Here is a 55,623-nt window from a genome sequence, read left to right on the forward strand (position 1 = left end):
CCGAAGTGCTCGTCGCGATGCGATTGCGCGGCTGGCCAGCGCGGCTTGCCGGCCAGCACGCCGGCGCTGCCTTCCAGCTTCAGCGAGGTGCGGTCGCGATACAGGTAATAGCCGGGCGCTGGGCTGAAGCGCAGCAGCAGGGTGTTGCCGTCGCTGGCGATGGCATCGAAGCCGAACGCCTGTTCCGACGGCAGCGGCAGGGCCTGGCTGTTGTTGGCCGCGCCCGGCAGGCGCAGGCCACCGCTGTTGCCGGCACCGGCCAGCGGGTTATTGAACGGGCTGGCCGCACCGGCACGCGCGGCAGGCACCGCCGCCGCCGCACCGGCGCCCGGCAGGGTGACCTGCACCACGCGCTTCTGCGGCGGGTAGCAGACACCGGCATCGGCGCAGCCCTGATAACGCACTTCCAGGCTGATGGTGCCGGCAGCGTCGGTCGGCGTGCCGGGCAGGGTGGCCAGCAGGCGCTCGCGATAGGTCTCGACCTCGCCGAAGAAATCGTCGTGGTGCTTGTCGCCCTTGGGCATCTGCAGCGCGCCGGCATTGAAGGCCGGGTCGGCTTTGACGCTGGTACGGTGGCGATACAGGTAATAGCCTGGCGCGATCTTGAACTGCAGCTGCACCTGGCCACGTTCGGGGGCAGTGGCGGTCAATGCGAACGCCTGGTCCACCGGCAGCAGGTCTTTCTCATCCAGGGCGAAGGCGGGCAGCGAAAGGCACAACAGGGCGCACAAGGCAGCGCCACGCGCAAACAGAGTCTTCAATCAGTGTCCTCCCGGGTCTGTGCCCGGATCCAATCCAGATACGCCGGCAGGCCGGCCCGGGTTTCGACCGCGATGCACTCCGGGAGTTCATACGGATGCAGTTCGACGATCCGGGCGATTGCGTCATCGACGCGGCTCGAGGTGGTTTTCACCAGCAGCTGCAGCTCCGCGTCGGTGGTCACCTCGCCCTGCCAGCGGTAGGTCGACTGTGCGCCGTCGAGGCGGGTCACGCACGCCGCCAAGCGCTCGCCTACCAGCGCGTGCGCGATGCGCTCGGCACTGGCCCGGTCCGGGCAGGTGGTCAACAGCAGCAGGACGGGATCGACGGTCGACATGACCGTCGAGTATAGGGCCGCCGCCGGGTCAGGGCCCGGCGGCGGCAGTGGACCGCAGCGTTGCGCGGTCAGTTGGCCAGCTGGCAGGTGGCTGGCTTGGCCGAGGTGAACAGGGCCGGGGTGGCCCACTCGGGGTGGTCGATGAACGGGTTGCGATTGCCCTGGAAGCTGTAGACCACGTCATTGCGGGCACGCTCGGCATCATCCGGCGGATCGGACAGGTGCCAGTCGATCAGCGTCGACAGCAGGCCCATGTAGGCCGGCGAACTGCTGGTCTTGACGATCCTGCTGCGGTCGTCGGTCAGCTCCAGGTCCGGCTCGGACTGACCGGTGGCCGCATCCTTGCCACCCTCATAGCGGATCGCCATGTACATCACCGCGCGCGCCATGTCGCCCTTGCGCTTGCCCCACACCTCGAACGTGCCGGTGTTGCCGTCCGGCGTGCGCACCCAGTTGGAGTTGCCCGGATAGCCACCACTGCCGCCGCCCTGCCCATTGTTGGCTTCGGTGGCACGCTCACCGCAGCTGGCATCGCACTTGCCGAACGGCTTGTTGCCGCGGTCGGCGTTCCACTGCGCGTCGGTCAGGTACAGCATGTGGGTATCGGTGTACGGCGCGTAGGGCAGGCCCTTGTCGCCGGTGGTGCTGGCAAAGCCCAGCGAGTTCGGCCAGGTGTGCTCGCGGTTGTAGGTCAGGCCGCTGCCGGTGCCCGCACGATCACTGACCTTGGCGTAGCTGCGGTTGCGGTAGGCATCGAGGATGCGGTTCGGGTTGTTCGGATCCTCGTCGGCGATTTCCAGGATGGTCCAGGTATTGGTGCCCGAGCCGCTGTACGGGTAGGCGGTATGGCCCTTGATGGTGGCGTGCAGCGAGCAGCGCAGCTGGCTGGGGCTGCTGGTGTTGACCCTGGAGTAGTAGCCGGCCGGCACGCCCGGGTTGCCCGGGTCCGGATTGCCGCCGGTGCTGGCCACGGTGAAGGCGATGCGGCTGTCGGCGGCCGGGTGCGCGCCCAGCAGGTCGGTGATGCGCGCGGCGCGGATGTCGAAGCGGCAGGCTTCACCGGCCACCAGCGCGGTGTTGGTGGACAGCTTCACGCTGCGGCCGCTGGCCGGGAAGGTCAGCGGCACGCTGCCGGAGGTGCCGCAGCTCAGCGCGAACGCGCCGCTGGCCAGGTTCACGGTTTCGCTGAACACCACTTCCAGATCGGCCGCAGCCGGGAAGGTGCTGCTGCCCTGCGCCGGGGTGGTGGTGGACACCGACGGCGGCGTGTTCGGGCCTGGCGTGCCACCGCCGCTGAAAGTCTGGCCGTTGTTGCAGCTGCCGAAGGTCTGGCCGGCCGATTCGGCCCAGGTGAAGTGGGTGTACTGGCTGCCGCTGCCGGTCAGCTGCAACGAGGTGCCCGGCGCGGTGCTGTTGGTCTCGGCTACCGGGATGTTCTGGCTGGTCATGCCGGCGGCAGGGCCACCGGAGGCGGTGATGGCGCCCTCATAGCTGAGGAACTGGACCACTTTGCCACTGGCATCGACCAGGGCGATGCCGTCGGTCGGGCCGTTCTGGATCCCGTTGGTCGGGTAACTGACCACGGCGATGGTGGCGCTGCCGCAGCCGGCGGCGGTGCCGGCCGGGACCGGGTTGTTGGCATAGACGGTGGCGGCGGACGGATTGCTGCCGTTGTAGAGGTACAGGCGGTAGCCGGACAGGTCCTCACCGGCAGTGGCTACGACCTCGATCGCTTCGCCGACGTCACCGGCGGCGGTGCTGTCGTCGTAGTGCAGTTCGTTGATGAAGACCTCGGCCTGGGCCGGCGCAGCGGCCAGCGCCAGCAGGCAGGCAGCGGCAAGCGGGGACAGCAATCGCATCGACTCCTCCTTGTGATTGGGAATGCCGGACCGAGCCTAAGGCCGATCCAGTGACACTTTGTCGTAAATGAACGTCAGATGTCTGACAGTGCGACGCTTGTCACCGAAATTGATCTGGACCGAAGCCCTGGCCGAGGCGCGCGGGTGGAAAAATTTTTTTCATTCCGCCCTTGAAAGGGGGCGGCGGGGCTCCATCTCTGCCCTGCTCCCGACGTTGTCGGGTTTCTTCACGTGCGGTTCTGGCACTCGCCTGGGGCGAGTGCTAACATCGCCGGACTTTTTTAGACCAATCAATCACTTAAGAGGTCTCCTATGAGCATCAAGCCGCTGCACGACCGCGTTGTGGTCAAGCCGATCGAAGCCGACGAAATCTCCGCCGGTGGCATCGTCATCCCCGACTCGGCCAAGGAAAAGTCCACCAAGGGTGAGGTCGTGGCCGTCGGCCCGGGCAAGCCGCTGGACAACGGCAACGTGCGCGCGCCGTCGCTGAAGGTCGGCGACAAGGTCATCTACGGCCAGTACGCCGGCAGCTCGTACAAGAGCGAAGGCGTCGAGTACAAGGTCCTGCGCGAAGACGACGTGCTCGCCGTCATCGGCTGAGCCCCGGCGAGACCTGTTCCATCCCCTGATTCCAACACCCAGCCGCCGGGCATGGCCCGGCGCTACCAGATGAGGTAACTGCACATGGCTGCCAAGGATATCCGTTTCGGTGAAGATGCCCGTTCGCGCATGGTGCGCGGCGTGAACGTTCTCGCCAATGCCGTCAAGGCCACCCTGGGCCCGAAGGGCCGCAACGTCGTGCTGGAAAAGAGCTTCGGCGCCCCGACCATCACCAAGGACGGCGTCTCCGTCGCCAAGGAAATCGAACTGGCTGACAAGTTCGAGAACATGGGCGCGCAGATGGTGAAGGAAGTTGCTTCGCGCACCAACGACGATGCCGGCGACGGCACCACCACCGCCACCGTGCTGGCCCAGGCCCTGATCCGCGAAGGCGCCAAGGCCGTGGCCGCCGGCATGAACCCGATGGACCTCAAGCGCGGTATCGACAAGGCCGTGTCGGCCGCCGTCGCCGAGCTGAAGAACATCTCCAAGCCGACCGCCGACGACAAGGCGATTGCCCAGGTCGGTACCATCTCGGCCAACTCGGACGAGTCGATCGGCCAGATCATCGCTGACGCGATGAAGGAAGTCGGCAAGGAAGGCGTCATCACCGTTGAAGAAGGCTCGGGCCTGGACAACGAGCTGGACGTGGTCAAGGGCATGCAGTTCGACCGCGGCTACCTGTCGCCGTACTTCATCAACAACCAGCAGTCGCAGACCGCTGACCTGGATGACCCGTTCATCCTGCTGCACGACAAGAAGATCTCCAACGTCCGCGACCTGCTGCCGGTGCTGGAAGGCGTCGCCAAGGCCGGCAAGCCGCTGCTGATCGTGGCCGAGGAAGTCGAAGGCGAAGCGCTGGCGACCCTGGTGGTCAACACCATCCGTGGCATCGTCAAGGTCGTGGCCGTCAAGGCCCCGGGCTTCGGCGACCGTCGCAAGGCGATGCTGGAAGACATGGCCGTGCTGACCGGCGGCACCGTGATCTCCGAAGAAGTCGGCCTGTCGCTGGAAAAGGCCACCATCAAGGACCTGGGCCGCGCCAAGAAGGTGCAGGTCTCCAAGGAGAACACCACCATCATCGACGGCGTCGGCGACAAGGCCAACGTTGATGCACGCGTGGCGCAGATCAAGACCCAGATCCAGGACACCTCCTCCGATTACGACCGCGAGAAGCTGCAGGAACGCGTGGCCAAGCTGGCCGGCGGTGTTGCCGTGATCAAGGTCGGCGCCTCGACCGAAATCGAGATGAAGGAAAAGAAGGACCGCGTCGACGACGCCCTGCACGCCACCCGTGCAGCCGTTGAAGAAGGCGTGGTCCCGGGCGGCGGTGTTGCCCTGGTCCGCGCGATCACCGCGCTGGCCGGTCTGAAGGGCGCCAACGAAGACCAGAACCACGGCATCCAGATTGCCCTGCGTGCGATGGAAGCCCCGCTGCGCGAGATCGTTGCCAACGCCGGTGACGAGCCGTCGGTCATCATCAACAAGGTCAAGGAAGGCACCGGCAGCTTCGGCTACAACGCGGCCACCGGCGAGTTCGGCGACATGCTGCAGTTCGGCATCCTGGACCCGACCAAGGTGACCCGTTCGGCGCTGCAGAACGCGGCCTCGATCGCCGGCCTGATGATCACCACCGAAGCCATGGTGGCCGAAGCTCCGAAGAAGGACGAGCCGGCCATGGGCGGCGCCGGTGGCATGGGCGGCATGGGTGGCATGGGCGGCATGGACTTCTAAGTCCTCGCCCCTGGCATTGGGATGCCGGCCCTGGGTCGGCATACCTTCCCGTTGTAGAGAAGAACCCTGCCGCAAGGCGGGGTTTTTCTTTTTGGGCGATGCGCGGGCTTGGCCGGACCCGGCCCCGCATGCTCCGCACAGCGTGGTTCCATGGGCGAAAATCGATTATGATTAGGTGCCTAATCACATGGTGGCCGGCATGCTGGAAGCAAAACACACCGCTCTGCTCAAGGAAGCTGCGCGCCGCGGCGAGGTAAACCTGGCCCAGCTGCGCCTGTGCTTCCAACTGCTGTCACTGTCTGCCGCCATCGACCACGACTGCGCCGCACGGCTGGCACCGCATGGCCTCAGCGAAGGCCGCTTCATCGTGTTGTTCCTGCTGCACGGGGCCGGTGGCTCGCTGCCGCCGCATGAGCTGGCCGAGCGTGCCGGCGTGACCCGCGCCACCATCAGTGGCCTGCTCGACGGCCTGCAGCGCGAAGGCCTGCTGCAGCGCCACAGCGATGCCGAAGATGGCCGCCGCCTGCGGATCGTGTTGACCGCACAGGGGACACGCCTCGCCGAGGCGCTGTTCGAGCAGCACACGCAGTGGATCGGGGGCCTGTTCAACGGGCTGGAGGCCGACGAACAGCAGCAGCTTTCACGGTTGCTGCACAAGGTCTGGCAGCACACCGATGCCGGGCAGGAATCCGCTGCATGAGCGCGCCTATTGCGGCCGAACGCCTGCGTGCGCTCAGCACCGGCCGCGTCGCCGCCACCCACCTGGCCGAGTGTCTGGCGGTGGATTTCGCCGCGCTGCTGCAGGTGGTAGCGCCTGCGCTTGCACCGGAAGCGCTGCAACGCATGCAGGATGCTTCAGGCAAGGGCATCACACTGCGCATGGCCTTGGCTGCGCAACTGCTGCGTGAGGCGGGGCAGGGCGATCCCGTGCAATGGCAGGACCATGCGTCCGACACCGTGCGCGGCTGGGCCTGCTACCTGATCGGCAGTGACGCCGGCACGCCCCTGGCAGGGAAGCTGCAGGCGATACGAACGCTGGCCGATGACCCGCACTTCGGCGTGCGCGAATGGGCCTGGCTGGCACTGCGCGCGGACATCGTTGCTGCACCGCTGCAGGCGCTTGGGTACCTGCAACCGTGGACGCAGGAAGTATCGCCGTACCTGCGCCGTTTCGCCTGCGAGGCGCTGCGTCCCCGGGGCGTCTGGGCTACGCATATCGCGCTGTTCAAGCAGCACCCTGAACATGCATTGCCGATGCTGGAAGCACTGGCTGACGACCCGGAACGCTACGTGCAGGATTCGGTCGGCAACTGGCTCAATGATGCCGGCAAGACTCAGCCGAAGTGGCTGCGCGTGCTGTGCACGCGTTGGCAGCACGAGCGCCACAGCGACGCCAACGCCTACATCCGCAAACGCGCACTGCGCTCGCTCCGGTAGTGCCGGATGCTGGCCGACAACCCCGCAACCCCGTCAACCTCAAGGAAGAACCACCATGTCGCACACCTTCATCGAGCTCTATACCGCCACGCCGGCCTGGACCACACTGCCGCCCGAGCAGCGGAATGCCTTCTTCGCCCGTATTGGCGCCGGCATGCAGCAGTTCGATCCAGCCCGCATCACGCCGCTGGCGATGGGCCGCATTGCCAGGGACGTACCGCATAGCAGCGATGAACAGTTCTATGCGGTCTGGCGCTGCGCGAGCCGCGAGGAGGTCGATGCGCTGGTGGCTGGCATTGCCGCTACCGGCTGGCATGAGTACTTCACCACCACCCATGCGGTGGGCGCGATGGACAGCATGGCCCAGCACTTGGCCGACCTGGCCGCCTTGTAGCGGGGCGGCAGACGACGGCAGATCCCGGTCCCCGCCATGGGCGGCACATGCGCCTGTCACCGATACACGGTAAACAGTGCGTTGCCCATGTCCATCCGCAGGGACGTTGATCATGCAGAGCAAGCTCGAGGTCACGCTGTTCGGTCCGCTTGGCGAGTGCCCGGCATTGCAGTTGCCGGGGCAGGAGAACCCGTCGGTGGCCATCCCGGAATCGGCCCTGCGTCGATTGGTCTCCGACCTCTACACCGCACGCTCCCTGCTCAACCCCGAGCAGCTGGACGAGGCCCGGCAGGAGCTGGATCGGGTGCTGGAGCGCTGGGCCGATATCCACGAAGGCCTGCTGCTGGACGTGGAAGTGCATGGCAGATGAGCGACGTTGCACGGCGACCACCGCGTGGGCTGCGCGGGCGGGCGCATCGCTGAACCGCGCCCCAGTTGCGGATGAAACATTTTGCACTGCGCAAAAGCTGTGCTATCAATAGATCCCATGAACGCAGCCGCTACCCGTTTTTACTGGTATTACTTTCCGAAGCCACTGGCGGAGGAAGGACTGCGCTCACCCTGAAGAAAGCTTCAGACGCATTCCCGAAAGCCGCCAGCGAACCTGGCGGCTTTTTTCATGCCGCCGCGCTGGGGACCCCCAACGTTCCGGAGATCTCCTGCAATGCCCCCGCACACCGACGACCTGCGTATCCGCACCATCGAACCGCTGACACCGCCTGCCCAGCTGCTGGCGATGCTGCCGTGTGACGATGAAGCCTCCGGCACCGTCAGCGCCTCGCGCGCGGCGCTGCACCAGATCCTGCACGGCCGTGACGACCGCCTGGCGGTGGTGGTGGGCCCGTGCTCGATCCACGACCCGAACGCCGCCATCGAGTACGCCCAGCGCCTGAAGCCACTGCGCGACGCGCTGGCAGGCGAGCTGGAAATCGTCATGCGCGTGTACTTCGAGAAGCCACGCACCACGGTGGGCTGGAAGGGCCTGATCAATGACCCGGACCTGGATGGCAGCTTCAGGATCGACAAGGGCCTGCGCATCGCCCGTGGCCTGCTGCGCGACATCAACAAGCTTGGCCTGCCGGCGGGTGTTGAATTCCTCGACGTGATCTCACCGCAGTACATCGCCGATCTGGTGGCGTGGGGCGCGATCGGTGCGCGTACCACCGAAAGCCAGGTGCACCGTGAGCTGGCCTCGGGACTGTCGTGCCCGGTCGGCTTCAAGAACGGCACCGATGGCAACGTGAAGATCGCCGCCGACGCGGTGGGTGCGGCTTCCAATCCGCATCACTTCCTGTCGGTCACCAAGCAGGGCGGCACTGCCATCGTGTCGACCACCGGCAACCCCGATTGCCATGTGATCCTGCGTGGGGGCAAGCAGCCGAACTACGACGCAGCCAGTGTTGCCGACGCCTGCCAGGCGCTGGCCAAGGCCAAGCTGCCGGCGCGCCTGATGATCGATGCCAGCCATGCCAACAGCCTGAAGAACCCGGAGAACCAGCCGAAGGTGATCGAGGACATTGCTGTTCAGCTGGAAGACGGCGAAGAGCGCATCGTGGGCGTGATGATCGAGAGCCATCTGGTCGGGGGCCGCCAGGAACTGGTGGAAGGCCAGCCGCTGGTCTACGGCCAGAGCATCACCGATGGCTGCATCGACTGGGACACCACCGTGACGGTGCTGGAGCGACTGGCCGCGGCCGTGCGCGCCCGTCGCGACGTAAAGGTGTCCGAAGCCGCTTGAGTGCGGCACGTGTGTGGATGGCGGCCAGCGCCTGCGGGGGTGCGGCCGCGATCAGGGCCGGTCGGAGTTGGAGACCGGCCCATCTGCACCGGCGATGCGCCTGGCGCTGCGCATGAGCGACAGCGCTAGGTACATCGCCGGGGTGGTGTGAGACGTAGACCCACGCCATGCGTGGATATCAGCGAGCCACACGGCAGGATTTCGGAAGAGTTGTATGGAGTCCTCCTGCGATTTCGGCCGAAGATGGGGTTCCTCGCCTGACTGGACCCCGCCAATGCGTGTTTTCCCGGATGACAACTTTCTGGATTCAGCTTGTCGGTCGATTTCCGGTGAAGCTGCCAAGGCGCTCGTGAGCTTGAAAGGCGGGCGAATCGCTGAAGATGCCGTATCTGTCATCGAAGACTGGTTTGAGCCGTCCCTCGAGAAGGCGCGCCTGCTGGCGGATCTTGATGAAAGAATCAGGATCCACAGCAGCGAAGGGGACCAGGGGCTGCTGCGGCCTGCGCTGAAGGCCCGGGCGGTGATCACGGCATCTCCCGAGCCCGCGCCCGATGACTACGAGCCTTCATTCAAAGTAGTGCCTGCGACAACGCTAGGTGGCGACTGGAAATCCGACTGCGAGACCGACTGCGTGATTGTCGATGGTGATCTGATCGCAGACGGCACGCTGATACTGAACGATCTGAGCGAGACGCTCTGCGTGATCGTACTGGGGAGCCTCAGGGCCCGGAATCTCGACTGTGGTGGTTGGGTGTTCGTGCGTGATGAGCTGGAATGCGATCATCTGTACGCGTGCTCACTCAATGATGGGATTCTGTCCGTAGGTGGCAACATCACTGTTCAGACCTTCCTCGAGACCGGCACCTACACACAAGTGGCGGGGCACCTGACCGCTAGCTACCTCGGCAGCACCCACAACTCCATTGACGTGGAGGGCAAAGTGAACTGCCCGGGCTTCGATAGGCGATCTGATAGCGACTACTTGTGCCAATGGATTGATCCTGCGCTGCTGGAAGTCGACGATTCCGGCGCCGATTGGGGATGCGGACCCCAACGGTATCCGTCGGCTGACTATCCAGAGCGGATACGCGCGGGGGGCAGCCCCATGAAGTTCATGCTCTAGATCCACGCCATGCGTGGATACCGCTCTTCTGTAGCGCCGGGCCATGCCCGGCGAACACGCCATCGTTCAATGCACTTCGTCGTGATAGACGAACTTCGGCATTTCCCAGCGGTAGTGGATCGCCAGCAGGCGCAGCGCGAAGCCGCCGCCGAGGCAGCACAGGATTGCGGTGGCATCGGCCACGCCCCAGTGCAGCAGCAACAGGTAGGCCGCGCCGGTCAGCAGCGCGATGATCGCGTACAGCTCCTTCTGGAAGATGAGTGGTACCTCGTTGCAGAGGATGTCGCGCAGCACGCCGCCGAACGCGCCGGTCAGCATGCCGGCAATCAGCACGATGGGCATCGCATGGCCGGCTTCGCGCGCGATCGAGCAGCCGATCAGGGTGAAGGCGATCAGGCCCAGGCCGTCGAGTACCAGGAAGGTGCGGCGGAAGTGGTGCATCCAACGTGCGACCCAGGTGGCGATCAGCGCCGCGCATACGGTGAAGCCCAGGTACTCGGGATGCTTCACCCAGCCCAGCGGATAGTGGCCGAGCAGGATGTCGCGCAGTGATCCGCCGCCGAGGGCGGTGACGCAGGCGATCATGACCACACCGAACAGGTCCATGCGGCGGCGGCCTGCGGACAGTGCGCCAGTCATGGCCTCGGCGGAAATGGCAATCAGGTAGATGATGGACAGCAGCATGGGACAGGCTCCGGGCGCGGTGGGGCCGGCCATGCGCGACTACCGCCAGTGCCTGCGCAATGACGGGATGACGATGACCGGTGCCGCTCCCGCTGTCCTTTTGCCTGAGAGTTCAGCGACATGGGCCGCGTGCCCCTTCGGCGGATCGTCCCGGGCGTACCCGGTGACCTCTCTCCAGCTCGGCGAGTCGAATGCATGGTTGGTGGGATTCCAGCCCACCGGCCTGAGCGATCATGGGAGCCTGCGCCTTCGGCGGGCGCCAGCGCGGCGCCTCTCTCCTGCATTCGGCCGCCAGTATATCCGCTGCAGTGCAGCACGGCATAATCCGGGCATGGCCCCGTCCCTCCGCCCCTGGTTCCTGTACCTGCTCGAATGCCGGGATGGCAGCTATTACGCCGGCATCAGCACCGACGTGGACGCGCGTTTCACTGCCCACCAGGCCGGCAAGGGCGCGCGCTACACCCGGGCGCGGCCACCGCTGCGCGTGCTGGCCGTGCGCGAATACCCGGACCGGGCCGCCGCGTCACGGGCCGAATGGCAGCTCAAGCAGCAGCCGCGCGAACGCAAGCTGGCCTGGCTGCAGGCGCCGGATCCCGCGCTTCTGTAGGGCCGAGCCCACGCTCGGCTGTTGTTGCTGCTGCCTGATGGTGAAGCCGAGCATGGGCCCGGCTCTACAGTAGATCCACGCCATGCGTGGATGCGGCTTGCACATGCCATGATCGCCCAGCCCTCAGCGCTGGAGACCCGGATGTCCACGATCGCCCTGCTGTTCGCTCTTTCCGCAGCAACGAGCCCCGCCGCCGACCCGGCCACCCTCGCGGCCATCGAAGCCACCTGCCACGATTACGTTGACGGCCAGCTGGAGGCCGACCCGCAGCGCGTCGCCCGCTCCCTGCATCCGGACCTGGCCAAGCGCGCGGTCCTCGGCGATACGCCCGACGAACGCCTGGGCCTGCGCCGTATGTCGAAGGAAGAACTGGTCTCGCTGACGAAGCAGGGCGCGTTGAAGACCCCGAAGGATCAATGGGACCGCCGCTGCACGGTGCTGGACGTGACCGGCAGCGCGGCCTCGGTGCGGCTGGAAACCCCGTGGTTCGTCGATTACTTCCACATGGGGCGCTTCGACCAGCGCTGGGTCATCGTCAACGCGTTGTGGTATCCAAAGCCGAAGGCACAGTGAGCGATGCGTGCCGCCGGCAAAGCATGGATCTCCGTCGTCGTGCTGGTCGCCGGCATCGCGCTGCTGCCTGGCCTGCTGTACCTGCTCGGGCTGGCATTGGCAGGCGGTCGGCCGAAGCCGGCCGACCGTGCGCCCAGTGGTGTGGCTGCGTGCAGCAGTGAACCACGCGCGGGATACCAGCCGATGAATCCCTGGCGTTTCGCCGCGCAGTTCTTCGACAAGGACGTGATGAAGAAGAAGGTGCCGGAAGTGGAGCGGGAGGCCTTCTGGATTGCCCGACGCCACCTGTGGCGGCAACCACAGCGCGGCATGCTGCGCTGGCATCTCAGCAGTACCGCACTGACGATCTGGATCACCCGGCATTGGAGTGCCGCACAAATTGCAGACACCGCGAGGAAGGAGGACTTCTGCCGGACCTGGTCGAAACGGCGGGTGCCCGGTGGCCCGATGAGGAAGTAGAGCCACGCGGTGTGCGAATGGTCCTACTCTCCGCTACGCTGTGTCGTACACGGCACTAAAGTGAATTCGTAGCACGTAACCTCTCGTTTGCCGCTGAGCAACTTGTCTGGAAGTCGCGACTGCGAAAAATTACCTTATCCCAGACCAGACGCCCGGCTTGATTTCATCCCGGTCTGTGGCCAGGCACAGTGGGTGGAATAGTTGCCACGAAAGTTGAATTGCGGAAGGCTGATGTCATCAGACAGACAGCACACTCATGAGAAAGCAGATCAGATGCATTGTTTCGAGCGAATCTCCGGGTGTCAGCAGAACGCTCGATATCTTTGAAATTAACCGTATGTTGGACTGCTACCTGCAGACGAAGATCGATCAGGTGAACGTTGCGGATCTGGGAGGTTGGCGATTGCAGATGTTCGTCGTCATCCGGAACACCGATTCCATTGGAGTTTTCAAACGCACGAGGCGATACCCCTCCGGCATGGAGTTCTTGGTCAGTATTTCGGTTCCGGTTCCCAGCATCAAGGTCGTGGAGTACGGCCTGCCCGACCATGCCATGTATGGATTAGGCTTCTTCCATCCCGTGAATGAAGCGAAGTCCCACGTCATCAATCCGCAGTTTGCAGACTACGCAGGGCTGCAGGAGTACATCGTCGGTAGCGCGGAGCGTGCTATCGACACGGCGTTTGAATTTGGCTTCAAGTGCAACGGGAAAGTGATTCGATACGTTGCTTGAGGAGAGCGGCGGGAAGTACAGCCACCATTCCTGACTGCGGCTTCTCGAAATGCAGGGGGCTGACGCACGGATGGAGATGGGAGGATGTGCGGGCGCTCATCCACGCATGGCGTGGATCTACTGCAAGGGGTCAGAGCCCTTGATTGAGGTCGTCGTGAACGGCATCTCGGAACTGTTCGGGGCATCAGAGCGCGGCCGGCGCTCGATCACTTATGTCGCTTTTGGTACATAAGTGCCTTTCAGGATCTATTCGCCCCAGCCGCTATTGATGAGTCTTGGCGCGGAAGAGAGTGCAGAAAGACAGGGGATTTCTGGTTGCAGCTTCACTCAGCACCTTGTGCGTGCCTTCGCGCATTGAGTGGAACAATGGCTAGATCAATCGCCTTTTGGCAAGTTGTGATTCCGGGCCTTATTGGGGGAATGCTCATGTCGCCGCAGATCAGATGCCTCATTTCGAGTGAATCCCCAGGCATCAGTGCAATGCTCATGCCACAGCAGATCAGAAGCTTCACTTCGAGTGAATCAGGCATCACTGGTGTGCTGGACTGGGCTGAAGCCAGCGACAAGGTGAATCGATTCCTGGAGGCGAAGATCCAACAGGTAAACATCATCGACCTGGAAGGATGGCGACTGCTGATGGGCGTGACGATCTGCAACACTGACGCCATTGGAATCTTCAAGCGCGCGAGGCGATTTCCTTCCGACAAGGAGTTCGAGGTGAGTATCTCGATTCCCGTGCTCTGCATCGAGGTCGTGGAGTACGGCCTGCCCGACCATGCCATGTATGGACTAGGCTTCTTCCATCCCGTGAATGAAGCGAAGTCCCACGTCATCAATCCGCAGTTTGCAGACTACGCAGGGCTGCAGGAGTACATCGTGGGTAGCGCGGAGCGTGCTATCGACACGGCGTTTGAATTTGGCTTCAAGTGCAACGGGAAAGTGATTCGATACGTTGCTTGAGGAGAGCGGCGGGAAGTACAGCTACCATTCCTGACTGCGGCTTCTCGAATGCAGGGGGCTGACGCACGGATGGAGATGGGAGGATGTGCGGGCGCTCATCCACGCATGGCGTGGATCTACTGCAAGGGGTCAGAGCCCTTTCCTGTGGAAAGGGATCCGACCCCTGTTGCGTGCAGCCCTACCGCTTCGGCCGCCGGTCGTCGCGGTCATCACCGAAGATGATGCGCGCGCTGCGCTGGTAGCTCCAGTACGCCACGGCCCAGTTCAGCAGCACCACGATGCGGTTGCGGAAGCCGATCAGGAAGAACACGTGCGCGGCCAGCCAGAACCACCAGGCCAGCACGCCGGAAAGCTGCAGCCGGCCCAGGTGCACGATCGCGGCCATGCGGCCGATGGTGGCCAGGTTGCCGTAGTCGGCGTACTTGAACGGGCCGGGCTCGGGCTTGCCGTGCAGGCGCGCGCGGATCACCTCGGCCACGTACTTGCCCATCTGCTTGGCCGCGGGCGCCACGCCAGGCACCGGCTTGCCGTTGGCCTGGTTCAATACGGCCAGATCGCCAGCCACGAACAGTTCCGGGTGGCCAGACAGGGTGAGGTCGGGTTGCACCTGCACGCGCCCGGCGCGGTCCAGCGGCACCTCCAGCGTGCGCGCCAGCGGTGAAGCGGCCACACCGGCGGCCCACACCACCGTGCGTGCCGGTACGAACTGATCGCCGAGCCTGAAGCCCTGGCTGTCGATGTCGCTCACCGGGGTACCGGTCAGCACTTCCACGCCCAGCTTCTCCAGCTGCCGACGCGCCTTCAGCGAGAGCACTTCCGGGAACGAGGACAGCACGCGCGGCCCGGCCTCGATCAGCCGCACTTTCGCACTGGCCGGATCAATGTGGCGGAACTCGTTGCGCAGCGTGTGGCGCGCGATCTCGGCCAGCGTGCCGGCCAGTTCGACGCCGGTGGGACCACCACCGACGACGGCGAAACTCAGCCACGCCGCCTTCTTTGCCGGGTCCGGTTCGGCCTCGGCACGCTCGAACGCCAGCAGCAGCTTGCGGCGCAGCGCGATGGCATCGTCCAGCGTCTTCAGGCCGGGCGCATCATCGGCCCATTGGTCGTTGCCGAAGTAGGCGTGGGTGGCACCGGTGGCCAGCAGCAGGCTGTCGTAGTCCAGTGTGCTGCCATCGGCCATGCGGATCTGCCGCGCCTGCTTGTCGATGGCCACCACTTCGCCGAGGCGGACTTCCACATTGCGCTGGTGGCCGAGGATGTGGCGCAGCGGTGCGGCGATATCCGGTGCGGACAGGCCGGCGGTGGCCACCTGGTACAGCAGCGGCTGGAACAGGTGATGGTTGCGGCGGTCGACCAGGGTGATGCGTATGCGCTCGCGGGCCAGGGCACGGGTGGCCCAGAGACCGGCAAAACCGCCGCCGACAACGACCAGGTGGGGAACGCGCTCGCGACTCATCGACTCACTCCAGTGGGGGCATCGGGGGAAGCGCCTGGCATCTTCGCACGGCGGCCACCTGTCACGTCAGCGCCTGCCCGGATCGGCGATACTCGGGTTCAGGCAGCCGCCCGTGAGGAGCCCATGAGCGAACCGGAAAAGCGCATCGCCCTGTTGATCGACGCCGACAATGCGCCGGCCTCGAAGATCGACGAGGTCCTGGCCGAAGTCGCCCGCTACGGTGTGGCCAACGTACGCCGCGCCTATGGCAACTGGAAGAGCCCGCGGTTGAAGGGCTGGGAAGCGGTGCTGCACGAATATGCGATCCGCCCGATCCAGCAGTTTGCCTACAGCAAGGGCAAGAATGCCTCGGACATGGCGATGGTGATCGATGCCATGGACCTGCTCTACGCACGCAACCTTGATGGCTTCGCCATCGTCTCCAGCGATGCCGATTTCACTCCGATGGTGATGCGTCTGCTGACCGATGGCGTGAAGGTGTACGGCTTCGGCGAGAAGAAAACGCCCGAGCCGTTCGTCAACGCGTGCTCGAAATTCACCTACCTGGAAGCACTGGGCCAGACCCATGCCAGCGTGCCGGATACCGAACAGGCTTCCAGCGAACAGGCATCGAACGAGCCTGTGGCCAACGACGATGCCCGGCCACGCAAGAGCGGTGCGGAAATGCGCAGCGATACCCGGCTGGTGAAGATGCTGCGCCGCGCGGTGTCCTCGGCCGAGGGCGAGGACGGCTGGTCGCATCTGGGGCCGGTTGGCAGCCAGATCGGCAACCAGGCGTCGTTCGATCCGCGCAACTATGGTTACGGGAAGTTGAGTGACCTGTTGGCGGCGATCGGCCTGTTCGAACTGAAGAAGGACGGCAAGTCGTCCTACGTGCGCGCGCTGCCGAAGAAAAACCGGTAGTGCCGGCCGCTGGCCGGCAACGCTGGATGCAAGATCCCGCATTCGGCACGCACACACCCCACCCGATCAGGCGTATCGTTGCCGCTCGCATTGCCAGCAAGGAAAAACCCGCATGTTGAAGATCTGGGGCCGCCGCAATTCCAGTAACGTCCGCAAGGTGCTGTGGTGCGCCGAGGAGATCGGCCTGCCGTATGAATCCATCGAAGTCGGTGGCAGCCACGGCGGCACGCAGACGCCGGAGTACCAGGCGATGAATCCCAATAGCCTGGTGCCGGTGATCGAAGACCATGGCCTGCCGCTGTGGGAATCGAACGCCATCGTGCGCTATCTGAGCGCACGCTACGCATTGGGCACGCTGTACGCCGAAGACCCGATGGAGCGTGCCCAGGCCGAGAAGTGGATGGACTGGAGCACCTCGCGGATGGCGCCGCTGTACAGCGACCTGATCTGGGGCATCATGCGCACCGCCCCGGCCGACCGGGACGAATCGCGGATCAATGCCGCGATCGTGCGCGCCGGCGATTACCTGGCGATGGCCGATGCCACGCTGGCCAAACAGCCGTGGCTGTCGGGCGACAAGTTCGCGATGGGTGACATTCCGCTGGGCTCGCTGATCTACGCCTGGTACGAGCTGCCGATCCAGCGGCCGGAACTGCCGCACCTGGCCGAGTGGTACGCCCGCCTGCGCGAGCGGCCGGCCTACCAGCGCGGCGTGATGTCGCCGCTGACGTAAGCACTGCCCGGTGCTGAAACGCAGCCGAGCATGGCTCGGCTCTACGGTAGTGCCGAGCCATGCTCGGCAGTGCTCTACGGGATCAATACAGGTCCGTTGGATCCACATCCAGCGACCAGCGCACCTTGCGTGCTTCCGGCAGCGCGTACAGCTGTGGCACCAGCTGCGAAAGCACGCCATGCAGTGGCGGCCGCTGCATGGCAGACAGCAGCAGCTGCGTACGCTGGTAGCCAGCGCGGCGTGGCATCGGTGCTGGCATCGGCCCGTAGGCCTCGACCACGTCCTGCTCGCCCAGCAACTGTCGTGCGGCCATCAGGAACGCATTGGCATGCTCCACCTGCTGCGCTTCGGCGCGCATCAGCGCCAGGTGCGCGAATGGCGGGAATCCTGCGGCTTGCCGCTGGTTCAACTCCGCCTGTGCGAACGGGTGGTAACCACCGCTGACCAGGGTTTCCAGCAACGGATGCCCGGGGTGATGGGTCTGCAGCCAGACCTCGCCGGGGTCACGTGCGCGCCCGGCGCGACCGGCCACCTGGATCAGCTGTTGCGCGAGTTTCTCGCTGGCGCGGAAGTCAGCGGAGAACAGGCCTTCGTCGATGCCCACCACCACCACCAGGGTCAGCTTCGGCAGGTCGTGGCCCTTGGCCAGTATCTGCGTGCCGACCAGGATGCCGGGCTGGTCGCCCAGTCTCGCCAGCTGCTGTTCCAGTGCATCGCGACGTGACGTGGTGCCGCGGTCGATGCGCACCACAGGGACGTCGGCGAAGGCCGCGGTGAGATGCTCTTCCAGGCGTTCGGTGCCGATGCCCTGCGGTTGCAGCGCCAGGCTGCCGCAGGCCGGGCATGCCAGCGGTGCCGGTTGTCGCGCGCCGCAGTGATGGCACTGCAGGCGGCGGCCGCCGCCATGCACGGTCATCGGTGCATCGCAGCGGTTGCACGGTGCGGTCCAGCCGCAGTCGTGGCACAGCAGTACCGGCGCGTAGCCACGCCGGTTCTTGAACACCAGCACCTGTTGGCCGCGCTGCAGGTGCTCGTCGATGCCGGCCAGCACATCAGCCGAGAGGCCATCGTGCAGCGGCCGCTTGCGCACATCGAGGATGCGCACACGCGGTGGCCGCGCATCACCGGCACGCTGCTTCAGGCGCAGGTGGGTGTAGCGCCCGGCGTAGGCGTTATGCAGCGTTTCCAGCGAAGGGGTGGCACTGCCGAGCAGCACCGGAATGCCGAGCGCCTTGGCCCGGACCAGAGCGAAATCGCGCGCGTGATAGCGGATGCCGTCCTGCTGCTTGTAGCTGCCGTCGTGTTCCTCGTCGATGATCAGCAGCCCGGCCTGCGGCAATGGCGTGAACACCGCCGAGCGGGTGCCGACGATGACCCGTGCCTCGCCGCGCGAAGCCGCAGCCCAGACGCGCGCGCGCTCGTTGTCGTTCAACCCCGAATGCAATGCGTGCACGGCGATGCCAAGGCGGCCGCGGAAGCGTGCCAGGGTCTGCGGGGTCAGACCGATTTCCGGCACCAGCACCAGCGCCTGCCTGCCCTGCGCCAGGCAGTGGATGATGGCCTGCAGGTACACCTCGGTCTTGCCGCTGCCGGTCACGCCATCCAGCAGGAAGGGCTGGAAGCCTTCGGCGGCGTTGATGGCGGCCACCGCTTCGGCCTGGTCCGGGTTGAGGGTGGGGCCGGGCAGCGGCTGCGCATGCTGCGGTGCCACCGTCATCGCCACGCGCTCGGCCAGCGCACGCTTGGCCAGGCTGCGCGCGGCGGTGCGCCAGTCCTCCATGCGTTCGCCCAGTACATCCTCATCCACCACGGCCCCGGCCAGCAGTTCGGCCAACTGCCGCGGGCGGCTGCCGGCGCGCAGCTTCCCGCGCTGGGCATGGCCTTCGGGGGTCAACTGCCAGCCCCAGTGGTGGGTGTCGGGCAGGGCTTCGCCATGACGCAGCGGTCCTGGCAGGGCGGTGCTCAGTACCTCGCCCAGCGGTGCGTGGGTGTAACGCGCCAGCCATTGCAGGCTCTGCCACAGCTCCCCCTGCAGCAGCGGCTGCGGGTCGCACCAGGCCAACGCCTGGCGCAGTCCCTGGCCGTCGTCGGTCTGGCCGTGCCCCACCACCACCCCGACCAGCTCGCGGTTGCCGAACGGCACCTTCAGGCGGCAGCCGACCGCAACCGTGGGGCCATCGCCCTCCGGCGACAGGTAGTCGAACAGACGGGGCAGGGGGACGGGCAGGGCGACCTGCAGGGTCGGAATCGGTGAAAGCATCGGGCCAGTGTACCGGGCCATGCGCGCGCGAATGGCGGGGTGGGAGACGGCGGAGCGGCGCCCGTTGAATCATAAATGTCACCTAAATATCGGTGTCCATTGGAGATTCAGGCTTATCCACATGTTCTGTGGATAACGTTGTGCGTTACCGGTCGACGGGAACGCAGGAGGCCGATGGCGACGAGCTCACGGTTGGGTTGGTCAAAAAATAGCCACACTTAAAAACTATTCAAAATCAACAGTTTAAGTGTGAAACATTGCTGAAACAGAGTGAATTCAGCTGCTTGCCGCAGTTTCCCGCGCCGGGAGCGTGGTGCTGTGCACAACCTGCAGCACGAAGTATCCGTGGGCGCAAGTCCTACGGGCGTCGATTGCCTGCCGCTATCATTCCCCCAGACCTTTGGAGTGACCGATGACGGCTGTGCCCGCCCCTGTTTCCTCGACCGCGGCCGGCGCGCTGTCGGCGTTCCTGCGTGGCGTCGAGCGCCGCGCCCTGGTGGTGGCTGAGCTGCAGTGCGGCGATGCCGCGCGCGCCGAACAGACCCTGGTGGCAGTGATGCGCGCGTTCGCGGCCGTTGCCAGCGACCTGCCGATGGCGCAGTGGCCGACCCGCTTCTGGACCCTGCTGGGCCAGCGCCAGGCCCTGCGCGAGCCGGTGGGTGGCCAATGGGCGCCACCGTTGGCCGCGCTGGCTGCGATGTCGCCGCTGCCGCGCCTGGCGCTGCTGCTGCGGGTAGGCGGCAGCCTGGACGAGAGCATCGCCACGCGCGTGCTCGACCAGGACGAGGCCGGCTACCAGCACCTGCTGGCCGATGCCTGCCCGCGCGATGCCCAGGGCCAGCCCGATGCCGCGGCCTGGCGCCAGTTGGCCGAACAGGTACAGGCGCGTATCCGTGAACTGCCGGCCACGCGCCTGCAGCAGCTTCAGCAGCCGGCGGCACCCGCCGCCCACAATGAAGCGCCGACCTCCAGCTGGCGAGCACCGCAGCGGGACGAGCGCGCGGCCGCCCATGGCAAGCGCCGTCGTACGGGCGCCAAGCCGCGCTGGCGTGGTCCGCTGATCCTGCTGGTAACCGTGGCGGTGCTGCTGGCCGCTGCGCTGGGTTGGCGCTACCTGCAGGGACGTTCCTTCGGCAACGATGCGCCGCTGCCGGAAGGCGTCGTGGGCGAGGCCGGTCCGGTGACGGTGGAAGCCCTGCCACCGAGCAAGGTCGACGCCACGCCGGATGCAACGCATGCCCAAGCCAATGACGACGCAGCGATGCTGGCCGATCGCGACTACCCGCTGGTTGCCGATGCTGACCTGTACGCATGGACCGCCGCGGGCGGTCCGCTGCCGGTGGACGAATCGCAAGCCAAGCCGAGCCGACCGGAGCCGGCCAGTGCCACGCTGGAAACCGCCGCCGCCGATGAATAAGTCCGTGTTCGCCAGCCTGTTGCTGGCCTTGCCGCTGTCCCTGTCTGCGGCGCCGCAATCGTTGAACGTGCCATTGCCGCCGCCATCGCCGGCCACCCCGGCCGTGCCGCCGGCTTCGACCGCGGCACCGGCTGGCTTTGCCCAGCTCGATCCGCAGCAGCAGCGCCAGCGCCGTGCCGACTACGCCGCCTGGCGCGCGTTGCCGGAAGGAGAGCGCGAGCGCATCCGCCAGGCCGCTGCGCGATTCAATGCGCTGCCCGCGGACCAGCAGCAGCGCCTGCGACAGCAGTTCGGCGATCAGGACCAGGCGTTCCGCGACGGGTGGCGGCTGGGCCCGCAACTGGGCCTGGAATTCCCAAAGCTGCATGGCTTGTTCGGCTTCGTGCCTCCGGAGCAGCGCGAGACCGCGCTGGCCGTGCTGCGTCAGCTCAGCCCGGCGCAGCTGGCCCAGCTGGCCCTGGTCGCGCAGCGTACGCCGCCGCAGGAGCGCGACGCCGTGCGCAGCGCCTTCCTTGCGGTGCCGGCCGCCGAACGCGACAGCTGGCTCAAGCGCCAAGCGGGCCAGTAAAAAAGGGGACGGAGGGGATTAAGTCGCATTCGGCACTGACTGGCCAGATACGACTTAATCCCCTCCGTCCCCTTTTTGCTTGGGGCAGCCGGAACCCAGCATTCACCCCATGTCATGGGAATGCGCGCGCCGGGCGCGTAAGATGACCGGCCGCAACCCGGTGCCTGTGCCCTTCGCGCGCAACCGTAGTTCGCGTCAAGCACCTTATGTCTACTGCAACCTCCACGCCGCGCTTCAGCAAGGAAGTCGGCGCTACCGGTCTGCTCGCCCTGCCGCTTGTGCTGGGCCATGTGTCCACCGGTCTGATCTCCTTCGTCGACAACGTGATTGCCGGCCACCACGCCACCGCGACGCTGGCTGCGGTGACCATCGGTACCGCCCTGCTGTGGCTGCCGATGCTGATCCCGATCGGCACCCTGATCTCGCTCACCGCCTCGGTGTCGCAGCTGCACGGCGCTGGCCGCGAGCGCGAGATCGGCCCGCTGTTCCGACAGGCGCTGTGGCTGGCGTTGGGCCTGGGCCTGATCATGTTCACCTTCCTTACGGTGGTGCCGCCGCTGCTGCCGGCCTTCGGCATCGCACCGGACATCGTGCCGGGGGCGACTGCGTTCCTGCATGCGGTGCGCTGGGGCGGCCCGGCGCTGACCCTGTACTTCTGCATGCGCTACCTCAGCGAAGGCATGCACTGGACACTGCCCACCATGCTGCTTGGCTTCGGTGGCCTGCTGGTGCTGGCGCCGCTGGGCTATGTGCTGGCCAATGGCAAGCTCGGTTTCCCGGAACTGGGCGCCGAAGGCCTGGGGATCGCCTCGGCGGTGATGATGTGGCTGCAGGCAACCGCATTCGCCCTGTATCTGTGGCGGACCAGGCGCTTTGCCCATCTGCAGCTGTTCTCGCACTTCGAAGGGCCGCGCTGGAAGGCGATCTGGGACCTGCTGCGCACCGGCCTGCCGATCGGCATCACCGTGCTGATGGAAGGCGGCCTGTTCATCGTCACCGCGCTGCTGATCGGCCGCCTCGGTGCCAATGAAGCGGCTGCGCACCAGATCGCGATCAACGTCGCCCAGCTGTGCTTCATGATTCCGATGGGCGTGGCCGAGGCCACTACCGTGCGTGTCGGCCATGCGGTCGGCCGCGGCGATGGCTTCGGCGTGCGGCGCGCGGCCTGGGCCGGCTACGCGATCATCATGGGTACGCAGACATTGTCGGCGGCGGTACTGCTGTTCGGCCACGATGCCATCGTCGGTGTCTACACCAACGACCTGGCGGTGGCCGGCCTGGCCTCGACGCTGCTGCTGTACGCGGCCACCTTCCAGTTCCCGGATGGCATCCAGGTGCTGTCGGCCGGCGCGCTGCGCGGCCTGAAGGACACCCGTGTGCCGATGTTCATCGCCATGTTCGCGTACTGGGGCCTGGGCATGCCGCTGGGCGCCGGGCTCGGCCTGGGGCTGGGCATGGGCCCGCAGGGTATGTGGATCGGCCTGATCGTGGGCCTCACCGCCGCTGCCATCCTGATGGGCTGGCGCCTGCGGCGCAGCAGCCTGCGCATCGGCCAGTCGATGCTGTCCTGAACTTCCGCCCCGCCCCGGCCACCCGTGGCGGGCGATCCCCTGACTTGTGTCCGATGCCGCATCACGCGGCACCGGCTATGCTGGCACCACGGCAAGAAGCCATCCGGAGCGTTCCATGAATCACCCCGTGCCCCCGCTGCCCCCGGCGCGTCGCAACCCCGTCGCCAGTTTCTTCATCGGGCTGTGGGACGTCATGAACTTCACCCGCCGGTTGATCCTCAACCTGGTGTTCTTCGGCCTGCTGTTCCTGCTGCTGGTGATGTTCGTCATCGCCGCAGGCATGGGCGCCGGTGCCAGCAAGTCGCTGCAGGACCGCACCACCCTGGTGATCGCGCCGGAAGGCCGGCTGGTCGAGCAGTTCAGCGCCGATCCGGTCAGCCGCGCACTGGCCAAGGCGGTGGGCGACAACGGTGCCGAAGAGATCCAGCTGCGCGACCTGCTGCGGGTGATCGAGTCGGCCAAGGAAGACAAGAAGATCGAGCGCGTGGTGCTGGAGCTGGACAAGCTGCAGCCCTCGGGCTTCGCCTCGCTGCGTGAAGTGGCTGCGGCACTGCAGGACCTGCGTGCCTCCGGCAAGCAGCTGGTGGCCTACAGCGAGAGCATGGGCCAGTCGCAGTACCTGCTGGCCGCACAGGCCGACGAGGTCTACCTGGACCCGATGGGTTCAGTGGTGCTTGAGGGCCTGGGCCGCTACCGCCAGTACTTCCGCACCGGCCTGCAGGACAAGCTGGGCGTGGACGTGCACCTGTTCAAGGTGGGTGAGTACAAGTCCGCAGCCGAGCCGTACGTGCTCGACGCGGCGTCGCCGGCCTCCAAGGAAGCCGACCTGTTCTGGATGAACGACGTATGGCAGCGCTACCTGGGCGACATCGCCAAGGCCCGTCGCCTGGATCCGGCACAGCTGGCTGCCGGCATCGATACGCTGCCGGAAGGCATCGCTGCTGCTGGTGGTGATCTGGCCAAGTTCGCCCTGCAGCAGAAACTGGTGACCGCGCTGAAGACCCGCGAGGAGTTCGAGGACCTGATGATCGAGCGCGGCGTGGCCGACGAAGATGCCGACGGTGGCTTCCGCAACGTCGACTTCGGCACCTACCTGGGCCAGCTTGATGCGCGCCGCAACCCGGTCGACAACCGTCCGCAGGTGGCAGTGGTGGTGGCGTCCGGCGAGATCAGCGGCGGTGACCTGCCGGCCGGCCGCATCGGTGGCGAATCGACGTCGGCGCTGCTGCGTGCCGCGCGCGACGACGACGATGTCAAGGCGGTCGTGCTGCGCGTGGATTCGCCGGGCGGAGAAGTGTTCGCTTCCGAGCAGATCCGCCGTGAAGTGGTCGCCCTGCAGGCCGCCGGCAAGCCGGTGGTGGTATCGATGGGCGACCTGGCCGCCTCCGGTGGCTACTGGATCAGCATGAACGCCGATCGCATCTACGCCGATCCGTCGACGATCACCGGTTCGATCGGCATCTTCGGCATGGTGCCGAACTTCAGCCGCGCGCTTGACAAGATCGGCGTGCACACCGATGGCGTCGGCACCACCCGCTTCGCCGGTGCGTTCGATGTCACCCGGCCGATGGATCCGGCCGTGGGCCAGGTCATCCAGTCGGTAATCAACAAGGGCTACGCCGACTTCACCGGTCGCGTCGCCGACGCCCGCAAGAAGCCTGTCGAGGCCGTCGACGAAGTGGCCCGTGGCCGCGTGTGGAGCGGTGCGCAGGCCAAGGAACGTGGCTTGGTCGATGCCTTCGGTGGGCTGAAGGATGCCGTGGCCGACGCCGCCAGCCGTGCCAAGCTGGGCAAGGCCGACGCTTATCGCGTGCGCTACATCGAGAAGGCGGCCACGCCGTTCGCGCAGTTCGTCAGCGGTTTCGCCGGCAGCCGCGCTGGTGCCTGGATGCTGTCCGATTCGGGCATGGCGCGGATGCTGCTGGCGCGCACGATGCCGGAAGTGGATACGCAGCTGCGCTTTGTCGAGAACGCGGCCCGCGACAAGGGCAATGGCGCACCGGTGAAGGCGCTGGCGTACTGCTTCTGCGGGTTCTGACCGGAGCACATCCACGCATGGCGTGGATCTACTGTAAACGCCCGGCTTCGGCCGGGCGTTCTCGTTGGTGGGGTCGGATCCCTTTGCCCGCAAAGGGTTCTGACCCCACAGGTCACTGCGTCGCGTCGGCCTCGGCCTTGCGCTCGCCCGCAGCGGCGTCATCGACGGATTTCTGCGCGCCCTTGGCGCGGTCCAGCGGCTCCTGCATCGCGCGCGCCATCGCCTTGGGCACCGGTGGCTTCTCCGGGTTCGGCGTTGGCGGGCGCTGGCAGGCGGACAGCAGCACGGTGGTCAGCAGGGACGTGGACAGGACCAGGATGCGCATGGCGGCACTCCGTGATGGGCGTGCGGGCAGTGGCGCATCCTCGGCAGGGGGCGGCCGTGAGCGCGTATCCTTGTTGCATCGAAACACAGCGGGCGCGGCCCGGAGGACTCATGACCCAGCAACGGTGGCGGCTGGACGGCCAGACTGCCCTGATCACCGGCGCCAGTGCCGGCATCGGCCTGGCCATCGCGCATGAACTGGCCGGGTTCGGTGCCGACCTGATGATCGTCGGCCGCGATATCGACATGCTGGAGACCGCGCGCGACGAGTTGCTGGATGTGTATCCGCAGATGCAGGTGCATGCGCTGGCCGCCGATGTTTCCGACGACGAGGACCGCCGCCAGATCCTGGACTGGGTGGAGGACCACAGCGATGGCCTGCATATCCTGGTCAACAACGCCGGCGGCAACGTCACCAAGGCGGCCACCGAGTACTCCGAAGACGAGTGGCGCAAGATCTTCGAGACCAACCTGTTCTCGGCGTTCGAGCTGTCGCGCTACGCACATCCGCTGCTGGCACGCCACGCGTCGTCGTCCATCGTCAACGTCGGCAGCGTGTCCGGCCTGACCCATGTGCGCAGTGGCGTGGTCTACGGCATGACCAAGGCGGCGATGCACCAGATGACCCGCAACCTGGCCGTCGAGTGGGCCGAAGATGGCATCCGCGTCAACGCAGTGGCACCGTGGTACATCCGTACCCGGCGCACGTCCGGCCCGTTGTCGGACCCGGACTACTACGAGGAAGTGATCGATCGCACGCCGATGCGTCGTATCGGCGAGCCGGAGGAAGTGGCTGCGGCCGTGGGCTTCCTGTGCCTGCCGGCAGCCAGCTACGTTACCGGCGAGTGCATCGCGGTGGACGGCGGCTTCCTGCGCTACGGGTTCTGATCTTCGGAAGGGTAGTGCCGGCCGCTGACCGGCAACCACAGGATATTCAGTTGATTGCAGTTGCCGGCCAGCGGCGGGCACTACCGGATGGCGGTCACCCCGGCACCGGGCAGTTGCTGGCCTCCAGCACACCCTGCAACCGCTCGCGCTCCTTGCGCGCGCTGTCGCGGTTCTCGGGCGCGGCGAAGCGCTCCCGGCCGCGGGCATCGCGGAAGCGCTGCTGCCAGGCACCGCAGCGCTGCGCTTCGGGAAGCGCTTCGCACTGATCGCGCACCACTTCACAGCTGGCGGCATTCACCGGCGTCACTCCGCCAAGGCCCTGTACTGTCATCAGCTCGCAGCGACCTGGCGCAGCCTCGTACTCGTACAGGTAGCCGCCGCCCTGGCTGTCGGTGCACTGGAAGATAGGAGGAAGCGGCGGCTTCGGTGAACCGTCACTTCCAGCAGCACGGGCCTCGGCATCGCGACGCAGCGTCGCGCTGTCAAGGATCTGGTCGTCTCCTTCGTGTTCGACCATGCCTGCTTCCATGATCGTGCGTCCTTCGTCCGCGCGTCGTGCCTTCGCTGGGGCCGCAGGCGCAACACCCGGGTTGGCCGGCAGCGGCGCGGGTGTTTCCACCGGGGTGGGGGCAGGTTCAGCGACCACAGGGGCAGCGGCGGCCGGCTGCGCGTTGCCCTTGCCGGGTATGCGCAGCACCTGCTGCCTGCTGCCAGTGGGACACGGCGTGCGCTGCAGGGTAGGGATGTCACTGCTGCTGGAGGTACAGCGGTAGATCACGCCCTCTTCGGCCAATGCGCTTCCAGGCAGCAGCACCAGGAGCAGCCAGATCACTCGGTTCATGCGTACAGCGTACAGGCTGCGGCGGCTTGCTGCGGTCAGCGTTCGCAATCGCGCGACAGGCGCGCATCGATGCCGCGCTGTTCGTTGCTGATGGCGGTGCGTTCACTCTGCAGCGCACTGTTGTACCGGCGATCCAGTTCCCAGCGGCGATCACGCAGTCGCGCACAGACTTCCTGCGGCGGCAACGCATGGCAGCTGTCGCGGACCAGCACGCTGCCGGCCGGAACCTGCACGCCCATGCCGATCGAGGGGGGACGATAACCCGCGCCTTCGCCGATCGGCGTGCCGGTGGCCGGGCGCGGTCCGGGGTAGGCCGGGCCGTGATGGGCGTGTGGCAGCCAGACACTGGTCCACAACGGCACCCAGCGCGGATTGCCTTCGTTGTTGTCGCTGGTATAGCGTCGGCCATCATCGCTCACGCATTCGTACATCGGCTGCGGCGGCTGGATGTAGACGTGGCGGACTTCGCGCTCGCGGATGACCGGGGTTTCGCCGGGCGGCGCAGGCGGGGCATCACTGCGCACCACCCGTGGAGCGGGATCGCGCGGGCGCTGCAGGTCGCGAACCTGCTGGCGGCCGCTGTTGCAGGGCGTGTCCTGCAGGGCCACGGCCCCGTTGCTGGAAACGCAGCGGTACACCCGCACGTCTTCGGCTGCGGACGCCGTCCACGGCAGCAGCAGGCACAGGCTGAAGGTGGCGCGCAGCAGGCTCATGGCGGCAGCGTGCGTGATTGTCCGCGGCAGTGCAATCGGCGGCTCAGGAGCGCAGCACGTTGCCGCTGAGCGCGTCGCGTATGGGGGTGGGTTGGGCCAGGCCACCGGTCTGTCCGTCAAGGATGCCGTCGAGCAGGCGCAGCAGGCGCGGATCCAGCTCTTCGCGGCTGCGCGCCGGTGGTTCGCCGGCCAGATTGGCGCTGGTGGAGACCAGCGGGCCGCCCCAGGCGCGGCAGAGTTCGGCCACCAGCGGGTGCGCGCTGATGCGCACCGCAATGCCGCTGTGTTCGCCGGTGACCCAGGGCTGCGCGCGCGGGCCAGCGGGCAGGATCCAGGTGTTGGCGCCGGGCCAGCTGGCCAGTACCGCGCGCTGGCGGGCGTCGGGCAGCGCCTGCAGGCGCACCCAGCCTTCCAGCTGCGCCAGCTCGGCCGCGACCAGGATCATGCCTTTCTCGATCGGTCGCTGCTTCAGCCGCAGCACCATGTGCACTGCCGCTTCCTGCGAGGGATCACAGCCCAGGCCCCAGACCGCTTCGGTCGGGTAGGCGATCACGCCGCCGGCGCGGAGCGTGGCGACAGCAGAGTCCAGGGTGAGTTCTTTCATGGCGGCGACCGGCCCGGCGTGGGCCTCCATTATCCCCCTGCTGCGTGCAGAAGGGGTGGTCGGCGCGGACGGTAGGTGCGGACCGTTGGTCCGCACACCTTGCCCCTCATCCACGCATGGCGTGGATCTACTTCTTCGCAGCGGCCTTCTTGACGGCTTTCTTCGCCGGGGCCTTCTTTGCGGCGGCCTTCTTCACCGCCTTCTTTGCCGGCGCCTTCTTGGCAGCAGCCTTCTTCGGCGCCGCTTCCTTCTTCACTGCCGCCTTCTTGGCCGGTGCCTTTTTCGCTGCCGCCTTCTTGGCGCCGAAGCCCTTGCGCACCGGCTTGCCGGTTTCTTCCATCAGCTGCTGCACTTCGGCCAGGGTCAGCGATGCCGGCTCGCGGTCCTTGGGGATCTTGCCGTTCATCTTGCCGTCGCTGATATACGGGCCGAAGCGGCCGTTCAGCACCTGGATGTCGCTGCCCTCGAATTCCTTGATGATCCGGTTGCGCGCGATCTCTTCCTTCTCTTCGATCAGGAACACGGCACGGGCCAGGTCGATGGTGTACGGGTCGTCTTCCTTCTTCAGCGAGGCGTAGGTGCTGCCACGCTTGGCGAACGGCCCGAAGCGGCCAATCCCGACGCTGACCGGCTCGCCCTTGTCCTCACCCAGCGCGCGCGGCATCAGGAACAGCTCCAGCGCGTCTTCCAGGGAGATGGTGTGCATCGACTGGCCAGGGCGCAGCGAGGCGAACTTCGGCTTCTCCTCGGCGTCCTCGGCGGTGCTGCCGATGGCGGCATACGGCCCGAAGCGGCCCAGACGCACGCTGACCGGCTTGCCTGTCTTCGGATCGGTGCCAAGCTCGCGCGCGCCACTGGCCTCGGCGCGGTCGACCGATTCCTTCTTGTCTTCCACCAGTTCCTTGAACGGCTCCCAGAAGCGAGCCATCAGCGGAATCCACTCTTCTTCGCCACGCGAAACGGCATCAAGCTCGTCTTCGAGCTTGGCCGTGAAGTCGTAGTCCACGTACTGGGTGAAGTGGCTGGACAGGAACTTGGACACCGCGCGGCCGACGTCGGACGGGCGGAAGCTGCGGCCTTCCATTTCCACGTACTTGCGGAACAGCAGGGTCTGGATGATCGAGGCGTAGGTCGAGGGACGACCGATGCCGTACTCTTCCAGCGCCTTCACCAGCGCCGCTTCGGTGTAGCGCGGCGGCGGCTGGGTGAAATGCTGTTCGGCCTGGATGCGTTCCAGCGGCACGCGGTCGCCCGGCTTCATCGCCGGCAGCTTGCGGCCTTCGTCCTCGTCCTCGGCGCTCTTGCTGTCCTTGCCTTCCTCGTACACGGCCAGGAAGCCGGGCACCACCACCGTGGTGCCGCTGGCACGGAACACGTGCTCGCTGCCGGCCGACAGGTCGACGCTGACGGTATTGAGCGTGGCCGGGATCATCTGGCAGGCGACGGCGCGCTTCCAGATCAGTTCGTACAGGCGGCGCTCGTCGTCGGTGAGGAAGCGTGCGACCTGGGCCGGGGTGCGCAGGGCCGAGGTCGGGCGCACCGCTTCGTGCGCTTCCTGGGCGTTCTTCGACTTGGTCTGGTAGGTGTTGGGCTGGTCCGGCAGCGAGGCGATGCCGTAGTCGCGGGCGATCACGTCGCGGATTTCCGCCAGCGCGTCCTGCGACAGGTTCACCGAGTCGGTACGCATGTACGAAATCAGGCCGACGGTGCCTTCGTCGCCGATGGCCACGCCCTCATACAGCTTCTGCGCAACCTGCATGGTCTTGCGGGTGGTGAAGCCGAGCTTGCGCGAGGCTTCCTGCTGCAGGGTCGAGGTGGTGAACGGTGGCGCGGGACGGCGCTTGCGCTCCTTGCTGGCCACGTCGGTGACATGCAACGAGCCCTGCGCGGCCTGCTGGATACGCAGGCGGGCGGCTTCGGCGGTGTCACCGTCGGTGATGGTGAACTGCTCGAACTTCTGCCCGTCCAGCTTGACCAGCTTGGCGTTGAAGTGCTGCGACGGGTGCGCGCATTCGGCCGCGATCGACCAGTATTCGCGGGCGACGAAGGCTTCGATCTCTTCCTCGCGCTCGACGATCATGCGCAGCGCCGGGCTCTGCACGCGGCCTGCGGACAGGCCGCGCTGGACCTTGCGCCACAGCACCGGCGACAGGTTGAAGCCGACCAGGTAGTCCAGCGCGCGGCGCGCCTGCTGGGCATCGACCAGGTCGCTGGCGATCGCGCGCGGCTGGCTGATCGCTTCCTTGATGGCGCGCGGGGTGATCTCGGTGAACACCACGCGCTGCATCGGCTTGTCCTTGACCAGCCCGCGTTCCTTCAGGATCTCGGCGATGTGCCAGCTGATCGCTTCACCTTCGCGATCCGGGTCGGTTGCCAGCAGGATGTCGTCGGCACCCTTGGCGGCCTTGGCGATCGCATCGACATGCTTTTCGTTCTTGTCGATCACGTCGTAGTGCATGGCGAACCCGTTGTCCGGGTCGACTGCGCCTTCCTTCGGGATCAGGTCACGCACATGCCCATACGAGGCCAGGACGGTGTAGTCCTTGCCGAGGTATTTGTTGATCGTCTTGGCCTTGGCTGGCGATTCGACGATGAGCAGGTGCTTGGGCATGTCGGGAGAGGTCTGTGGGCGGACCGGGAGAAGGGGCCGCTAGGGTGGAGCAAACGGCCGCATTAGTGAAGCGGCCACGGGCAAATCCATAAACTGAACGCCCGGTAATGTGCCGGGCGTTCAGGTTTCACCTTATTAGAGGAATCACGCCCGGCCGGCCCGTGTCAAGCAGCCAGGCGTGAGGATGGCCGTTCACGAGGCCATCTTGGCGATGAAGCCTACCGCGAACACCAGCAGGGCCAGGCCGACCAGAGACAGCAGGCCGGTCAGCACGAGCACCAGTACGGTTACCGTGCCCAGCTCCCGGCGCTGCAGCTGCGGCTGGTCGGTGTAGGCCCAGCGGTCGACCACGAGGGTGTCGCAGACCATGTCGTGCAGGCCCTGCTTGCGTTCGGTGAAGGCGGCCATCAGGAAACCGATGCCGAGCGTGAAGCTGCTCAGCAGCATGGCCCAGTAGCGACCAAATGCGCGGGCCTTGGTCAGGCGTTCGCCGTTGCCGCGCACCACCTTGATACCGACTGCCATCTTGCCCAGCGTGGCGCCGCCCTGCGAGGCATGGAACCAGGTGTAGTAGGCCATGCCGATGCCGAGGTTGATCAGGGCACTGGCCAGCTGAGCAACGATCTCGATGGCCGATTCGCCGCTGCCCACCGCGCCCATGCTGGCGCCGAGTATCGCACCAAGAATGGCACCGATGATGCTGCCGGGGACGACCAGCACGAAGTAATCGATCATGTAGGCCGCCACACGCTTCCAGAAGCCTGCGTAGACCACTTCACCGCCAACCACCGGCTGCGCGTGGCCACCGCTGCTGGTGGCCGCTGGAGCGCTGTAAGGCGAGCTGCTGAGCGCGCCGGTGCCGGGCAGCGGTGCGGTGCCGCTGTCAATGGCGGCGTAGTCGCTGCGCAGGTCGAACCCGCCGCTGCTGCTGGCAGCGCTGGCATCGGCCAGCGTCTGCAGGCCGAGCTCGTCGACCATCTGCCGCAGCGCAGCCCACTGGGCCATGCCCTCCCGCCAGACCAGGGTGTCCAGGTTGAGCTGGCCGCGCTGGAAGCGCTGGCGGATCTCCTGGACCGGCAGCGGGCCCTGGCGTTGCTGTCCTTCGGCGTAGTACCACTCAGTCATTGCATGTTCCCTGTTGAATCATCCTTGGAGGTGCTGGCGTGCGCGCGGTTCAGCCGCGGCACGACGGCGGCAGGTACTTGTCGTTGCTCTCGCCGCTGCATTCCCAGCGGCCGCTGTCGCGATCGTATTCCAGCCACAGCAGATCGCCATCGAGGCTCTTGCCGGGCAGCGCCAGGGTGGCTTCGATGCCGCAGTGGCCGTTGTTGAAGCGACCGATGTTCACCGCTGACAGCCCTGCATGGGCGAAATCACCCGGGGCCGGGAAGCCGGCGTCGTTGCCACCCGGGCAGCGGCCTTCGTCATCGGCGAAATGCTGCACCTGGTCCTTCAGCGGCTGCAGTGCGGTCACTGCGCCGGCGACCTTGGCGCGAAGGGTGTAGTCGTTGTAGGCGGGCAGCGCGATGGCGGCCAGGATGGCCACGATCGGTACCAGCACCAGCAGCAGGCCGCCGCCGATGATGGCGGTCAGGGCGCAGCCGGACAGCTTCTTCTTCGGCGTCGGCAGGGCGCTGGCCGCTGCGCTGGTGGCGTAGGGCGTGGACGGTGGCAGCATCGGTGGCTGCGGCGGAGGCGGTGCTGCCGGCTCCGGTTCGGGTTCCACGGGCGGTGCAGCGGCGTCCAGCGCCGGCACGATCAGGCCGAGCTCGTCGACCACGGTGCGCAACGGCTGCCATTGCGGCAGGCCGTCGCGCCAGACCAGGGTGTCCAGGGAGATCTGGTTGTTGCGGAACAACTCGACCAACTGTTCCGCCGGCAGCGGGCCTTGCTGCCGGTTGCCTTCTGCATGGAACCACTCGCTCACGGGGACGCTCCTGAATGCGCTATGCCCCCAAGTGTACGGTCAGTGCAGGGGTTCTGGCTCGTCCATGAACATCTGCGTCTCCATCCAGGCATACGCCGCCTCGGAGCCGGGCTGGTTGAACAGCACCATCAGCACGACCCACTTCAGGTCGTCCAGGTCCAGTTCGTCCTGGTCCAGGGCCATTGCCCGGTCCAGCACCAGCTCGCGCTGGTCGGCATCGAGGATGCCGTGCTGTTCCAGGTACAGCAGGAACCCGCGGCATTCCACGTCCAGCTTGTCCAGCTCGGGGCCGTGGTACACGCGCACGGGGCCATCGACCCGAGCCTGGGCCACGCTCGGCCGCTGCGCGGCCAGGGCATCGAGCCAGTCGAACGCCTTGTTGATCTCGGTTGGGCTGAAACCGGCCTGGATCAGGCCGTTCTGGAGCGAATCGCGGTCACGGATCAGGTCCGCATCTTCGCTGAAATAGTGTTCAAACAGGTACAGCAGTACATCCAGGATGCTCTCTTTCATTGCCCCTCGGCCTGCGTCGCGCGACGCTGTGGAGGTGAAGAAACTAGGGAGTTCGACAGTAGCGGCCGTGTACGCACACCACGATTCCCGCCAGTTCCATGGCCAGCAGCATGGAGGACACCTGGGGCGCCGTCAATCCACAGCGTGTGATCAGTGAATCCATACTGCTTGGGTTGTGCTCCAGCGCCCGCCACAAGCACTGGTAGTCAGGGTCGTCGGCCCAGTGCGCCGGCAGGCGTGCAGGCGGTGCCTGTTCAGTGGGGGTGGCCAGCCGTGATTGCAAGCCCGGCAGCTGCTGGCGGAGGGCGGGGGCCAGCAGTTCGAGGACCTCCTCCGGGCGCTCGACCAGTGCGGCACCCTCGCGGATCAGCCTGTGGCAGCCCGCAGCGCGCGGATTGAGCACCGAGCCGGGCAGGGCGCAGACCTCGCGGCCGGCCTCGGCGGCCAGGCGTGCGGTGATCAGGGCACCCGAGCGTTGGGCGGCCTCGACCACCACCGTGGCCAGGGCCAGCCCGGCTACCAGCCGGTTGCGGGCAGGAAAGTGGCCGGGGCGTGCGGGCGTGCCGGGCAGGTACTCGCTGAGCACCACGCCTTCGGCGGCGATGCGCGCCTGCAGCCGGGCGTGGCTGTCCGGATAGGCGCGGTCCGGTCCGGTGCCGATCACCGCCACGGTGCAGCCCCCCGCGTCCAGCGTGGCCTGGTGGGCGGCGGCATCGATGCCCGCCGCCAGGCCACTGGTCACCGCCAGCCCGGCGTCGACGAAGCAGCCGGCAAACCGGGCTGCCAGCGCGCGTCCGCCCGGCGTTGGCGAGCGGCTGCCGACCAGCGCAACCGATGGGCGCCAGGCCCGGCTGGGGTCGCCGGCGATGAACAGCGCAAGGGGGGGATTGGGGACATCCAGCAGGGGCGGGGGGAAGGTCGGATCGGTGAAGGCCAGCAGGTGCTGGTTGTCGTCTTCCAGCCAGCGCCGTGCCACGGCCAAGGCCCGGGCGTCGGGGCGGTCCAGTGCGGCGCACTGCTCTGGCGTGCAACCGTGCGCGCGCCAGTTCGCGGCACCCTGCGCGATCGCGATTTCCGCCCTGCCTGCGGCCTGCAGCAGGGCCCGCCGTGGTGCCAGCGCGCCGCCTGCCATCAACAGGCGCAGCAGCGCCTCGTCAGCTTGGTTGGTCATCCCCCCACTATCGAGCGCATGCAACAAAGGCGCCCTAGGGCGCCTTCGCATGTGGCTGTCAGACTTTGCCGGAGACCGCCCCTGTAGAGTCGACTGTCAGTCGACTACCGCGCGCAGCGCGGGCGCTTTCGGGGGCGGTGAAGAGCAGTCGACTAACAGTCGACTCTACCGCGCATCCGGGTGCAGTGCGTTGTATCCCACGCGCACCGGCTTCACGCCCTGCATCACCAGTGCGTAGCTGACGTTGTCGAAGGTACGGAACACCATGGCGTGTGCGGCGTATTCGTCCGGCAGCGAGACGCGGCCGGCGCCGGTGCTGAGCGAATCATCCATGCGCGAGGAGTTCGGGTACTTCATGCGGTGTGCCACGTGGCGGCCCGGGCGCCACAGCGAGAACACGGTGCCGTTGTCCACGCCCTGCGCGCGGCCTGCGGAGATCGCGATCACGTCGCGCGGCCCACCAGCGGTGAACATGTCGGCAACGGCCAGCACGCGCACGTCGACGCCCTCGACACCGGCGGCCGGGACATGGGGGATGAACTGCAGGTCGTAGGGCCTGGCCTCGACCGGGACCAGGCGGTCGCCCGCACGTACCTCGCGGCCGCCCTCGTTCTTGTCCAGCACCAGGGTGGACGCCTCGACCTTGCCGCCGGCGACGTGGGTGATGGTGCCGGTGGCGACCTGGGCCAGCTCATAGCCAAGCACGCCGCGGCGGTGGTTGGGGGCGTTGTAGGCCCGCCACAGGTTGCCGCTGCCCGGGGTGACGTCGCCGTTGGCGGTCAGGTCCTCGGTGGGCTTGGGCTGGGCGTAGCGCACGGTCGGGCGGACCACGGCCCAGCGCTGGCCCAGCTGGGCGTCGGCCAGGCGCACGTACACCGCGCTGCCGCTGGTGACGCGCAGGCGCTCTTCTTCCAGGCCGGCCACGTAGGGCAGCTGGTCGATGCTGTCGACCACGCTCAGCTGCTTCAGGAACGGCTCGACCTGGGCCAGCGGAATGGCATCGATCGGGGCTTCCTGGCGCGGGCCGGGCTTGGCAGCGACGGTCACCCGGTCCAGGTAGGCCAGGCTGAGCACGTCACCGGGATAGATCAGGTGCGGATTGGCGATCTGTGGATTGGCCTGCCAGATCTCCGGCCACAGCCAGGGCTTCTGCAGGAAACGTGCGGCGATATCCCACAACGTATCCCCTTTTCGGACCACATAGGTGTCCGGGTGCCCGCCATTCACTTCCACGGCGGTAGCATAGGCAGCCACGGTCAGCATCGCCGCGGCGACGACCGTACGAAAACGAAGCAACATAGGTGTGAAGCCCTGATTCCCCAACAGGTCCGCGCACTATAGTCCAGAAACCGGGGCGCAAGGCAAGCGTTGGAGCTAGAATCTGCGACGTATGCCGGCGTGCCGGCCCATTACCCGGAAACAGCCATGGCCCTTCTCCCCATTCTCGAGTTCCCCGATCCGCGCCTGCGTACCAAGGCCGCGTTGATCGACGCTGCTGAAGTCACCACGCCGGCCTTCCAGGAACTGATCGACAACATGTTCCAGACCATGTACGACTCGCCGGGCATCGGCCTGGCTGCCACCCAGGTGGACGTGCACAAGCGCTTCATGGTCATCGACGTCAGCGAAGAAAAGAATGAACCGCAGGTGTTCATCAACCCGGAGATCGTCGCCAAGGACGGGGGCCGGGTGTACCAGGAAGGCTGCCTGTCGGTTCCGGGCATCTTCGCTGACGTCACCCGTGCCGATACCATCACCGTGAAATACCTGGACCGCAACGGCCAGGAACAGCAGATGGAAGCCGGCGAAGTGCTGGCCACCTGCATCCAGCATGAGATGGATCACCTGGACGGCAAGCTGTTCATCGACTATCTGTCGCCGCTCAAGCGCGAGATGGTGCGCAAGAAGCTGGCCAAGCAGCGCAAGCACGTGGCGTGATCGCCAATCCGGGCCACCCTTCGGGTGGCCCGCGCCTGCGCGGCAAGCGCGGGCTGTACGGCGCCGGCCGACGGCGCCGTTTTCTTTCCTGCACGAATCCATCCTGCAAGTGGGGTAGCCATGAGGATTGTCTTTGCCGGTACGCCGGAATTCGCGGTGTCATCGCTGCGCGCGGCTGCGCGCCATCATGAGGTCGTGGCCGTCTACACCCAGCCTGATCGTCCGGCCGGCCGTGGCCGTGGCCTGGCGCCGTCGCCGGTCAAGCTGGAAGCCGTGGCCCGTGGCATTCCGGTCTACCAGCCGGAGTCGCTGAAGGACGCGGCCGCCCAGCAGCAGCTGCGCGACCTGCAGCCGGATCTGATGGTGGTAGTGGCCTATGGCCTGATCCTGCCCAAGGCGGTGCTGGCCATTCCGACCCATGGCTGCTGGAACGTGCATGCCTCGCTGCTGCCGCGCTGGCGCGGTGCCGCGCCGATCCAGCGTGCGATCCAGGCCGGCGATGCGAAGACCGGCGTCTGCCTCATGCAGATGGAGGCCGGCCTGGACACCGGCCCGGTGCTGCTGCACCAGGAACTGCCGATCGCGGCCACCGATACCGGCGGCCAGCTGCATGACAAGCTGGCCGAGCTTGGTGCCCAGGTGTTGTCCGATGGCCTGGGCCTGCTGCGCGCGGGCATCAAGCCGATCGCGCGGCCGCAGCCGGAACAGGGCGTGACGTATGCGCACAAGCTGGACAAGGCCGAAGCCAGGCTGGACTGGGCGCAGGACGCCGGCGCGCTGGCGCGTACCGTGCGCGCGTTCAATCCGTGGCCGATCGCCGAGGCAACGCTGGCCGGCGAACGCGTGCGCATCCATGGCGCGGTGGCACTGGAGGCAGACCACGGCCAGGCGCCGGGCACGGTGCTGGCCGCCGGCCGTGATGGCATCGACATCGCCTGTGGCCAGGGCGCACTGCGCCTGCGTGTACTCCAGCGGGAAGGTGGCAAGGCGATTACTGCGGCCGACTACCTCAACGCCCGCCGCGATCTGCGCGTGGGAGCATAAGCGGTGTCGAAGCAGAACGATTTCTCCGTCGCCAAGGCGGCGCCGGGAGCGGCCACGCGCATGCTGGCCGCACGCGTGCTGGCACAGGTGTTCACCCGTGGCCGGTCGCTGAAGGCCGAACTGGCCTGGGCGCTGCCGAAGCTGGCCGACAGCCGCGACCGCGCGCTGCTGGAAGCGCTGTGCTTCGCCGTCCTGCGCCGCCGCAGTACCTATGACGCGGCGCTGCAGTCGTGGATGCAGAAGCCGCTGTCGGCGCGTGATGCCGACCTGCGCACGCTGCTGATGGTCGGGTTCGCCCAACTGGACGTGCTGGCGTTGCCGGCGCACGCGGCGTTGTCGGCCACGGTCGATGCCGCGCGTGCCCTGGGTCGTGAGCGCCAGGCGGGCCTGGTCAATGCGATCCTGCGCCGCGCGCAGCGCGAAGGTTTCCCGGAACAGCCTGCGCGCGATGCCTTCCCGGCGTGGCTGGCCGATGCCGTCGAGCGCGACTGGCCGGCCCAGGCCGAGGCGATCTTTGCCGCCAGCCTGCAGCCGGCGCCGTTGTGGTTGCGCGCCAACCGCCAGCAGGGCGGCCGCGATAAGGCACTGGCGACGCTGGCCGAAGCTGGCATTACCGCGCAAGCCAGTCCGCTCAGCGCCGACGCGTTGCGCCTGGCCTCGCCGGTTGCCGTGAATCAGCTGCCCGGCTTCGCCGAAGGCGCCATCTCGGTGCAGGACCTGTCGGCGCAGTGTGCGGCCGACGCGCTGGCCCCGGCGGCCGGTGCCCGCGTGCTGGACGCCTGTGCGGCCCCCGGTGGCAAGTCGGCGCACCTGCTGGAGCGCGACCCCGGCCTGCGCCTGCTGGCGCTGGATATCGACGCGCGCCGCCTGGCCCGTGCACGTGACACCTACGTTCGCACTGGCGTGGGCGAGCATGCGCAGACCCTGGCTGCCGATGCCAGTGATCCGGGTGCCTGGTGGGATGGCGTGCCGTTCGACGCGATCCTGCTCGATGCCCCGTGCTCGGCCACCGGCGTGATCCGGCGGCAGCCGGATGTGATGTTCCACCGACGTGCCGAGGATATCGATGCGCTGGTCGGTGTGCAGGCCCGCCTGCTGGAGGCCTGCTGGTCGATGCTGCGTCCGGGCGGCGTGCTGCTGTATGCCACCTGCTCGATCCTGCGTGCGGAGAACATCGACCAAGTGCGGGCGTTCCTGAAATGGCACCCGGACGCGGTGGCAGAGCCGCTGGATGACCGATTCGGCCTGGACTGCGAGGGAATCGCGCGCCAGCGACTGCCGGGTGACAGCGATGCTGACGGATTCTTTTACGCGCGTCTGCTAAAAACAGCCTGACCCCCGCTGACGTTCCGAGTCCCATGCTGAACTCCCGCGCGTCGCGCGAGACGTGGTTGTTCGTGGCGATGGCCCTGCTGCTGCTGGGGGCCGGGCTGGGCCTTCGTGATCCGTGGCCATCGGACGAGCCGCGCTTTGCGCTGGTGGCCAAGCAGATGGTCGACAGCGGCCACTGGCTGTTCCCGCACCGCGGTACCGAGTTGTATTCGGACAAGCCGCCGATGCTGATGTGGTGGCAGGCTACGCTGTACGGCCTGGTCGGGCAGTGGCGCGTGGCCTTCCTGCTGCCGTCGCTGCTGGCGGCACTGGGTACGCTGTGGTGCGTGGTCGACCTCGGGCGGCGGCTGTGGACACGGCGGGTGGGGCTTTACGCCGGCTGGGCGCTGCTGTTCGCGCTGCAGTTCACCTTCCAGGCGAAGAAGGCGCAGATCGATCCACTGCTGCTGCTGTTCATCACCCTGGCCAACTACGGCCTGCTGCGCCACCTGTTGCTGGGACCAGGCTGGCGCTGGTGGTGGCTGGGCTGGTTCTTCGCTGGCATCGGCGTGATCACCAAGGGCGTGGGCATGCTGGCGCTGCTGATGATCGTGCCGGCGGTGACCGCTGCGGTACTGCAATGGCCACGGGTGGCACTGCACGCGCGCGATGCCCGCTTCTGGCTGGCGCCGCTGGCCTTCCTGCTGGCGGTGTCGTTGTGGCTGGCGCCGATGCTGCTGGCCGGTTTTGCCACCGGTTCGGACGAATACCGCGCGTACATGGACGACATCCTGTTCCAGCAGACGGCGCGTCGCTATACGCACTCGTGGGACCACCACCAGCCCTGGTGGTACTTCCTGGCGATCATGCCGTCGATGTGGATTCCCGCGTTCCTGCTGCTGCCGTGGGCGCTTCCGGCTTGGTTGCGGCGGCTGCGCCGGCGCGATCCGCGCTATCTGCTGCCGCTGTCCTGGTGGTTGATGGTGGTGCTGTTCTTCTCGATCCCCGACGGCAAGCGCGATGTCTACATCCTGCCGGCGCTGCCGATGTTCTGCCTGGCGCTGGCGCCGTTGCTGCCGGGGCTGCTGAAGCGGCGCGATGTGCAGGCCGTGGTGGGAGTGTTCACCGGCCTGCTGTCACTGGGCCTGGTCCTGGCTGGCGCGATGGCGGTGCTGGGCGACCCGGCCTTCGAGCTGCGCCTGACCCACAGCCGCGGACTGGCGCCCGGCGCCGTCGACGCGCTGGCCTGGACGATCCTGGCGATGGGCGTGTGGGGCGCATTGAGCCTGCTGGCCTGCGGTCGTCGCCGGCATCTGGCGCTGGTGTCGACCCTGGCGATGGTCTGGGTGCTGTACAGCCTGGTCGGCTACCCGCTGCTGAACGATTCCAGTTCCGCCCGCGGCCTGATGCGCACGGTTGGTACACGGCTGGGCCCGGATGCCGAGCTTGGGCTGGTGGCCTGGAAGGAGCAGCATCTGCTGCTGGCCGACCGCCCCGCAGCGACCTTCGGTTTCGAGTCGGACTGGGACGAGCAGCTGATTGCGGCCACGCGCTGGCAGCGGCTTGCGCCCGAACGCCGTTGGTTGCTGGTCCACGAGTACGCAATGCTGTCGTGCGTCGACCGCAGCCGCTCTGAACTGGCCGGCGTAGCCAACCGGCGGCGCTGGTGGCTGGTGCCGGCGGCGGCGGTGAAGGTGCCCTGCGTGGTCACCGCAGCGGAGCGGGAACGTGAACGGCGTCTGCAGGAACATGACTAGTCTCCCCCTTCCTGCTTGTCCAGTCTGTCCAAGCGGGGCCAAAGGCAGTAAAACGGCAGGCCGGGATGGCCTGCACCGCCCCTTCCCGTTCTTTCCAGCCGATTGCAGCGATACTTCCCGACGTGCCAGCTTCACCGGACAACCTGAACCTCATGGCCGGCGATCCGCTGGGCGTTCCCGCCGGCGGACGTCAGCGGGTGGCGCATGGGCTGGCCCAACTGGGCCTGTTCTGCCTGCCGGCACTGGTGCTGACCTTGCCCATCAACCTGTTGCCGTATGGCCTGCTGCTACTGCTGAGCACGCTGCTGGCGCCGGAGCTGCTGTGGCGCGCGCGCGGGATGGCCGGCCAGCCGGTGAAATTGCTGGCCTGGCTGATGCTGGCGGTGCTGGCGCTCGGCCTAATGTCGGTAGTGTTGTTCGAGCAGGGCCTGCGTGACGTCGACAACCGGTCGCGGTTCGTGGTGATCCCGTGGATCGCGCTGTGGGTCTGCGCGCTGCGTCCCGACGTGCGGTGGCTCTGGTACGGATCATTGACCGGCCTGCTCGCCGCCTTTGCGATGTCACTGTGGCAGGTGCTGGGTGGCGCCCCGCGCGCACAGTTGTTCACCAACGCCATCGTGCTGGCCGACATCGTGATGGTTTTGATGGTGCTGCTGGTGTTCTGTCGCCCGTCGCGGCGCTGGTCGCTGGTGATCCTCGGCATGGCGGCCGGCTGCGGCACCATCGTGCTGACCGGCAGCCGCGGTGTGTTCGCCGCCTTGCTGGCGCTGCTGGTGGTGCTGACGTTGAGCCTGCGCTGGCGCACCGGCGCGGCGCGCCTGTCGGTGCTCGCAGGCATGCTGGCGATCGGTGCGACCCTGCTGCTGTCGGTACCGGAACTGCGCCACCAGGTCCGCCTGAGCGAGCTGCACAGTGACGTGCAGCGGATGGAGTTGGGCGACAGTGATTCTTCCGCCGGTGCCCGCGTGGAACGCCTGCAGGTGGCCTGGGAGACCTTCCTCGACCACCCGGTGGTGGGTGTTGGCATCGGTCATTTCGACAGCGCGATGCTGCGCGTGCCGGTCTGCCGTGAGAACCCGGAAGAGTTGCGTTGCCACCTGGGGCATGCGCACAACGATGTTGCCGAATGGGCAGCGACCCAGGGCGTACCGGGCCTGCTGCTGTTGCTGGCGGTGTATGGCATCCCGCTCTGGTTGTTCGTGCGCCTGCATCGCCGCAGCGGACGGTCGACCTTCCGGGGGCCGGCCGCAGCCGGTATCATGCTGGTGATCACCTACGCACTGTGCGGCCTGACCCAGTCGATGTTCGCGCACCAGATGACAGCCAGTTTCTACGTGACCCTGGTCGGCCTGCTGACCGGCCTGTCGATCGTCGAGGGCGCGCGCCACCGGGCAATCACCGGGGCGTGATCCAGCGGCGCCCCGGACAGGGCCGGGCGATCAGGGGTTCGGCGGGTCAGCCACGGCCTGGCCGTTGCCCAGCATCCACAGCATGATGGTTTTCTGCCGCACGTAGTTGGCGCGTACGTAGGCATAGACCAGTCCATGCCAGCCGTCGCGGAAGCCGCCACGGAACAGGAAGCCGCGCCAGAACCGCCAGGCCGGCGCCAGCACCAGCTTGCCCAGCGTGGCCCGCTTACCGCGTGCGAACTCGTGCTCGGCCATCATCCGCGCGTATTTCTCGGTCTTGGCCAGCTGCTGCTGCAATGAGCGGTAGGGATAGTGGACCAGGTCGCCGCGCAGGGTACCGACGCTGCCGTCGACGCTGGCAGCCTCGTGGATCTCGCGCTTGCCGCGCCAGCCGCCCTGGCGGCGGTCGAACAGGCGCAACACCCGGTCCGGGTAGGCATTGCCATGGCGCAGGAACCTGCCGAAATACTCCGACAGGCGGGCGAAACGGTAGCCGGCATGGCCGCTGAAGCCACTGTCGCGGGCCTGTTCGATGGCCGCGCGCAGTTCCGGACTGATCCGTTCGTCGGCATCCAGGCACAGTACCCAGTCGTGGCGGGCCTGCTCGACGCAGAATGCCTTCTGGCTGCGGAAACCGTCGAACCGGCGCTGCAGAACACGGGCGCCGGCAGCTTCGGCGATGGCGACGGTGGCATCGGTGGAGTACGAGTCCACCACCACGATCTCATCGCAGAACGCCAGCGAGGCCAGGCAGTCGCCGATGCGCCCGGCCTCGTTGAACGCGATAATGCACGCCGAGATGCGAGGCCGTTCGATGGGAGCGGTCGTGGAGGACATGATGGCCGGGTACCTGTTGTTTGCGACGGAGCGCTATGCGCTGCCTATTCTCGCCCCGTTGGCGCAGGCCTTGCACGCATCCGGGCAGGAGGTAGCGGCTTGGTTCGAGGACGGCGCGGCCGGCAGCAGCCTGCCGGGGGTGCCCAACGTGGGCCTGAAGCAGGCCCTGGCCCTGCGTCCGCGGGCGGTGTTCAGCGCGGCCAACTGGGTGCCGACGTTCCTTTCGGGCGCCAAGGTGCAGCTGTTCCATGGCTTCAACGTGGAGAAGCGGGACAGCGCGCGCGGCCACTTCCGGGTGCGCGGCATGTTCGACCTGTACTGCACGCAGGGGCCGGCCACCACCGCGCCGTTTCGTGAGATCGCGGCCCTGCAGGGCCACTTCGCGGTGGCCGAGACGGGTTGGCCGAAGCTGGATCCGCTGTTCCGCGACGATGGTGGCGAGAGCGCCGCGCTGCGCGCCGCCGCTGGAGGACGCCCGGTGATCCTGTTCGGTTCGACCTTCACCGAGCGCCTGAGCGCAGCGCCGCACCTGCACCCGCAGATCGCCGCCGATATCGCCGCCGGTGACCATTACTGGCTTCTCACCCTGCACCCGAAGTGCCCGCAGGACCTGTTCGAACGCTACCGCGCGCTGGCCGGCGCCAATGCCCGCTTCATCGAGCCGGAGCAGGTGATGGCCGCGCAGCGCGCCGCCGATGTGCTGGTGTCGGATACCTCGTCGATCGTTTCGGAGTTCATCGTGCAGCACAAGCCGGTGGTGACCTTCCGCAACCGCGTGCCCAAGCCACACATGATCGACTTCAATGATCCTGCGCAGCTGCAGGCGATGCTGACGCGTGCGCTGCACCCGGACGCGGCGCTGCAGGCGGAGATCGTGCGCTATGCCGATGCCATCCATCCGTACCGCGACGGCCTGTCCAGCGAGCGGGTAATCGCGGCCACCGAGGATTTCCTGTCCGGTGAAATGGGTGCGCTGCGGCGCAAGCCGTTCGGCAGCTGGATGCGTGATCTGCAGATCCGCAGGGACCTGGGCTACTGGGGCCCGTCGCAGCGGTAACCCGAGCATTGGCTCGGCTCTAGAGTAGATCCATGCCGTGCGTGGATGCGCGCCCCCGCTCGCGGTAGTGCCGGGGGGGGGCCGGCCCCCGCGGGGGGGGGTGGGGGGGGGGGGCCCCCCGCCCCCCGGCACTACCTACCAGCGCAGCTTGCGCCGCGCCAGCGCCGCAGCCAGCTGATCCATCACCTGCTGCGCCTGTGCCTGCGGCAGATGGTGCAGGGTCAATGCCACATCGCCATGCGCGCCGGCAGTATCCAGCTGCAGGCTGCTGGTGCCCAACAGCTTGTCCAGCGGCGAGCGCAGCAGGCGCAGGCCCTGCACCTTGTCCAGTTCGGCCCAGCGCCACCAGCGCTTCCACCAACCGCCACGCACTGCCACGTAGTGCTCGTCCAGGTGCCAGGCCATGCGTGCCATCTGCCGATGAGCGACCAGCAGCGCCACCGGCAGCCACGCCAGCACCAGCAGGCCCCATGGCCCCCAGCGCCAGTACGCGGCTGCGGCCAACAGGGGTACCAGCAGCAGCGTTCCCAGGCACAGCCGCCACCAGCCACGCTGCGGAATGGAGTGCCATTGCGTCGGCGGCCACTGCAGCTGAGGCAACAGGTGCTGCACCAGCTGCTCGCAGCGCGTCGCCTGGGCCAGTGGTGCCAGCTCGCGCAGGGCGCGGTCCTCATCGCGCGCAGGGCCACCGGCAGCGCTGTCGATGCGCAGCTGGCGCAGGCCGAACCAGCGATGCAGGGTGGTTTCGCGCAGCGTCCAGGCCTGGATGCGGCGACGCGCGACACTGCTGCGGGTGCGGCTGAGCAGACCGGCGGAGACGGTCAGGCGGCGATCCTGCTCGCTGAGGGTAAAGCCGTGATAGCGCAGCAGGGTCAGTACCACCGACAGCACGCGCAGCGCCAGCCAGCCCAGCAGCAGTGCGGCGGCCAGCAGCAGGAAAGCGCCTGCTACGCCGGGGTGCAGGTGGCTGGCGTAACCGAAAGCCTCGCGGCCACCACGTTGGATGGCTTCGTCCATCACCGGCCGCGGCACGGTCTGGAACAGCACGCCGAAGGCGGCAACCGCCAGTGCCCAGCCCCGATTGGAGAGCAGGCCCATGCGCATCACGTCCCAGCTGGACAGGCGCAGCAGGACGTGTTCGGTGTCGGCCACGGTGACCGCAGGCGCGGGGACAGCGTCGGCGGCCTGCGGTGCCTGCCCGCGCTGGCGCACGAGACGTTCCAGCGCCAGCGCCTGGTCCAGCTTCAGCACTCGCATTTCCGCTTCGGGGCGCACGCCGCCGGCCGACTCCAGGCGCAGCTCGGCCACGCCGAACAGCCGGTGCAGCGGATTCTGCCGCACTTCCACGTTGTGGATGCGGGCGAACGGAATCTCGCGCCGGTTGCGCGCAAGCAGACCGCTGCGCACGGTGATCGCATCGCTGCCGATGCGGTAACGGTAGCTGAGGTACTGCAGCACCGAGACCAGGACCAGCGCGGCGATCGCCGACAGTGGGATCAACTGCGCCCACATCGGATCGTGGTCGCCGCGCTGACCGAATACCAGCAGTGCGACCAGCGGCAGGAAGTAGTGGCGCAGCTGCATCAGCAGCACGAACAGCCATGACCACGGGTGCAGGCGGTGGTCCTCGCCACCGGCGCGCAGTGCTGCAGGCAGAGGCGGTGGCAGGCTCACAGGGCGTCAGCGTCCTGGTCGAGCTGGTGCGAAAGGGTGTCGCGCAGACGCTCGGCGTCGGTTTCATCCAGGCCGCTCACGGTCACTGCGCTCATGCGGGTGCCGGCGGTATGCACGATCAGCGTGGCAAGTCCTGCACGGCGTTCCAGCGGGCCCCTGCGCAGGTCCAGGTGTTGTACGCGCGAAATGGGAATACGGGTTTCCAGCTGCCACATCAGGTCTCGCCGCAGGCCCAGGCCCTGTGCGTCCAGCCGCCAACGGGTGCGGACCAGGCGGCGGTGGCTGAGCCATGCGCCACATGCAGCCCCTGCCAGCAGCCCGAGGGCGGCGACCCACGCGCCGCCGGGTAGATCGAAGAACCACCATGCGGCCGCCAGCGGCAGGCCTGGCACAAACAGGCCGCCGAAAGCGCCTTCCAATGCCGCCAGCCGCGCGGCGCGGCGCGGCAGCGACTGCCACGCGTCGGCGGGCGGAGCGGTCAGGGAGATGTCGGTCACGCGGGCTCCGTCAGGTGGCAGGGCGAGCGGTGGCGGCGGTAGCCGCACCGCGCAGACGGTAGCAGGTCGGCTGCGTTACTGGGCAGCCTGGATCAGCGCATCCACGTCCAGCAGATGTCCTGCGCGATCGGCCTTGGTGCGCAGGTAGTGCTCGTTCTCGGCGGTGATCTCGCCGGTGACAGGAATGCAGTCCAGTACCTCGATGCCGGCATTGCGCAGGCGCTGTGCCTTGGTCGGGTTGTTGCTGAGCAGCGCCACGCGCGAAATGCCAAGGCCGTGCAGCATGGCCACCGCACTGCCGTAGCGGCGCTCGTCGGCGCCGAAGCCGAGCTGCGCATCGGCGTCGATGGTGTCCAGGCCGTCGTGCTGGTAGCCGTAGGCACGCATCTTGGCTGCGATGCCGGTGCCACGGCCTTCCTGGTCCAGGTACAGCAACACGCCGCCGCCCAGCTCCTTCAGCTTGCGCAGGCCGCGCCGCAGCTGGTCACCACAGTCGCACTTGAGCGAACCGAACAGGTCGCCGGTCAGGCATGAGGAGTGCACGCGCACCGGCACCACCGCCGACAGGTCCGGTTCGCCGACGATGATCGCGACCTGGTCGCGCTGGGCCACGCCGCCGCGGAACACCGCGAAGGTGGTCATGCCGACATCGCGCAGCGGCACCGGCGAACGCGCCACCAGTTCGTAGTCGTGGGCCGCATGTGCTGCGCCTTCGGCCAGGTCGCACAGGGCCACCTCGGCGGCGCCCTCGAAGGTGCGGTCATCAACGTCCAGGCGTACCGCCACCATCGCCGGCAGCAACAGGCCCAGGCGGGCCAGTTCCACCGCGCCGGCATCGAAGGCATCGCCCGCCGTCCAGCCGTCGGGCATTGGGCTCGGCTCGCGCAGGTAGCCCAGCGAGGGGAGGGCATCGAAGGCAACGCCGGCCAGCGGCAGGCGTGCGCCTTGCGGGGCCTCCACGCCGAGCACGCGGGCGCGGGTGGCGGTCAGGAACAGGTAATGCCGCTCGCGGGCGGCATTGGCGAAGGCAGCGAAGCTGCTGGCCGTGGCGCTGTCCAGCGCGATCACCGCCAGGCGCTGGCCGTGGCCATCGTGGAGCAGCACCGGGCGACCGGCGCGCAGTTCGGCCACCGCGCGCTCACAGCGGATCGCGGCCGGATCGCCGAACAGGGAAGAAGCAGCAGGCATGGCAGGACCGGGGGAGGCGGACATCGCAGTCTCTATGGGGGCGACGGCGTCGTATTCAACGTGGTGCGGCCAGTGGTCGCAGGCGGCCGTCAGTGGGGGTGTTCCTCAGTTGCGTACGGGTCTTCCTCGCCGCTGCCCGGCGGCCGCAACGTATAGCGCTTGTAGGTCCACTGGTACTGCGCCGGGTCGCGGCGGGCGATGCGCTCGATGCCGGCGTTGAGCGCGGTGGCGGCCACCTGCGGGTCCGGGTCGGCCACGGCCGGGTCGGTCGGTTCGATGTGCAGGGCGAATTGCATGCCCGGCCCGATGCGCTCGCACCAGCCGTACAGCACGGTGGCGCCGGTGCGCTCGGCCAGTCGGTTGACCAGGGTCATGGTCAGTGCCTGCACGCCGAAGAACGGCACGAACACGCCGTCGCCGGCTTTGGGCTGCTGGTCGGGCAGGATGCCGGTGGCACCGCCGTCCTTGAGCACCTTGAACAGCTGGCGCACGGCCGGACCCTCGGCGCGCACCTGCTGCACGTTCTGGCCGCCGCGCACCAGCTGCAGGAAGGCATCGCTGGCCTCGTCCTCCGGCGGCTTGTAGACGATGGCGATCTGCCCGCGCGAGGCCAGCCACTGGTTCAGCAGCTCCCAGTTGCCGAAGTGCGGCGCGGCCACGATCACGCCCTTGCCGCTGGCCAGGGCTGCGTCGTACAGGGCCTCGCCGTGGCGCTGCTTCAGATGCAGGCGCAGGTTGTCGGCCGGCCTCTGGCTCCACAGCCGCAGGGTCTCGATGGCCTGCAGCGCGGTGGAGCGCAGGAGATCGCGGTGCAGGCGGTCCCGCGCGGCACTGTCCAGGTCGGGGTAGGCCAGTTCGAGGTTGCGCCGGGTGACACGGCTCTCACGGGCGTTGAGACGGATCCAGGCCCACGCCAGGGTGCGCGCGAACGCCCGCAGCAGCGGCCAGGGCAGGCGGGCGAACAGGGTGGTGGCGCGGTGGACCAGCCGGGCTTTGCGTTGCGGATTCATTGGCGCCAGTTTAGCCAAGGGCGCTGCTATCGTGGCCGGCCCTGTTCATTGGAAGCCCAGATGCTCGTCCTGATCCAGCGTGTCAGCCAGGCTGCTGTCCATGTAGATGATGAAACCGTGGGCCAGATCGGACCAGGCCTGCTGGCGCTGGTGGGCATGGAGCCGGGCGATACCGAGGCCCAGCTGCGACGGATGGCCGAGCGCCTGCTGGGCTACCGGGTGTTCGCCGACGAGGCCGGGAAAATGAACCGGTCGCTGCGTGACACCGGCGGCGGCCTGTTGCTGGTCAGCCAGTTCACCCTGGCCGCTGACACCCGTTCGGGCATGCGGCCGAGCTTCACCAGCGCCGCAGCGCCGGAGGAGGCTGAACGCGGGTTCAATCAATTTGTCGAGATCTGCCGTGAAAATCACGCGCCAGGGGTGGAAACAGGCCGGTTTGGTGCCCATATGGTCGTCAGCCTGGTCAATGACGGTCCTGTGACCTTCCTTCTCCGGCCCTGAGCCTGCGGGACCACCGCCCGGCAGGCGGGGCCCCGGGCTGGTATAATGCTACGTTCCCTATTTCCTACCCAGCCGGTGGCGCGAGCACTACATGGCCAACGAACGTCCTGCCCAATCCGAAATCAAGCAACTGATCAGCAAGGGCCTGGAACAGGGCTACCTGACCTACGCCGAAGTCAATGACCATCTGCCGGACGACATGGTCGACCCGGAACAGATCGAAGACATCATCGGCATGATCAACGGCATGGGCATCGATGTCCATGAAGTTGCGCCGGATGTGGAAACCCTGCTTCTCAACGACGGCAACACCGGCAACCGCGAAGTCGATGACACCGCGGCCGAAGAAGCTGCCGCCGCGCTGAGCGCGCTCGACACCGAAGGTGGCCGTACCACCGACCCGGTGCGCATGTACATGCGCGAAATGGGCACCGTCGAGCTGCTGACCCGCGAAGGCGAAATCGCCATTGCCAAGCGCATCGAGGAAGGCCTCTCCCAGGTCCAGGCCGCGCTCGGCCAGTTCCCGGTGTCGGTCGAGTCGCTGCTGAACGACTACGAAGCCCACAAGGAAGGCAAGAAGCGCCTGGCCGAAGTGATCGTCGGGTTCAATGATCTGGTCGACGAAGAGCCGGCGCCGCCGGCGGTCGCTGCCGATGACAGCAGCGATGCCGACGCCGAAGGCGACGAGGACGAGGACGATGATGTCGAGGGTGGCGAGGAAGAAGCCGCACCGACCGGTCCGGACCCGGAGGAAGTCGCCGCGCGCATGCAGGCGCTGAGCGATGCCTTCAATGCGTTCAAGAAAGCCGCGACCAAGGGCGACAAGAAGAACCTGCCGCGCCTGCGCGAAGAGATGTCGGCGGTGTTCGTCACCCTGAAGCTGCCGCTGCCGCTGACCGACGTGCTGACCAAGCAGCTGCGCGACACCATGGCCGACATCAAGTCGCATGAGCGCCGTGTGCTGAACCTGGCCACCGTCACCGCGCGCATGCCGCGCAAGGACTTCATCCGTTCCTGGGAAGGCAACCAGACCAACCTGGAATGGGTGGAAGACGCACTGAAGCGCAAGCAGAAGTGGTCGTCGGCCCTGCGCGAAGTGAAGGACCAGATCATTGCCGAACAGCAGGCGACGATCGACATCGAGAAGCTGACCCAGCTGGACCTGGAAGAGCTGAAGGAAATCAGCCGTGCCATGGCCTACGGTGAAGCCAAGGCGCGCAAGGCCAAGAAGGAAATGGTCGAGGCCAACCTGCGCCTGGTGATCTCGATTGCCAAGAAGTACACCAACCGCGGCCTGCAGTTCCTGGACCTGATCCAGGAAGGCAACATCGGCCTGATGAAGGCGGTGGACAAGTTCGAATACCGCCGCGGCTACAAGTTCTCGACCTACGCCACCTGGTGGATCCGCCAGGCGATCACCCGCTCGATCGCCGACCAGGCGCGCACCATCCGTATCCCGGTGCACATGATCGAGACGATCAACAAGTTGAACCGCATTTCCCGCCAGATGCTCCAGCAGTACGGCCGCGAGGCCACGCCGGAGGAGCTGGCCAAGGAAATGGACATGCCGGAAGACAAGATCCGCAAGGTGATGAAGATCGCCAAGGAGCCGATCTCGATGGAAACCCCGATCGGTGACGACGAGGATTCCCATCTGGGCGACTTCATCGAGGACACCAACGTGGAGTCCCCGATCGAGAACACCACCAACATCAACTTGTCTGAAACCGTGCGCGACGTGCTGGCCGGCCTCACCCCGAGGGAAGCCAAGGTGCTGCGCATGCGCTTCGGCATCGACATGAACACCGACCACACGCTGGAAGAGGTCGGCAAGCAGTTCGACGTGACCCGCGAGCGCATCCGCCAGATCGAAGCGAAGGCCCTGCGCAAGCTGCGTCACCCGAGCCGCTCGGAGCAGTTGCGCAGCTTCCTGGATATCGATTGATATCCGGCGATGGCTGATGTGTTGAGAGAAACCCCGCTTCGGCGGGGTTTTTTCTTTGCCACCACATCCCTGTAACGCCCCGCCAGTGCTCGGCAGGGCCATATAATTACGTAACAAATAATGTAACAAAGATCCGCATCGAAGCTGGCGCTTCGTGAATATGTCCATTATTTTCAGGCTCATAGATGCAAGATCGTGCTTGCAGTCCCGTTTTTTTGATGCTAATTACGTAACAAGTTTCGTATTACGTCATGCACATGCCACGCGCTCAACGCCCACAGGTATTGGATCTGATCGCTCAGCTGGCCCCCGGCCAGCCGCTACCAGCCGCGGCGCTGGCCGAGCGTCTGGGGGTGGACCGGATGGCGCTCAGCCGGCTGGTGGCCGCCAGTGGCCCGCAGGTGGTGCGCATGGGCAGAACGCGGGCAACCGCCTATGCGCTGCGGCGGCCCACCCGGGCAGGCAGCGAATGGCCGCTGTACCGGCTGCGCGAAGATGCGACGCTGGAGGAGCTGGGGCGGGTAATTGCGCTGGTAGGAGGCGGCTTCCATGTCGACGCCGGGCCTGACTGCCCGAACCTGCGACGCGCGCCCGAAGGTGACGTTGCTGCCTTCTTTCCTGACTTACCGTGGTACCTGGATGACCTGCGACCGCAGGGATTTCTTGGTCGCAGCTTCGCCCATGGCCGTGGGCAGGCGCTCGGCCTGCCGAAGGACCTCAAGGGCTGGCAACCGGACGATGTGTTGATGGCCCTGGTAACCGCTGGCGGGACTGAAGCGGGCGATCTGCTGCTCGGTATCGCTGCTGTGGAGGCGGCGATGGAGACGTTGCAGGCGCCGATCGATCGGGTTGCGGCCGACGATCGTCTTGCACAGTATTGCGAGCGTGCGCGTGCTGCGCTGGACGGAGAGGATGTGGGCTCCTCGCCGGGTGGCGAGCAACCCAAGTTCACCGCCACCGTGGAGGTCCACGGCAGGCGCCGCTCGGTGCTGGTCAAGTTCGCGCAGCCCGATGAAGGCGCCGCCGCCCAGCGCTGGAGCGATCTGCTGGTCTGCGAACATCTGGCGCTTGAGGCCCTGCGCCAGTCCGGACAAGCCGCGGCGTCCAGTGAACTGCTGCAGTCGCCCACGCACACCTTCCTGGAAATCGAGCGCTTCGACCGCACGCCCGATCTGCTGGGGCGGCGAGGCCTGGTCTCGCTGCTGTCGCTATCGTCCGCGTTCACCGGCGAGGTCACCCCAGCGTGGCCGGTTGCAGGCGCCGAACTGCGTGATCAAGGCTGGCTGACGGCCGACACCGTGCAGGCGATGGGCCGACGCCACGCGTTCGGGCGGCTGATCGGCAACAGCGACATGCACCACGGCAACATCGCCTTCCACTTCGTTGATCGCGGCCCGCTGCCGTTGGCGCCGGTCTACGACATGCTGCCGATGTCGCTGGCGCCGTCAAAGCTGGGCGTGTTGCGCGCGGACGAGCCGCTGTCGCCGGTCGCACCGCTGGGCAGTGGTGATCTGCAGCATCTGCGCTGGGCGGCACCGGTGGCTGAAGCATTCTGGCAGTGCGTGGCTGTTGACGGGCGGATCCAGTCGCCAGCAATGCGGTCATTGGCGGGGGCGAACGCCGAGCGGGTGCGGGAGATGGGCGCGCGGTTTGGGTGAGCCAGCTGTTGCGCAAGCCTGGGCGCGCGGCGTTGCGCAGCGATGGCTGAGGGTTTTTCAGTGTGTCTTGGCGCCGGCGGGTAGCCGGTTGAGCGCAGGCTCCACTACACTGTGGCGCTGCGCCGGGCCTATAGCTCAACGGTTAGAGCAGGGGACTCATAATCCCTTGGTTCCAGGTTCGAATCCTGGTGGGCCCACCAATTGAACGTCCAGCAAAGTCCAGTGACGACGCCCCGATGGCGTCTGGCTGGTGCGTCAGGGGCGCCAAGGGCAGCACCTTGCGGCGATGCCCTTTCATTGTGGTGCCCTCAGGATCGTGGCAGATTCTCGATAGGACCAACGCGACCGGGCGGCGGCGGCTGACAGTTGCCGAAGCACCCGCCACCACCGGGGAACCAGCCGCCGATCCCGCCACCACCGCCAGTGCTGCCACCACCACCACCGCCAGACGGGGGCGTCGAGGCGAAGCTGTCCTCGGTGCCGCCTGACTCTTCTGCCGACTTCCCGCACGGCTTGCTGACGGTGATCATGCTTGAGCCGGTCATCATCATGATTTTTGTTTTGTACATGACGTTGCCGACGAAGGACGTGTTGCGCCATGCATCCGCACCGAACGTCCTTTCAGCGGTCTCATCCAGCTTCTTCAGGAATGCCCGGTTGGGCGCATCTGCGGATGAGGCACCGGCTTGCTTGGCCGCCGCGATATCCTTCAGGTCGACCGATATCGAGAACGGGAGCATTGGAAGAACGGTGCAGGCCAGAGCAACACCGGTAACGGTGAAAGCAGCGGTGGCCAGGACGAATTTACTTGCAGGTTTCATTGCCATCCTTGCGAGTTGTCAACGGGGAACGGGCGGTAATCGGGAACGAACGGGACGCCGGTTCGTTCCTGGTAGAGCTGGTTGAATGTGGCATTCAGACGAAGCGCTTCGGCCTCCCCCTGCATCCGCTCTTCGATAGTGAGCGGTGCAGAGAACATGATTTCCCTGCCAAGCGCGGCGGAAGGGTCTGCGCGCATCTCCAGGACGCGCGAAACCGCGTATGCGTTGATGTTTCCCGCTCGACCGGTGGATGCGAAATGAGTCGCAAGCAGTTGCAGTGCAAAGTAGTTGCCGTCCACTGCGGACGACATCATCCGGTCCAAGGCGGTTCGATCGGGCAGCTTTCGCGAGTCCAGCATGGTGCGCGCAAGCTTGTCGCCGCCGTGGGCGGCTTGTTCCAGCAACGCATCGGGCGCGCTGGAATAGGAAGCCCACTGCGCGGTATTCGGATAGCCGTGTTCATCCAGCCAGCGTTGCTCCGCGCGGCTACGCCCATCAAATGGATCATCGTCCTTGGGTTCCATTCCATCGCGATTCTGCGGAACACCAGGAAACAGCATGCTCGTGCTGTTGGCAGGCCGTAACGCGGGTGACGCAGCCGAGGGTGTCGGCGCAGAAGGATCCTTGCGCTGCCCGCCCGCCTGTTCAACGTTCGGTGCCGTTTGCGAGGACTGTGGCGTGGGGCGAAGGAGGAGAAGGGCCGCCACCGCTCCCGTGGCGAGTACGGCAACGACGAGTGCTGCAGCGAATTTCTGCGATGAACTTCTGTATTCCATGAGGGTGGTGCAGTTTCCTTGCGATTAACACTGGGTCGGGTAGGCGACGCAACAACGTTGGAGCTGCTCGCGCAACTGAAACGGAGTGCATGCAAGTCCCCAGAGATGGACTCGATCGTCTTGTGCACATCTGCATCGCCCGCAGAGAACGGAAAAGTGGTGCAGCCTCCCCCGGTCCGCCTTGGTTCGTATTCAGTCCTTGTTTACGTTCTGGTCCTTCACGCGCTTCGGACCCGGTGCCGGGCGACCCGTTGCACATCACCGACGACTGGTCACGACCAGAGCTCCGGGCACCGCCACAGGCCTATTGGATCGAGTGCCGCGCCTTTGTTGCGGCGCAGGGAATCCGCTTGCCGCTCTCTCCGGGCTGAGGCCTGCGCAGCCGGCGAAGGTGCAGCAGTGTCGATCACCGCACTCTGTGCCGAATGACACATGCCCCGCCATTTCTGCTGGCGGGAAGATGGCGGCATCCCGAAGTGGAGTGATCTGATGCCTGGTACGCTCAGTCGTCGCGCCTTCCTGGCCAACGCTGCTGCCGTTCCGGCGGCCACGCTCATGGCCACCGGCGTTGCTGCGGTGGCGCAGCCAACCGTCACCACCGGGAGCCTGATCGACGCGGAACGCGGCGTGGTCCGCTCGGCCATGGACGGCAGTGGCATCGGTGCCGCTGCCGTCTGCCTGGTCGAAGGCGGGCAGGTGCGCTGGACTGAAGGCTTCGGTCACGTATCAGGCCAGGGCAGCGCGGCCGTAGACGCCAGCACGATGTTCAGCATCCAGTCCACCTCGAAGAATTTCGCTGCGGTGGCGGTGCTGTTGGCCGTGCAGGACGGCATCCTTGATCTGGACGTGCCCATTACCCGCTATCTGCCGTCGTTCACGGTGCGCAGCCGCTTCGAGCATGCTCCACAGGAGCGCATCAGCCTGCGCCTGCTGCTTGCCAATCGCGCGGGATTCACGCACGAGGCGCCACTGGGCAACAACTACGAACCGGCGTCGCCGGGCTTTGATGCGCACGTCCGCAGCATCTCGCAGACATGGCTGCGCTTTCCAGTGGGTACGCGCTATCGCTACTCCAACCTGGGCTTCGACCTTGCCGGTCATGTCATTGAGCAGGTTGCGGGCATCAGCTATCCGGCCTGGCTGCAGCGCCGGATCTTCGAGCCGCTGGGAATGCACGACAGTACGGCCGATGCCTCGATCTACCTGGCAAGCAAGGGGCGGGCACTGGGAACCCAGGAAGGCCATGCGCAGGTACCGCCGGTGACGCCGCTGGTGGTGTCGGGAGGCGTCTGGACCAGTGCCGCCGACATGGCGAAGTATCTTGGCTTCCTGCTCGGTGGCGGTCGATCCGGTGCGCAGCAACTGCTCGAGCCTCACCTTTGGGACGAGATGCATGGTTTCGGCCTGGGCGGTGACTACGGGCTCGGTGTCATGCGCAGCGAACGCCTCTACGGCAGTACATCGGTGAGGCTGCTGCACCACCGCGGCGGGGGCTTCGGATTCGGGTGCGTGTTCACCTACTGCAGGCAGGCAAACGCTGGATTTGCCGCGATGTTCAATCGCGCGACGTCTGCGGGGTACGGCATTGGCGAGCGTCTGCTCGATCAGCTGTTGTCGGCGCGTTTCGGGCCTCGTCAGCCGCGTGTGCCCCTGTCTTCCCTG

General features: G+C 66.7%; 53 protein-coding genes, 1 tRNA gene and 2 riboswitches (2 of these 56 cut by a window edge). Of the genes, 31 read left to right on the forward strand and 23 right to left on the reverse strand.

Going from position 1 to position 55,623, the window contains the following annotated elements; genetic code table 11:
* The 3 genes from R5H29_RS10665 to R5H29_RS10675 all read right to left on the reverse strand — a co-directional run.
* On the reverse strand, nt 1-761 hold the 5' portion of the coding sequence (locus R5H29_RS10665; RefSeq protein ID WP_332329157.1) for a protein-disulfide reductase DsbD. 1,624 nt of this gene lie to the left of the window's left edge; the window shows 761 of its 2,385 coding nt (coding positions 1-761); the start codon lies at nt 759-761; its stop codon lies off the left edge, out of view.
* On the reverse strand, nt 758-1,096 hold the full coding sequence (gene cutA / locus R5H29_RS10670) for a divalent-cation tolerance protein CutA (protein ID WP_019660807.1): 339 nt from the start codon (nt 1,094-1,096) through the stop codon (nt 758-760). The genes R5H29_RS10665 and cutA overlap by 4 nt, the downstream gene beginning before the upstream one ends.
* A gap of 68 nt (nt 1,097-1,164) precedes the next feature.
* Nucleotides 1,165-2,955 (reverse strand): endonuclease, encoded by a 1,791-nt coding sequence (locus R5H29_RS10675; protein WP_155030199.1) that lies wholly within the window; start codon nt 2,953-2,955, stop codon nt 1,165-1,167.
* 312 nt (nt 2,956-3,267) lie between these two features.
* Between R5H29_RS10675 and R5H29_RS10680 the strand changes: the two genes are divergently transcribed.
* The 8 genes from R5H29_RS10680 to R5H29_RS10715 all read left to right on the forward strand — a co-directional run bounded on the left by R5H29_RS10680 (nt 3,268) and on the right by R5H29_RS10715 (nt 9,981).
* Nucleotides 3,268-3,555: a co-chaperone GroES gene (locus R5H29_RS10680; RefSeq protein WP_005411227.1), complete on the forward strand. Its 288-nt coding sequence runs from the start codon at nt 3,268-3,270 to the stop codon at nt 3,553-3,555.
* An 84-nt stretch (nt 3,556-3,639) separates the two neighbouring features.
* Entirely contained in the window at nt 3,640-5,289 is a 1,650-nt protein-coding gene (gene groL / locus R5H29_RS10685) for a chaperonin GroEL (protein ID WP_005411226.1), read from the forward strand.
* 199 nt (nt 5,290-5,488) lie between these two features.
* Complete coding sequence (locus R5H29_RS10690) at nt 5,489-5,989, forward strand: MarR family winged helix-turn-helix transcriptional regulator (protein ID WP_227844028.1); 501 nt, start codon at nt 5,489-5,491, stop codon at nt 5,987-5,989.
* Nucleotides 5,986-6,726, forward strand: coding sequence for a DNA alkylation repair protein (locus R5H29_RS10695; protein ID WP_332329158.1), 741 nt, complete (start codon nt 5,986-5,988; stop codon nt 6,724-6,726). The genes R5H29_RS10690 and R5H29_RS10695 overlap by 4 nt, the downstream gene beginning before the upstream one ends.
* A 55-nt stretch (nt 6,727-6,781) precedes the next feature.
* Nucleotides 6,782-7,120 carry a DUF6616 family protein gene (locus R5H29_RS10700; RefSeq protein WP_010481139.1) on the forward strand — a complete coding sequence of 113 codons (339 nt, stop codon included), beginning with the start codon at nt 6,782-6,784 and terminating at the stop codon, nt 7,118-7,120.
* A 112-nt stretch (nt 7,121-7,232) separates the two neighbouring features.
* Complete coding sequence (locus R5H29_RS10705) at nt 7,233-7,490, forward strand: hypothetical protein (protein WP_111097643.1); 258 nt, start codon at nt 7,233-7,235, stop codon at nt 7,488-7,490.
* 294 nt (nt 7,491-7,784) lie between these two features.
* On the forward strand, nt 7,785-8,858 hold the full coding sequence (locus R5H29_RS10710) for a 3-deoxy-7-phosphoheptulonate synthase (RefSeq protein WP_332329159.1): 1,074 nt from the start codon (nt 7,785-7,787) through the stop codon (nt 8,856-8,858).
* A 274-nt stretch (nt 8,859-9,132) separates the two neighbouring features.
* A complete protein-coding gene (locus tag R5H29_RS10715) occupies nt 9,133-9,981 on the forward strand; it encodes a hypothetical protein (protein ID WP_171952580.1) in 849 nt (282 codons plus the stop codon).
* A 66-nt stretch (nt 9,982-10,047) separates the two neighbouring features.
* On the opposite strand, the gene R5H29_RS10720 is transcribed toward R5H29_RS10715, so the two are convergent.
* Nucleotides 10,048-10,665: a trimeric intracellular cation channel family protein gene (locus R5H29_RS10720; RefSeq protein ID WP_005411215.1), complete on the reverse strand. Its 618-nt coding sequence runs from the start codon at nt 10,663-10,665 to the stop codon at nt 10,048-10,050.
* Between the two features lie 82 nt (nt 10,666-10,747).
* Nucleotides 10,748-10,853, reverse strand: a riboswitch (glycine riboswitch).
* A 13-nt stretch (nt 10,854-10,866) separates the two neighbouring features.
* Nucleotides 10,867-10,956, reverse strand: a riboswitch (glycine riboswitch).
* A gap of 40 nt (nt 10,957-10,996) precedes the next feature.
* Between R5H29_RS10720 and R5H29_RS10725 the strand changes: the two genes are divergently transcribed.
* From R5H29_RS10725 to imm9 (R5H29_RS10745), 5 genes are all read left to right on the forward strand, one after another.
* A complete protein-coding gene (locus R5H29_RS10725) occupies nt 10,997-11,272 on the forward strand; it encodes a GIY-YIG nuclease family protein (protein WP_332329160.1) in 276 nt (91 codons plus the stop codon).
* Between the two features lie 141 nt (nt 11,273-11,413).
* Nucleotides 11,414-11,845, forward strand: coding sequence for a nuclear transport factor 2 family protein (locus R5H29_RS10730; protein ID WP_332329161.1), 432 nt, complete (start codon nt 11,414-11,416; stop codon nt 11,843-11,845).
* A gap of 3 nt (nt 11,846-11,848) precedes the next feature.
* Nucleotides 11,849-12,304 (forward strand): hypothetical protein, encoded by a 456-nt coding sequence (locus R5H29_RS10735; protein ID WP_332329162.1) that lies wholly within the window; start codon nt 11,849-11,851, stop codon nt 12,302-12,304.
* 256 nt (nt 12,305-12,560) lie between these two features.
* Nucleotides 12,561-13,037, forward strand: coding sequence for an Imm9 family immunity protein (gene imm9, locus R5H29_RS10740; protein ID WP_332329164.1), 477 nt, complete (start codon nt 12,561-12,563; stop codon nt 13,035-13,037).
* A gap of 426 nt (nt 13,038-13,463) precedes the next feature.
* The gene (imm9, locus tag R5H29_RS10745) at nt 13,464-13,997 is read left to right on the forward strand and encodes an Imm9 family immunity protein (protein WP_332329165.1); all 534 of its coding nucleotides are present in this window, start codon (nt 13,464-13,466) and stop codon (nt 13,995-13,997) included.
* A 178-nt stretch (nt 13,998-14,175) separates the two neighbouring features.
* On the opposite strand, the gene R5H29_RS10750 is transcribed toward imm9 (R5H29_RS10745), so the two are convergent.
* Nucleotides 14,176-15,456 carry an NAD(P)/FAD-dependent oxidoreductase gene (locus R5H29_RS10750; protein WP_332329166.1) on the reverse strand — a complete coding sequence of 427 codons (1,281 nt, stop codon included), beginning with the start codon at nt 15,454-15,456 and terminating at the stop codon, nt 14,176-14,178.
* Between the two features lie 123 nt (nt 15,457-15,579).
* Between R5H29_RS10750 and R5H29_RS10755 the strand changes: the two genes are divergently transcribed.
* Nucleotides 15,580-16,359 (forward strand): NYN domain-containing protein, encoded by a 780-nt coding sequence (locus R5H29_RS10755; protein WP_010481148.1) that lies wholly within the window; start codon nt 15,580-15,582, stop codon nt 16,357-16,359.
* A 112-nt stretch (nt 16,360-16,471) separates the two neighbouring features.
* Nucleotides 16,472-17,092, forward strand: coding sequence for a glutathione S-transferase family protein (locus tag R5H29_RS10760; RefSeq protein ID WP_019660796.1), 621 nt, complete (start codon nt 16,472-16,474; stop codon nt 17,090-17,092).
* Nucleotides 17,093-17,174: 82 nt separating this feature from the next.
* On the opposite strand, the gene R5H29_RS10765 is transcribed toward R5H29_RS10760, so the two are convergent.
* The gene (locus tag R5H29_RS10765) at nt 17,175-19,352 is read right to left on the reverse strand and encodes a primosomal protein N' (RefSeq protein ID WP_171952584.1); all 2,178 of its coding nucleotides are present in this window, start codon (nt 19,350-19,352) and stop codon (nt 17,175-17,177) included.
* 412 nt (nt 19,353-19,764) lie between these two features.
* Between R5H29_RS10765 and R5H29_RS10770 the strand changes: the two genes are divergently transcribed.
* From R5H29_RS10770 to sppA, 4 genes are all read left to right on the forward strand, one after another.
* Nucleotides 19,765-20,769, forward strand: coding sequence for a hypothetical protein (locus tag R5H29_RS10770; RefSeq protein WP_019660794.1), 1,005 nt, complete (start codon nt 19,765-19,767; stop codon nt 20,767-20,769).
* Nucleotides 20,762-21,337 carry a DUF3106 domain-containing protein gene (locus tag R5H29_RS10775; protein ID WP_019660793.1) on the forward strand — a complete coding sequence of 192 codons (576 nt, stop codon included), beginning with the start codon at nt 20,762-20,764 and terminating at the stop codon, nt 21,335-21,337. The genes R5H29_RS10770 and R5H29_RS10775 overlap by 8 nt, the downstream gene beginning before the upstream one ends.
* A 206-nt stretch (nt 21,338-21,543) precedes the next feature.
* Nucleotides 21,544-22,908, forward strand: a complete 1,365-nt coding sequence (locus R5H29_RS10780; RefSeq protein ID WP_155030195.1) for an MATE family efflux transporter — start codon at nt 21,544-21,546, stop codon at nt 22,906-22,908.
* Between the two features lie 115 nt (nt 22,909-23,023).
* Nucleotides 23,024-24,946: a signal peptide peptidase SppA gene (gene sppA / locus R5H29_RS10785; protein WP_332329167.1), complete on the forward strand. Its 1,923-nt coding sequence runs from the start codon at nt 23,024-23,026 to the stop codon at nt 24,944-24,946.
* 112 nt (nt 24,947-25,058) lie between these two features.
* Here the strand turns inward: sppA and R5H29_RS10790 are convergent, their stop codons facing one another.
* Nucleotides 25,059-25,271 (reverse strand): hypothetical protein, encoded by a 213-nt coding sequence (locus R5H29_RS10790; protein WP_332329168.1) that lies wholly within the window; start codon nt 25,269-25,271, stop codon nt 25,059-25,061.
* 110 nt (nt 25,272-25,381) lie between these two features.
* Here R5H29_RS10790 and R5H29_RS10795 point away from each other — a divergent pair, with 110 nt between their 5' ends.
* Complete coding sequence (locus R5H29_RS10795) at nt 25,382-26,158, forward strand: SDR family oxidoreductase (protein ID WP_021203230.1); 777 nt, start codon at nt 25,382-25,384, stop codon at nt 26,156-26,158.
* Between the two features lie 94 nt (nt 26,159-26,252).
* Here R5H29_RS10795 and R5H29_RS10800 read toward each other — a convergent pair whose 3' ends face one another.
* The 9 genes from R5H29_RS10800 to R5H29_RS10840 form a co-directional block, all read right to left on the reverse strand.
* Nucleotides 26,253-26,999 (reverse strand): hypothetical protein, encoded by a 747-nt coding sequence (locus R5H29_RS10800; protein ID WP_332329170.1) that lies wholly within the window; start codon nt 26,997-26,999, stop codon nt 26,253-26,255.
* 35 nt (nt 27,000-27,034) lie between these two features.
* A complete protein-coding gene (locus R5H29_RS10805) occupies nt 27,035-27,712 on the reverse strand; it encodes a DUF4124 domain-containing protein (RefSeq protein ID WP_021203232.1) in 678 nt (225 codons plus the stop codon).
* Between the two features lie 43 nt (nt 27,713-27,755).
* A complete protein-coding gene (locus tag R5H29_RS10810) occupies nt 27,756-28,346 on the reverse strand; it encodes a Sua5/YciO/YrdC/YwlC family protein (RefSeq protein ID WP_019660786.1) in 591 nt (196 codons plus the stop codon).
* Nucleotides 28,347-28,443: 97 nt separating this feature from the next.
* Entirely contained in the window at nt 28,444-30,927 is a 2,484-nt protein-coding gene (locus R5H29_RS10815; RefSeq protein WP_021203233.1) for a DNA topoisomerase I, read from the reverse strand.
* A 192-nt stretch (nt 30,928-31,119) separates the two neighbouring features.
* Complete coding sequence (locus R5H29_RS10820) at nt 31,120-32,052, reverse strand: RDD family protein (protein WP_021203234.1); 933 nt, start codon at nt 32,050-32,052, stop codon at nt 31,120-31,122.
* 49 nt (nt 32,053-32,101) lie between these two features.
* Nucleotides 32,102-32,854: a pilin gene (locus R5H29_RS10825; RefSeq protein ID WP_321210653.1), complete on the reverse strand. Its 753-nt coding sequence runs from the start codon at nt 32,852-32,854 to the stop codon at nt 32,102-32,104.
* A 39-nt stretch (nt 32,855-32,893) separates the two neighbouring features.
* Nucleotides 32,894-33,367, reverse strand: coding sequence for a DUF494 family protein (locus tag R5H29_RS10830; RefSeq protein WP_005411195.1), 474 nt, complete (start codon nt 33,365-33,367; stop codon nt 32,894-32,896).
* Between the two features lie 43 nt (nt 33,368-33,410).
* Nucleotides 33,411-34,538 (reverse strand): DNA-processing protein DprA, encoded by a 1,128-nt coding sequence (gene dprA / locus R5H29_RS10835; protein WP_134735064.1) that lies wholly within the window; start codon nt 34,536-34,538, stop codon nt 33,411-33,413.
* Between the two features lie 165 nt (nt 34,539-34,703).
* Nucleotides 34,704-35,837 carry a LysM peptidoglycan-binding domain-containing protein gene (locus tag R5H29_RS10840; RefSeq protein ID WP_019660781.1) on the reverse strand — a complete coding sequence of 378 codons (1,134 nt, stop codon included), beginning with the start codon at nt 35,835-35,837 and terminating at the stop codon, nt 34,704-34,706.
* Between the two features lie 126 nt (nt 35,838-35,963).
* On the opposite strand from R5H29_RS10840, the gene def reads away from it, so the two are divergent.
* From def to R5H29_RS10865, 5 genes are all read left to right on the forward strand, one after another.
* Nucleotides 35,964-36,476 carry a peptide deformylase gene (gene def, locus R5H29_RS10845; RefSeq protein WP_332329171.1) on the forward strand — a complete coding sequence of 171 codons (513 nt, stop codon included), beginning with the start codon at nt 35,964-35,966 and terminating at the stop codon, nt 36,474-36,476.
* 120 nt (nt 36,477-36,596) lie between these two features.
* Nucleotides 36,597-37,520, forward strand: coding sequence for a methionyl-tRNA formyltransferase (fmt, locus tag R5H29_RS10850; protein WP_111113035.1), 924 nt, complete (start codon nt 36,597-36,599; stop codon nt 37,518-37,520).
* Between the two features lie 3 nt (nt 37,521-37,523).
* Nucleotides 37,524-38,855, forward strand: a complete 1,332-nt coding sequence (rsmB, locus tag R5H29_RS10855; protein WP_021203239.1) for a 16S rRNA (cytosine(967)-C(5))-methyltransferase RsmB — start codon at nt 37,524-37,526, stop codon at nt 38,853-38,855.
* Nucleotides 38,856-38,878: 23 nt separating this feature from the next.
* Nucleotides 38,879-40,588 (forward strand): glycosyltransferase family 39 protein, encoded by a 1,710-nt coding sequence (locus R5H29_RS10860; protein ID WP_197575092.1) that lies wholly within the window; start codon nt 38,879-38,881, stop codon nt 40,586-40,588.
* Nucleotides 40,589-40,740: 152 nt separating this feature from the next.
* Nucleotides 40,741-41,997, forward strand: coding sequence for an O-antigen ligase (locus R5H29_RS10865; RefSeq protein WP_197575116.1), 1,257 nt, complete (start codon nt 40,741-40,743; stop codon nt 41,995-41,997).
* 30 nt (nt 41,998-42,027) lie between these two features.
* On the opposite strand, the gene R5H29_RS10870 is transcribed toward R5H29_RS10865, so the two are convergent.
* On the reverse strand, nt 42,028-42,834 hold the full coding sequence (locus R5H29_RS10870) for a glycosyltransferase family 2 protein (RefSeq protein ID WP_021203241.1): 807 nt from the start codon (nt 42,832-42,834) through the stop codon (nt 42,028-42,030).
* Between R5H29_RS10870 and R5H29_RS10875 the strand changes: the two genes are divergently transcribed.
* Nucleotides 42,833-43,891 carry a CDP-glycerol glycerophosphotransferase family protein gene (locus tag R5H29_RS10875; protein ID WP_164143980.1) on the forward strand — a complete coding sequence of 353 codons (1,059 nt, stop codon included), beginning with the start codon at nt 42,833-42,835 and terminating at the stop codon, nt 43,889-43,891. The two genes, R5H29_RS10870 and R5H29_RS10875, sit on opposite strands and share 2 nt — an antisense overlap.
* Nucleotides 43,892-44,026: 135 nt before the next feature.
* On the opposite strand, the gene R5H29_RS10880 is transcribed toward R5H29_RS10875, so the two are convergent.
* The 4 genes from R5H29_RS10880 to R5H29_RS10895 all read right to left on the reverse strand — a co-directional run bounded on the left by R5H29_RS10880 (nt 44,027) and on the right by R5H29_RS10895 (nt 48,260).
* Nucleotides 44,027-45,565, reverse strand: a complete 1,539-nt coding sequence (locus R5H29_RS10880) for a PH domain-containing protein (RefSeq protein WP_188249656.1) — start codon at nt 45,563-45,565, stop codon at nt 44,027-44,029.
* Nucleotides 45,562-46,062 carry a PH domain-containing protein gene (locus R5H29_RS10885; RefSeq protein ID WP_021203244.1) on the reverse strand — a complete coding sequence of 167 codons (501 nt, stop codon included), beginning with the start codon at nt 46,060-46,062 and terminating at the stop codon, nt 45,562-45,564. The genes R5H29_RS10880 and R5H29_RS10885 overlap by 4 nt, the downstream gene beginning before the upstream one ends.
* A 75-nt stretch (nt 46,063-46,137) precedes the next feature.
* Nucleotides 46,138-47,274, reverse strand: a complete 1,137-nt coding sequence (ribA, locus tag R5H29_RS10890) for a GTP cyclohydrolase II RibA (RefSeq protein ID WP_332329172.1) — start codon at nt 47,272-47,274, stop codon at nt 46,138-46,140.
* Nucleotides 47,275-47,339: 65 nt separating this feature from the next.
* The gene (locus R5H29_RS10895; protein WP_021203245.1) at nt 47,340-48,260 is read right to left on the reverse strand and encodes a lauroyl acyltransferase; all 921 of its coding nucleotides are present in this window, start codon (nt 48,258-48,260) and stop codon (nt 47,340-47,342) included.
* Nucleotides 48,261-48,320: 60 nt separating this feature from the next.
* On the opposite strand from R5H29_RS10895, the gene dtd reads away from it, so the two are divergent.
* The 4 genes from dtd (at nt 48,321) to R5H29_RS10915 (ending at nt 52,564) form a co-directional block, all read left to right on the forward strand.
* Entirely contained in the window at nt 48,321-48,761 is a 441-nt protein-coding gene (gene dtd, locus R5H29_RS10900) for a D-aminoacyl-tRNA deacylase (protein WP_019660769.1), read from the forward strand.
* A 91-nt stretch (nt 48,762-48,852) separates the two neighbouring features.
* Nucleotides 48,853-50,706, forward strand: coding sequence for an RNA polymerase sigma factor RpoD (rpoD, locus tag R5H29_RS10905; protein WP_019660768.1), 1,854 nt, complete (start codon nt 48,853-48,855; stop codon nt 50,704-50,706).
* A gap of 284 nt (nt 50,707-50,990) precedes the next feature.
* The gene (yjjJ, locus tag R5H29_RS10910; protein WP_239502419.1) at nt 50,991-52,364 is read left to right on the forward strand and encodes a type II toxin-antitoxin system HipA family toxin YjjJ; all 1,374 of its coding nucleotides are present in this window, start codon (nt 50,991-50,993) and stop codon (nt 52,362-52,364) included.
* Nucleotides 52,365-52,488: 124 nt separating this feature from the next.
* Nucleotides 52,489-52,564 (forward strand) — tRNA-Ile (locus R5H29_RS10915).
* A gap of 108 nt (nt 52,565-52,672) precedes the next feature.
* Here R5H29_RS10915 and R5H29_RS10920 read toward each other — a convergent pair.
* Nucleotides 52,673-53,185: a hypothetical protein gene (locus R5H29_RS10920; RefSeq protein WP_155030172.1), complete on the reverse strand. Its 513-nt coding sequence runs from the start codon at nt 53,183-53,185 to the stop codon at nt 52,673-52,675.
* Nucleotides 53,182-53,745, reverse strand: coding sequence for a hypothetical protein (locus tag R5H29_RS10925; protein ID WP_134743510.1), 564 nt, complete (start codon nt 53,743-53,745; stop codon nt 53,182-53,184). The genes R5H29_RS10920 and R5H29_RS10925 overlap by 4 nt, the downstream gene beginning before the upstream one ends.
* Before the next feature lie 705 nt (nt 53,746-54,450).
* On the opposite strand from R5H29_RS10925, the gene R5H29_RS10930 reads away from it, so the two are divergent.
* Nucleotides 54,451-55,623 carry the 5' portion of a serine hydrolase gene (locus R5H29_RS10930; protein WP_111098730.1) on the forward strand. It continues 546 nt past the right edge of the window, so the window shows 1,173 of its 1,719 coding nt (coding positions 1-1,173); it begins with the start codon at nt 54,451-54,453; its stop codon lies beyond the right edge, outside the window.

It is taken from the genome of Stenotrophomonas sp. A3_2 (assembly GCF_036624925.1).
In the GTDB taxonomy this organism is placed as follows: domain Bacteria; phylum Pseudomonadota; class Gammaproteobacteria; order Xanthomonadales; family Xanthomonadaceae; genus Stenotrophomonas; species Stenotrophomonas hibiscicola.

Coding starts and splice junctions, on each gene's coding strand:
- R5H29_RS10735 (WP_332329162.1), top strand. CDS start 11,849: ATGCGTGCCGCCGGCAAAGCATGGATCTCCGTCGTCGTGCTGGTCGCC.
- R5H29_RS10840 (WP_019660781.1), bottom strand. CDS start 35,837: ATGTTGCTTCGTTTTCGTACGGTCGTCGCCGCGGCGATGCTGACCGTG.
- cutA (WP_019660807.1), bottom strand. CDS start 1,096: ATGTCGACCGTCGATCCCGTCCTGCTGCTGTTGACCACCTGCCCGGAC.
- R5H29_RS10765 (WP_171952584.1), bottom strand. CDS start 19,352: ATGCTTTCACCGATTCCGACCCTGCAGGTCGCCCTGCCCGTCCCCCTG.
- R5H29_RS10780 (WP_155030195.1), top strand. CDS start 21,544: ATGTCTACTGCAACCTCCACGCCGCGCTTCAGCAAGGAAGTCGGCGCT.
- R5H29_RS10810 (WP_019660786.1), bottom strand. CDS start 28,346: ATGGAGGCCCACGCCGGGCCGGTCGCCGCCATGAAAGAACTCACCCTG.
- R5H29_RS10820 (WP_021203234.1), bottom strand. CDS start 32,052: ATGACTGAGTGGTACTACGCCGAAGGACAGCAACGCCAGGGCCCGCTG.
- R5H29_RS10700 (WP_010481139.1), top strand. CDS start 6,782: ATGTCGCACACCTTCATCGAGCTCTATACCGCCACGCCGGCCTGGACC.
- R5H29_RS10760 (WP_019660796.1), top strand. CDS start 16,472: ATGTTGAAGATCTGGGGCCGCCGCAATTCCAGTAACGTCCGCAAGGTG.
- R5H29_RS10675 (WP_155030199.1), bottom strand. CDS start 2,955: ATGCGATTGCTGTCCCCGCTTGCCGCTGCCTGCCTGCTGGCGCTGGCC.
- R5H29_RS10795 (WP_021203230.1), top strand. CDS start 25,382: ATGACCCAGCAACGGTGGCGGCTGGACGGCCAGACTGCCCTGATCACC.
- R5H29_RS10680 (WP_005411227.1), top strand. CDS start 3,268: ATGAGCATCAAGCCGCTGCACGACCGCGTTGTGGTCAAGCCGATCGAA.
- sppA (WP_332329167.1), top strand. CDS start 23,024: ATGAATCACCCCGTGCCCCCGCTGCCCCCGGCGCGTCGCAACCCCGTC.
- def (WP_332329171.1), top strand. CDS start 35,964: ATGGCCCTTCTCCCCATTCTCGAGTTCCCCGATCCGCGCCTGCGTACC.
- dtd (WP_019660769.1), top strand. CDS start 48,321: ATGCTCGTCCTGATCCAGCGTGTCAGCCAGGCTGCTGTCCATGTAGAT.
- R5H29_RS10875 (WP_164143980.1), top strand. CDS start 42,833: ATGATGGCCGGGTACCTGTTGTTTGCGACGGAGCGCTATGCGCTGCCT.
- R5H29_RS10870 (WP_021203241.1), bottom strand. CDS start 42,834: ATGTCCTCCACGACCGCTCCCATCGAACGGCCTCGCATCTCGGCGTGC.
- R5H29_RS10695 (WP_332329158.1), top strand. CDS start 5,986: ATGAGCGCGCCTATTGCGGCCGAACGCCTGCGTGCGCTCAGCACCGGC.
- imm9 (WP_332329164.1), top strand. CDS start 12,561: ATGAGAAAGCAGATCAGATGCATTGTTTCGAGCGAATCTCCGGGTGTC.
- fmt (WP_111113035.1), top strand. CDS start 36,597: ATGAGGATTGTCTTTGCCGGTACGCCGGAATTCGCGGTGTCATCGCTG.
- imm9 (WP_332329165.1), top strand. CDS start 13,464: ATGTCGCCGCAGATCAGATGCCTCATTTCGAGTGAATCCCCAGGCATC.
- rpoD (WP_019660768.1), top strand. CDS start 48,853: ATGGCCAACGAACGTCCTGCCCAATCCGAAATCAAGCAACTGATCAGC.
- R5H29_RS10720 (WP_005411215.1), bottom strand. CDS start 10,665: ATGCTGCTGTCCATCATCTACCTGATTGCCATTTCCGCCGAGGCCATG.
- R5H29_RS10815 (WP_021203233.1), bottom strand. CDS start 30,927: ATGCCCAAGCACCTGCTCATCGTCGAATCGCCAGCCAAGGCCAAGACG.
- R5H29_RS10705 (WP_111097643.1), top strand. CDS start 7,233: ATGCAGAGCAAGCTCGAGGTCACGCTGTTCGGTCCGCTTGGCGAGTGC.
- R5H29_RS10770 (WP_019660794.1), top strand. CDS start 19,765: ATGACGGCTGTGCCCGCCCCTGTTTCCTCGACCGCGGCCGGCGCGCTG.
- R5H29_RS10895 (WP_021203245.1), bottom strand. CDS start 48,260: ATGAATCCGCAACGCAAAGCCCGGCTGGTCCACCGCGCCACCACCCTG.
- R5H29_RS10920 (WP_155030172.1), bottom strand. CDS start 53,185: ATGAAACCTGCAAGTAAATTCGTCCTGGCCACCGCTGCTTTCACCGTT.
- R5H29_RS10805 (WP_021203232.1), bottom strand. CDS start 27,712: ATGAGCCTGCTGCGCGCCACCTTCAGCCTGTGCCTGCTGCTGCCGTGG.
- R5H29_RS10750 (WP_332329166.1), bottom strand. CDS start 15,456: ATGAGTCGCGAGCGCGTTCCCCACCTGGTCGTTGTCGGCGGCGGTTTT.
- R5H29_RS10800 (WP_332329170.1), bottom strand. CDS start 26,999: ATGAACCGAGTGATCTGGCTGCTCCTGGTGCTGCTGCCTGGAAGCGCA.
- R5H29_RS10830 (WP_005411195.1), bottom strand. CDS start 33,367: ATGAAAGAGAGCATCCTGGATGTACTGCTGTACCTGTTTGAACACTAT.
- R5H29_RS10710 (WP_332329159.1), top strand. CDS start 7,785: ATGCCCCCGCACACCGACGACCTGCGTATCCGCACCATCGAACCGCTG.
- R5H29_RS10790 (WP_332329168.1), bottom strand. CDS start 25,271: ATGCGCATCCTGGTCCTGTCCACGTCCCTGCTGACCACCGTGCTGCTG.
- R5H29_RS10690 (WP_227844028.1), top strand. CDS start 5,489: ATGCTGGAAGCAAAACACACCGCTCTGCTCAAGGAAGCTGCGCGCCGC.
- R5H29_RS10725 (WP_332329160.1), top strand. CDS start 10,997: ATGGCCCCGTCCCTCCGCCCCTGGTTCCTGTACCTGCTCGAATGCCGG.
- R5H29_RS10925 (WP_134743510.1), bottom strand. CDS start 53,745: ATGCTGTTTCCTGGTGTTCCGCAGAATCGCGATGGAATGGAACCCAAG.
- ribA (WP_332329172.1), bottom strand. CDS start 47,274: ATGTCCGCCTCCCCCGGTCCTGCCATGCCTGCTGCTTCTTCCCTGTTC.
- R5H29_RS10775 (WP_019660793.1), top strand. CDS start 20,762: ATGAATAAGTCCGTGTTCGCCAGCCTGTTGCTGGCCTTGCCGCTGTCC.
- dprA (WP_134735064.1), bottom strand. CDS start 34,538: ATGACCAACCAAGCTGACGAGGCGCTGCTGCGCCTGTTGATGGCAGGC.
- R5H29_RS10730 (WP_332329161.1), top strand. CDS start 11,414: ATGTCCACGATCGCCCTGCTGTTCGCTCTTTCCGCAGCAACGAGCCCC.
- R5H29_RS10860 (WP_197575092.1), top strand. CDS start 38,879: ATGCTGAACTCCCGCGCGTCGCGCGAGACGTGGTTGTTCGTGGCGATG.
- groL (WP_005411226.1), top strand. CDS start 3,640: ATGGCTGCCAAGGATATCCGTTTCGGTGAAGATGCCCGTTCGCGCATG.
- R5H29_RS10755 (WP_010481148.1), top strand. CDS start 15,580: ATGAGCGAACCGGAAAAGCGCATCGCCCTGTTGATCGACGCCGACAAT.
- R5H29_RS10715 (WP_171952580.1), top strand. CDS start 9,133: ATGCGTGTTTTCCCGGATGACAACTTTCTGGATTCAGCTTGTCGGTCG.
- R5H29_RS10865 (WP_197575116.1), top strand. CDS start 40,741: ATGGCCGGCGATCCGCTGGGCGTTCCCGCCGGCGGACGTCAGCGGGTG.